Annotated in this window: 50 protein-coding genes and 1 tRNA gene (1 of these 51 cut by a window edge); 30 read left to right on the forward strand and 21 right to left on the reverse strand. The window is 72.1% G+C overall.

Going from position 1 to position 56,485, the window contains the following annotated elements; genetic code table 11:
- On the reverse strand, positions 1-2,117 hold a 2,117-nt coding region (locus ACH4D5_RS32815; RefSeq protein ID WP_398309732.1), incomplete at its 3' end, for a homocysteine S-methyltransferase family protein.
- A gap of 267 nt (positions 2,118-2,384) precedes the next feature.
- Between ACH4D5_RS32815 and ACH4D5_RS32820 the strand changes: the two genes are divergently transcribed.
- From ACH4D5_RS32820 to mtnB, 7 genes are all read left to right on the forward strand, one after another.
- A complete protein-coding gene (locus tag ACH4D5_RS32820) occupies positions 2,385-3,149 on the forward strand; it encodes an IclR family transcriptional regulator (RefSeq protein ID WP_398309735.1) in 765 nt (254 codons plus the stop codon).
- Between the two features lie 316 nt (positions 3,150-3,465).
- Positions 3,466-4,257: an MIP/aquaporin family protein gene (locus ACH4D5_RS32825; protein WP_398309738.1), complete on the forward strand. Its 792-nt coding sequence runs from the start codon at positions 3,466-3,468 to the stop codon at positions 4,255-4,257.
- Positions 4,258-4,338: 81 nt separating this feature from the next.
- Positions 4,339-5,883, forward strand: coding sequence for a glycerol kinase GlpK (glpK, locus tag ACH4D5_RS32830; protein ID WP_398309741.1), 1,545 nt, complete (start codon positions 4,339-4,341; stop codon positions 5,881-5,883).
- Between the two features lie 3 nt (positions 5,884-5,886).
- Positions 5,887-7,497, forward strand: coding sequence for an FAD-dependent oxidoreductase (locus tag ACH4D5_RS32835; RefSeq protein WP_398309744.1), 1,611 nt, complete (start codon positions 5,887-5,889; stop codon positions 7,495-7,497).
- A gap of 179 nt (positions 7,498-7,676) precedes the next feature.
- Positions 7,677-8,267, forward strand: a complete 591-nt coding sequence (locus ACH4D5_RS32840) for a 1,2-dihydroxy-3-keto-5-methylthiopentene dioxygenase (RefSeq protein ID WP_398309747.1) — start codon at positions 7,677-7,679, stop codon at positions 8,265-8,267.
- The gene (mtnC, locus tag ACH4D5_RS32845; RefSeq protein ID WP_398309750.1) at positions 8,264-9,007 is read left to right on the forward strand and encodes an acireductone synthase; all 744 of its coding nucleotides are present in this window, start codon (positions 8,264-8,266) and stop codon (positions 9,005-9,007) included. Before ACH4D5_RS32840 ends, mtnC begins: the two co-directional genes overlap by 4 nt.
- A complete protein-coding gene (gene mtnB, locus ACH4D5_RS32850) occupies positions 9,004-9,621 on the forward strand; it encodes a methylthioribulose 1-phosphate dehydratase (RefSeq protein ID WP_398309753.1) in 618 nt (205 codons plus the stop codon). Before mtnC ends, mtnB begins: the two co-directional genes overlap by 4 nt.
- A 118-nt stretch (positions 9,622-9,739) precedes the next feature.
- On the opposite strand, the gene mtnA is transcribed toward mtnB, so the two are convergent.
- Positions 9,740-10,807: an S-methyl-5-thioribose-1-phosphate isomerase gene (mtnA, locus tag ACH4D5_RS32855; RefSeq protein ID WP_398309756.1), complete on the reverse strand. Its 1,068-nt coding sequence runs from the start codon at positions 10,805-10,807 to the stop codon at positions 9,740-9,742.
- A 344-nt stretch (positions 10,808-11,151) separates the two neighbouring features.
- Here mtnA and ACH4D5_RS32860 point away from each other — a divergent pair, with 344 nt between their 5' ends.
- The 12 genes from ACH4D5_RS32860 to ACH4D5_RS32915 all read left to right on the forward strand — a co-directional run bounded on the left by ACH4D5_RS32860 (position 11,152) and on the right by ACH4D5_RS32915 (position 23,973).
- Entirely contained in the window at positions 11,152-12,228 is a 1,077-nt protein-coding gene (locus ACH4D5_RS32860) for a BMP family ABC transporter substrate-binding protein (RefSeq protein WP_398309759.1), read from the forward strand.
- Positions 12,212-13,786, forward strand: coding sequence for an ABC transporter ATP-binding protein (locus ACH4D5_RS32865; RefSeq protein WP_398309762.1), 1,575 nt, complete (start codon positions 12,212-12,214; stop codon positions 13,784-13,786). Before ACH4D5_RS32860 ends, ACH4D5_RS32865 begins: the two co-directional genes overlap by 17 nt.
- A 1-nt stretch (position 13,787) precedes the next feature.
- The gene (locus tag ACH4D5_RS32870) at positions 13,788-14,885 is read left to right on the forward strand and encodes an ABC transporter permease (protein ID WP_398309765.1); all 1,098 of its coding nucleotides are present in this window, start codon (positions 13,788-13,790) and stop codon (positions 14,883-14,885) included.
- Positions 14,885-15,805 (forward strand): ABC transporter permease, encoded by a 921-nt coding sequence (locus ACH4D5_RS32875; protein ID WP_398309767.1) that lies wholly within the window; start codon positions 14,885-14,887, stop codon positions 15,803-15,805. The genes ACH4D5_RS32870 and ACH4D5_RS32875 overlap by 1 nt, the downstream gene beginning before the upstream one ends.
- Positions 15,802-16,572 (forward strand): nucleoside phosphorylase, encoded by a 771-nt coding sequence (locus ACH4D5_RS32880; RefSeq protein WP_398309770.1) that lies wholly within the window; start codon positions 15,802-15,804, stop codon positions 16,570-16,572. The genes ACH4D5_RS32875 and ACH4D5_RS32880 overlap by 4 nt, the downstream gene beginning before the upstream one ends.
- A 76-nt stretch (positions 16,573-16,648) precedes the next feature.
- On the forward strand, positions 16,649-18,034 hold the full coding sequence (locus ACH4D5_RS32885) for an amidohydrolase (RefSeq protein ID WP_398309772.1): 1,386 nt from the start codon (positions 16,649-16,651) through the stop codon (positions 18,032-18,034).
- The gene (locus tag ACH4D5_RS32890; RefSeq protein WP_398309775.1) at positions 18,031-18,648 is read left to right on the forward strand and encodes a sulfite oxidase-like oxidoreductase; all 618 of its coding nucleotides are present in this window, start codon (positions 18,031-18,033) and stop codon (positions 18,646-18,648) included. Before ACH4D5_RS32885 ends, ACH4D5_RS32890 begins: the two co-directional genes overlap by 4 nt.
- The gene (locus tag ACH4D5_RS32895) at positions 18,641-19,426 is read left to right on the forward strand and encodes a ferredoxin reductase (RefSeq protein WP_398309777.1); all 786 of its coding nucleotides are present in this window, start codon (positions 18,641-18,643) and stop codon (positions 19,424-19,426) included. Before ACH4D5_RS32890 ends, ACH4D5_RS32895 begins: the two co-directional genes overlap by 8 nt.
- A gap of 123 nt (positions 19,427-19,549) precedes the next feature.
- On the forward strand, positions 19,550-20,221 hold the full coding sequence (locus ACH4D5_RS32900) for a FadR/GntR family transcriptional regulator (protein WP_398309780.1): 672 nt from the start codon (positions 19,550-19,552) through the stop codon (positions 20,219-20,221).
- 136 nt (positions 20,222-20,357) lie between these two features.
- Positions 20,358-21,341 carry a PAC2 family protein gene (locus ACH4D5_RS32905; protein ID WP_398309783.1) on the forward strand — a complete coding sequence of 328 codons (984 nt, stop codon included), beginning with the start codon at positions 20,358-20,360 and terminating at the stop codon, positions 21,339-21,341.
- A gap of 223 nt (positions 21,342-21,564) precedes the next feature.
- Positions 21,565-23,319, forward strand: coding sequence for a S8 family peptidase (locus ACH4D5_RS32910; protein WP_398309786.1), 1,755 nt, complete (start codon positions 21,565-21,567; stop codon positions 23,317-23,319).
- Positions 23,320-23,376: 57 nt separating this feature from the next.
- Positions 23,377-23,973, forward strand: a complete 597-nt coding sequence (locus ACH4D5_RS32915) for a hypothetical protein (RefSeq protein WP_398309789.1) — start codon at positions 23,377-23,379, stop codon at positions 23,971-23,973.
- Positions 23,974-24,049: 76 nt separating this feature from the next.
- Here the strand turns inward: ACH4D5_RS32915 and mshC are convergent, their stop codons facing one another.
- The 4 genes from mshC to ACH4D5_RS32935 form a co-directional block, all read right to left on the reverse strand.
- Entirely contained in the window at positions 24,050-25,279 is a 1,230-nt protein-coding gene (gene mshC / locus ACH4D5_RS32920; protein ID WP_398309792.1) for a cysteine--1-D-myo-inosityl 2-amino-2-deoxy-alpha-D-glucopyranoside ligase, read from the reverse strand.
- A gap of 142 nt (positions 25,280-25,421) precedes the next feature.
- A complete protein-coding gene (locus ACH4D5_RS32925; protein WP_398309795.1) occupies positions 25,422-26,243 on the reverse strand; it encodes an SCO1664 family protein in 822 nt (273 codons plus the stop codon).
- Positions 26,207-26,797: a DUF3090 domain-containing protein gene (locus ACH4D5_RS32930; protein ID WP_398309798.1), complete on the reverse strand. Its 591-nt coding sequence runs from the start codon at positions 26,795-26,797 to the stop codon at positions 26,207-26,209. Before ACH4D5_RS32930 ends, ACH4D5_RS32925 begins: the two co-directional genes overlap by 37 nt.
- A gap of 101 nt (positions 26,798-26,898) precedes the next feature.
- Entirely contained in the window at positions 26,899-27,585 is a 687-nt protein-coding gene (locus tag ACH4D5_RS32935) for a histidine phosphatase family protein (RefSeq protein WP_398309801.1), read from the reverse strand.
- 61 nt (positions 27,586-27,646) lie between these two features.
- On the opposite strand from ACH4D5_RS32935, the gene corA reads away from it, so the two are divergent.
- Positions 27,647-28,645 carry a magnesium/cobalt transporter CorA gene (gene corA, locus ACH4D5_RS32940; protein WP_398310245.1) on the forward strand — a complete coding sequence of 333 codons (999 nt, stop codon included), beginning with the start codon at positions 27,647-27,649 and terminating at the stop codon, positions 28,643-28,645.
- A gap of 37 nt (positions 28,646-28,682) precedes the next feature.
- On the opposite strand, the gene ACH4D5_RS32945 is transcribed toward corA, so the two are convergent.
- Together ACH4D5_RS32945 and ACH4D5_RS32950 are read right to left on the reverse strand one after the other, a co-directional pair.
- On the reverse strand, positions 28,683-29,471 hold the full coding sequence (locus ACH4D5_RS32945) for a ferritin-like domain-containing protein (protein ID WP_398310247.1): 789 nt from the start codon (positions 29,469-29,471) through the stop codon (positions 28,683-28,685).
- Between the two features lie 231 nt (positions 29,472-29,702).
- A complete protein-coding gene (locus ACH4D5_RS32950) occupies positions 29,703-30,758 on the reverse strand; it encodes an LLM class F420-dependent oxidoreductase (RefSeq protein ID WP_398309803.1) in 1,056 nt (351 codons plus the stop codon).
- Positions 30,759-30,895: 137 nt separating this feature from the next.
- On the opposite strand from ACH4D5_RS32950, the gene ACH4D5_RS32955 reads away from it, so the two are divergent.
- Both ACH4D5_RS32955 and ACH4D5_RS32960 read left to right on the forward strand, forming a co-directional pair.
- Positions 30,896-31,876, forward strand: coding sequence for an aldo/keto reductase (locus tag ACH4D5_RS32955; RefSeq protein WP_398309806.1), 981 nt, complete (start codon positions 30,896-30,898; stop codon positions 31,874-31,876).
- The gene (locus ACH4D5_RS32960) at positions 31,873-34,131 is read left to right on the forward strand and encodes a helix-hairpin-helix domain-containing protein (protein ID WP_398309809.1); all 2,259 of its coding nucleotides are present in this window, start codon (positions 31,873-31,875) and stop codon (positions 34,129-34,131) included. Before ACH4D5_RS32955 ends, ACH4D5_RS32960 begins: the two co-directional genes overlap by 4 nt.
- An 83-nt stretch (positions 34,132-34,214) precedes the next feature.
- Here the strand turns inward: ACH4D5_RS32960 and ACH4D5_RS32965 are convergent, their stop codons facing one another.
- Positions 34,215-34,976 carry a hypothetical protein gene (locus tag ACH4D5_RS32965; RefSeq protein WP_398309811.1) on the reverse strand — a complete coding sequence of 254 codons (762 nt, stop codon included), beginning with the start codon at positions 34,974-34,976 and terminating at the stop codon, positions 34,215-34,217.
- A gap of 47 nt (positions 34,977-35,023) precedes the next feature.
- Here ACH4D5_RS32965 and ACH4D5_RS32970 point away from each other — a divergent pair, with 47 nt between their 5' ends.
- Positions 35,024-35,212 carry a DUF5703 family protein gene (locus ACH4D5_RS32970; protein WP_355810220.1) on the forward strand — a complete coding sequence of 63 codons (189 nt, stop codon included), beginning with the start codon at positions 35,024-35,026 and terminating at the stop codon, positions 35,210-35,212.
- Positions 35,213-35,315: 103 nt separating this feature from the next.
- On the opposite strand, the gene ACH4D5_RS32975 is transcribed toward ACH4D5_RS32970, so the two are convergent.
- The 3 genes from ACH4D5_RS32975 to ACH4D5_RS32985 form a co-directional block, all read right to left on the reverse strand.
- Positions 35,316-36,158 carry a chaplin family protein gene (locus ACH4D5_RS32975; RefSeq protein ID WP_398309814.1) on the reverse strand — a complete coding sequence of 281 codons (843 nt, stop codon included), beginning with the start codon at positions 36,156-36,158 and terminating at the stop codon, positions 35,316-35,318.
- A gap of 143 nt (positions 36,159-36,301) precedes the next feature.
- A complete protein-coding gene (gene chpH / locus ACH4D5_RS32980; RefSeq protein WP_398309817.1) occupies positions 36,302-36,535 on the reverse strand; it encodes a chaplin ChpH in 234 nt (77 codons plus the stop codon).
- Between the two features lie 146 nt (positions 36,536-36,681).
- A complete protein-coding gene (locus ACH4D5_RS32985; RefSeq protein ID WP_398309820.1) occupies positions 36,682-38,007 on the reverse strand; it encodes a M20/M25/M40 family metallo-hydrolase in 1,326 nt (441 codons plus the stop codon).
- Between the two features lie 187 nt (positions 38,008-38,194).
- Here ACH4D5_RS32985 and ACH4D5_RS32990 point away from each other — a divergent pair.
- Positions 38,195-38,279: transfer RNA gene (locus ACH4D5_RS32990), tRNA-Leu, on the forward strand.
- Positions 38,280-38,358: 79 nt separating this feature from the next.
- On the opposite strand, the gene ACH4D5_RS32995 is transcribed toward ACH4D5_RS32990, so the two are convergent.
- Entirely contained in the window at positions 38,359-39,672 is a 1,314-nt protein-coding gene (locus ACH4D5_RS32995; RefSeq protein WP_398309823.1) for a caspase family protein, read from the reverse strand.
- A 139-nt stretch (positions 39,673-39,811) separates the two neighbouring features.
- On the opposite strand from ACH4D5_RS32995, the gene ACH4D5_RS33000 reads away from it, so the two are divergent.
- Positions 39,812-40,477, forward strand: a complete 666-nt coding sequence (locus ACH4D5_RS33000) for an SIS domain-containing protein (RefSeq protein WP_398309826.1) — start codon at positions 39,812-39,814, stop codon at positions 40,475-40,477.
- 47 nt (positions 40,478-40,524) lie between these two features.
- On the forward strand, positions 40,525-41,967 hold the full coding sequence (locus tag ACH4D5_RS33005) for a trehalose-6-phosphate synthase (RefSeq protein WP_398310250.1): 1,443 nt from the start codon (positions 40,525-40,527) through the stop codon (positions 41,965-41,967).
- A gap of 82 nt (positions 41,968-42,049) precedes the next feature.
- Here ACH4D5_RS33005 and ACH4D5_RS33010 read toward each other — a convergent pair whose 3' ends face one another.
- Positions 42,050-44,395 carry an ATP-binding protein gene (locus ACH4D5_RS33010; RefSeq protein WP_398309829.1) on the reverse strand — a complete coding sequence of 782 codons (2,346 nt, stop codon included), beginning with the start codon at positions 44,393-44,395 and terminating at the stop codon, positions 42,050-42,052.
- A gap of 125 nt (positions 44,396-44,520) precedes the next feature.
- On the opposite strand from ACH4D5_RS33010, the gene ACH4D5_RS33015 reads away from it, so the two are divergent.
- Entirely contained in the window at positions 44,521-45,912 is a 1,392-nt protein-coding gene (locus tag ACH4D5_RS33015) for a glucose-6-phosphate dehydrogenase (protein ID WP_398309832.1), read from the forward strand.
- A 98-nt stretch (positions 45,913-46,010) separates the two neighbouring features.
- Here ACH4D5_RS33015 and ACH4D5_RS33020 read toward each other — a convergent pair whose 3' ends face one another.
- Positions 46,011-47,057: a glucokinase gene (locus ACH4D5_RS33020; RefSeq protein ID WP_398309834.1), complete on the reverse strand. Its 1,047-nt coding sequence runs from the start codon at positions 47,055-47,057 to the stop codon at positions 46,011-46,013.
- 127 nt (positions 47,058-47,184) lie between these two features.
- Here ACH4D5_RS33020 and ACH4D5_RS33025 point away from each other — a divergent pair, with 127 nt between their 5' ends.
- Positions 47,185-47,544 carry a hypothetical protein gene (locus ACH4D5_RS33025; protein ID WP_398309837.1) on the forward strand — a complete coding sequence of 120 codons (360 nt, stop codon included), beginning with the start codon at positions 47,185-47,187 and terminating at the stop codon, positions 47,542-47,544.
- Positions 47,545-47,609: 65 nt separating this feature from the next.
- On the opposite strand, the gene ACH4D5_RS33030 is transcribed toward ACH4D5_RS33025, so the two are convergent.
- From ACH4D5_RS33030 to ACH4D5_RS33050, 5 genes are all read right to left on the reverse strand, one after another.
- Positions 47,610-48,284: a potassium-transporting ATPase subunit C gene (locus ACH4D5_RS33030; RefSeq protein WP_398309839.1), complete on the reverse strand. Its 675-nt coding sequence runs from the start codon at positions 48,282-48,284 to the stop codon at positions 47,610-47,612.
- Positions 48,285-48,291: 7 nt separating this feature from the next.
- Positions 48,292-50,463 carry a potassium-transporting ATPase subunit KdpB gene (kdpB, locus tag ACH4D5_RS33035; protein ID WP_398309842.1) on the reverse strand — a complete coding sequence of 724 codons (2,172 nt, stop codon included), beginning with the start codon at positions 50,461-50,463 and terminating at the stop codon, positions 48,292-48,294.
- Positions 50,460-52,124 carry a potassium-transporting ATPase subunit KdpA gene (gene kdpA, locus ACH4D5_RS33040; RefSeq protein ID WP_398309845.1) on the reverse strand — a complete coding sequence of 555 codons (1,665 nt, stop codon included), beginning with the start codon at positions 52,122-52,124 and terminating at the stop codon, positions 50,460-50,462. Before kdpA ends, kdpB begins: the two co-directional genes overlap by 4 nt.
- Positions 52,125-52,132: 8 nt before the next feature.
- Positions 52,133-52,222, reverse strand: coding sequence for a K(+)-transporting ATPase subunit F (kdpF, locus tag ACH4D5_RS33045; protein ID WP_033264828.1), 90 nt, complete (start codon positions 52,220-52,222; stop codon positions 52,133-52,135).
- Positions 52,223-52,500: 278 nt separating this feature from the next.
- Positions 52,501-52,917: a cupin domain-containing protein gene (locus ACH4D5_RS33050; RefSeq protein ID WP_398309848.1), complete on the reverse strand. Its 417-nt coding sequence runs from the start codon at positions 52,915-52,917 to the stop codon at positions 52,501-52,503.
- A 52-nt stretch (positions 52,918-52,969) separates the two neighbouring features.
- Here ACH4D5_RS33050 and ACH4D5_RS33055 point away from each other — a divergent pair, with 52 nt between their 5' ends.
- Positions 52,970-54,013 carry a GlxA family transcriptional regulator gene (locus tag ACH4D5_RS33055; RefSeq protein WP_398309851.1) on the forward strand — a complete coding sequence of 348 codons (1,044 nt, stop codon included), beginning with the start codon at positions 52,970-52,972 and terminating at the stop codon, positions 54,011-54,013.
- Between the two features lie 61 nt (positions 54,014-54,074).
- Complete coding sequence (locus ACH4D5_RS33060; protein WP_398309854.1) at positions 54,075-55,637, forward strand: acetolactate synthase large subunit; 1,563 nt, start codon at positions 54,075-54,077, stop codon at positions 55,635-55,637.
- Positions 55,638-55,643: 6 nt separating this feature from the next.
- On the opposite strand, the gene ACH4D5_RS33065 is transcribed toward ACH4D5_RS33060, so the two are convergent.
- Positions 55,644-56,485: the 3' portion of a hypothetical protein gene (locus ACH4D5_RS33065; protein ID WP_398309857.1), read on the reverse strand. It continues 538 nt past the right edge of the window; 842 of the gene's 1,380 nt are visible here — the last part of the coding sequence; the start codon falls outside the window, past its right edge; the stop codon is at positions 55,644-55,646.

The raw sequence follows: 56,485 nt of genomic DNA on the forward strand, positions 1-56,485 counted from the left end.
CCGAACAGCTCCCCGACCACCTTCATGCCCTCCAGGAGGGTGTTGTTGACGATGTCCAGCGCCGGGGTGGTCTGCAGGGCCTCATCCAGGTCGGCTTCCAGGCCGTTCTTCTCGCCGTCGATGATGCGCCGCTGCAGGCGCTCCTCCAGGGGCAGGGCGAGGAGTTCCTCGGCCTTGCCGGCCTTCATCGACTTGGTCGAGACGCCCTCGAAGAGCTCCATGAGCTTTTGCAGCGGGTCATAGCCCTCGGCGCGGCGGTCGTAGATGAGGTCGAGGGCGGTGGTGACCTGTTCGTCGTCGAAGCGGGCGATCGGCAGGATCTTGGAGGCGTGCACGATCGCGGAGTCCAGGCCGGCCTTGACGCACTCGTCCAAAAAGACGGAGTTGAGCAGGACGCGGGCGGCCGGGTTGAGGCCGAAGGAGATGTTGGACAGGCCCAGGGTGGTCTGGACGTCCGGGTGGCGCTTCTTCAGTTCCCGGATCGCCTCGATGGTGGCGATGCCGTCGCCCCGGGATTCTTCCTGGCCGGTGCAGATGGTGAAGGTCAGGGTGTCGATGAGGATGTCCGCCTCATGGATACCCCAGTTCGACGTCAGGTCGGTGATGAGGCGTTCGGCGATGGCGACCTTGTGCTCGGCGGTGCGGGCCTGGCCCTCCTCGTCGATGGTCAGCGCGATCAGCGCCGCCCCGTGCTCCTTGGCCAGCGCGGTCACCTTCGCAAAACGCGACTCGGGCCCGTCCCCGTCCTCGTAGTTGACGGAGTTGATGACCGCCCGCCCGCCCAGCTTCTCCAACCCCGCCTGCAGCACCGGCAGTTCGGTGGAGTCCAGGACGATGGGCAAAGTGGAGGCGGTCGCGAAGCGGCCGGCCAGCTCGGCCATGTCGGCCACCCCGTCGCGGCCCACGTAGTCGACACACAGGTCGAGCATGTGGGCGCCCTCGCGGATCTGCTCGCGCGCCATCTCCACACAGTCGTCCCAGCGACCCTCCAGCATCGCCTCACGGAACTTCTTCGACCCATTCGCGTTCGTCCGCTCCCCGATCGCCATATACGCGGTGTCCTGGCGGAACGGCACCGTCTGGTAGAGCGAGGCGGCACCCGGCTCCGGGTGCGGGTCGCGCGCCGGTGTCTCGACGCCGCGTACGCGCTCCACGACCTGGCGCAGGTGCTCCGGCGTCGTACCGCAGCAGCCGCCCACCAGCGAGAGGCCGTACTCGCGGACGAAGCTCTCCTGCGCGTCGGCCAGCTCGGACGCCGTCAGCGGGTAGTGGGCGCCGTCCTTGCCCAGGACCGGCAGGCCCGCGTTCGGCATGCAGGAGATCGGGACGCGGGAGTGACGGGCGAGGTAGCGCAGGTGCTCGCTCATCTCGGCCGGGCCCGTGGCGCAGTTCAGGCCGATCATGTCGATGCCCAGCGGTTCCAGGGCGGTCAGCGCGGCGCCGATCTCGGAGCCGAGCAGCATGGTGCCGGTCGTCTCGACGGTGACCGAGCAGATCAGCGGGAGGTTCGCGCCGGTGGCGTCCATGGCGCGGCGGGCACCGAGGATGGCGGCCTTGGTCTGCAGGAGGTCCTGGGTGGTCTCCACCAGGAGGGCGTCGGCGCCGCCGGCGATCATGCCTTCGGCGTTCGTCTGGTAGGCGTCGCGCAGGACGGTGTACGGGGCGTGGCCGAGGGTCGGCAGCTTGGTGCCGGGGCCCATGGAGCCGAGCACCCAGCGCTGCTGTCCGGTGGAGGCGGTGAACTCGTCGGCGACCTCGCGGGCGATGCGGACGCCCGCCTCGGACAGCTCGAAGTTGCGGTCGGCGATGTCGTACTCGCTCAGGGCCGCGAAGTTCGCGCCGAAGGTGTTGGTCTCCACGCAGTCCACGCCGACGGCGAAGTACTCCTCGTGCACGGAGCGCACGATGTCGGGGCGGGTGACGTTCAGGATCTCGTTGCAGCCCTCGAGCTGCTGGAAGTCGTCGAGCGTGGGGTCCTGGGCCTGGAGCATGGTGCCCATCGCGCCGTCGGCCACCACCACGCGGGTGGCGAGGGCCTCGCGGAGGGCGTCGGCTCGGGTCCTGCTGTCGGACGAAACAGGCGTGGGCTGCGACGACGGGCTTGGCGACGAGGCCATGAAAGAGCTCCCTGGAGTGCGACGGCTGTCGGCTTTGCGCCTTCTGGCTGGAGGGCGCACTCGGTCAGGGTAGCCGGGACCAAGGTCCGTTTGGGAAGGAGTCCACGAGACGGACGGGTGTGGCGGGCTTGGCCGGTTCAGGTGCTTGACATGGGGAGTGGGGGCAACGCGTGTTGTCCGCGCATTAGCGAGAGGTCGACAACGACCGATAGTGTTCAGCATTGTCGAACGTCGAGTTGGTGCAAGGGGACGGAGGTCGGGGCTGCGATGGCACGCAACATCCAGTCGCTCGAAAGGGCCGCGGCGATGCTGCGGCTGCTCGCGGGCGGCGAGCGACGGCTCGGCCTCTCCGAGATCGCCTCCGCCCTCGACCTGGCCAAGGGTACGGCGCACGGCATTCTGCGCACCCTTCAGGCGGAGGGTTTCGTCGAGCAGGACTCCGCGTCGGGGCGCTACCAGCTGGGCGCCGAGCTGCTGCGTCTGGGCAACAGCTATCTGGACGTGCACGAGCTGCGGGCGCGCGCCCTGGTGTGGACGGACGACCTGGCCCGTTCCAGCGGTGAGAGCGTGCACCTCGGGGTGCTGCACCAGCAGGGCGTGCTCATCGTCCACCACGTCTTCCGGCCCGACGACAGCCGCCAGGTCCTGGAGGTGGGGGCCATGCAGCCGCTGCACTCCACGGCGCTGGGCAAGGTGCTCTCCGCGTACGACCCGGTCGCGCACAACGAAGCCGTGGAAGCGGAGCGGCAGACCTTCACCGTGCACACGGTGGCCGACGCCGAGGGCTTCGAGAGCGTCCTCGACCTCACGCGCGCGCGTGGGTACGCGGCGGATGTCGAGGAGACCTGGGAGGGCATCGCCTCCGTGGCGGCCCCCATCCACGACCGGCGGCGCATGCCGGTCGGCGCGGTCGGTGTCACCGGGGCCGTGGAGCGGGTCTGCAAGGACGGGGAGCTGCGGCCCGAGCTGATCGCCGCGGTGCGGGACTGCGCGCGCGCCGTGTCCAGGGATCTGGGCGCCGGGCGCTTCTGAGCCCCCGCGGATCCGCGGCGTCCTTTCCGGGCTCCGCCACACCGTCTCGGAGCTGCGCCGCACCCTTCCCTGCTGCGCGGTCACCGATAACGCGGAACGATCAATAACGATCGTGTTTTCAATAACAGAACCCTTGACGGGCGAGTAACCCCAGGGTGAGACTCGCGTCCATCGGTCGGCATTGTCGAACACCTACCGGCATTACGCGTTAGAGTGTGACAAGGCCAAGGGCCGGCAACGACCTCACCTGAGGTCGCGGACCACCGGAGGGACCCGGGGTTCGCCTTCCCCTGGACGAAGGACAAAGGAGTCGCGGGTGTCCAGCTCCGACATCTTCATCGGCGAGACCATCGGTACCGCCGTGCTCATCCTGCTCGGCGGTGGCGTGTGTGCCGCCGTCACGCTCAAGCGCTCGAAGGCCAAGGACGCCGGCTGGCTCGCCATCACCTTCGGGTGGGGCTTCGCCGTACTGACCGGCGCCTACCTCGCGGGTGGTGTCTCCGGTGCCCACCTCAACCCGGCGGTCACGCTCGGCCTCGCCGTCGAGGGCGGCACCAAGTGGAGCGACGTTCCGCTCTACCTGGCCTCGCAGCTGCTCGGCGCGATGATCGGCGCCTTCCTGGTGTGGGTCACCTACATGGGCCAGTTCAAGGCCCACCTGACCGACCCCGAGGTCCTCGCGGCGCAGCCGGTGGAAGAGGGCATGGTCGACCAGAAGGCCGCCCCGTCGGCGGGCCCCGTGCTCGGCATCTTCTCGACCGGACCCGAGATCCGTAACTACGTCCAGAACGTGCTCACGGAGATCATCGCCACGGTCGTCCTGGTGCTCGCCATCCTGACGCAGGGCCTCAACGACGGCGGCAACGGCCTCGGCACCCTCGGCGCCCTGATCACCGCGCTCGTCGTGGTCGGCATCGGCCTCTCGCTCGGTGGCCCCACGGGCTACGCGATCAACCCGGTCCGTGACCTCGGCCCGCGCATCGTCCACGCCGTGCTCCCGCTGCCGAACAAGGGCAGCTCGGACTGGTCGTACGCCTGGGTGCCGATCGTCGGTCCGCTGATCGGCGGCGCCATCGCCGGCGGTCTCTACAACGTCGCGTTCAAGTAGGCGTTCAAGTTGACCCGCCACAGCGACCGATGACCGCCACAGACGCTTGAGAGCCGTCAGCAAAGAATTCTGGAGCACACCGTGACCGACGCACACACCGCAGGCCCCTTCATCGCGGCCATCGACCAGGGCACCACGTCCAGCCGCTGCATCGTCTTCGACAAGGACGGCCGGATCGTCTCCGTCGACCAGAAGGAGCACGAGCAGATCTTCCCGAAGCCGGGCTGGGTCGAGCACGACGCGACCGAGATCTGGACCAACGTCCAGGAGGTCGTCGCCGGCGCCGTCGACAAGGCCGGCATCACCCGCGACGACATCAAGGCGATCGGCATCACCAACCAGCGTGAGACCACGCTGCTGTGGGACAAGAACACCGGCGAGCCGGTGCACAACGCCATCGTCTGGCAGGACACCCGCACCGACGCGCTCTGCAGAGAGCTCGGGCGCAACGTCGGCAAGGACCGCTTCCGCCGCGAGACCGGCCTGCCGCTCGCCTCCTACTTCGCGGGCCCCAAGGCCCGCTGGCTGCTCGACAACGTCGAGGGCCTGCGCGAGCGCGCCGAGGCGGGCGACATCCTCTTCGGCACCATGGACTCCTGGGTCATCTGGAACCTCACCGGCGGGGTGAACGGCGGCCGGCACGTCACCGACGTCACCAACGCCTCCCGCACCATGCTGATGAACCTCCACAAGATGGAGTGGGACGAGCGCATCTGCGAGTCCATCGGCGTCCCGAAGCAGATGCTGCCGGAGATCCGCTCCTCCGCCGAGGTCTACGGCGAGGTCACCGGCGGACAGCTCGGCGACCTGCTCGGCGGCATCCCCGTCGCCTCCGCGCTCGGCGACCAGCAGGCGGCCCTGTTCGGCCAGACCTGCTTCGCCGAGGGCGAGGCCAAGTCCACGTACGGCACCGGCACCTTCATGCTGATGAACACCGGTGACAAGGCCATCAACTCCTACTCCGGGCTGCTGACCACCGTCGGCTACCAGATCGGCGACCAGAAGCCGGTCTACGCCCTGGAGGGCTCCATCGCCGTCACCGGTTCGCTGGTGCAGTGGATGCGGGACCAGATGGGCCTGATCAACTCCGCCGCCGAGATCGAGACGCTCGCGTCGTCGGTCGAGGACAACGGCGGCGCCTACTTCGTACCGGCCTTCTCCGGCCTGTTCGCCCCGTACTGGCGCTCCGATGCCCGCGGTGTGATCGCCGGTCTGACCCGGTACGTCACCAAGGCGCACATCGCGCGCGCCGTCCTGGAGGCCACGGCCTGGCAGACCCGTGAGATCACCGACGCCATGACGAAGGACTCCGGCGTCGAGCTCGCGGCCCTCAAGGTCGACGGCGGCATGACCTCCAACAACCTGCTGATGCAGACCCTCTCGGACTTCCTCGACGCGCCGGTGGTGCGCCCGATGGTGGCCGAGACGACCTGCCTCGGTGCCGCCTACGCCGCCGGTCTCGCCGTCGGCTTCTGGTCCTCGACCGACGAGCTGCGCGCCAACTGGCGGCGGGCCGCGGAGTGGACCCCCCACATGGACGCGGGCACCCGCGACCGTGAGTACAAGAGCTGGCTCAAGGCCGTCGAGCGGTCCATGGGTTGGCTCGATGAGAGTGGCGAGGAGTAAGACATGACCACCCTGCAGAGCGTCCCTGCCCTCGGGACGCATCCGGCTGCCGGCCTCAACCCGAGCCGCGCCGAGACCCGGGAGCAGCTTTCCAAGGCGACGTACGACCTCCTGGTGATCGGCGGCGGAATCCTGGGCATCTCCACCGCCTGGCATGCCGCGCAGTCGGGACTGCGGGTGGCCCTGGTGGACGCCGGTGACTTCGCCGGCGCCACCTCCTCCGCCTCCTCCAAGCTGCTCCACGGCGGTCTGCGCTACCTGCAGACCGGCGCGGTGAAGCTGGTCGCGGAGAACCACTTCGAGCGTCGTGCGGTGTCCCGTCAGGTGGCCCCCCACCTGGCTAACCCGCTCACCTTCTACCTGCCCGTCTACAAGGGCGGCCCGCACGGCGCGGCCAAGCTCGGCGCGGGCGTGTTCGCGTACAGCGCGCTGTCCGCGTTCGGCGACGGCGTCGGCCACCTCCTGTCGCCGTCGAAGGCCGCGCAGGACGTGCCGGAGCTGCGCACGGACAACCTGAAGGCCGTCGCCGTCTACGGCGACGACCAGATGAACGACTCCCGCATGGCCCTGATGACGGTCCGCGCGGCCGTCGAGGCCGGTGCCGCCGTCCTCAACCACGCCGAGGTCACCGGGCTGCGCTTCACCAAGGGCCGGGTCACGGGCGCGGAGCTCAAGGACCGCATGAGCGGCGACGAGTTCGGCGTCAACGCCCGCCTCGTGCTGAACGCCACGGGCCCGTGGGTCGACCACCTGCGCAAGATGGAGAACCCGGACGCGGCGCCCTCCATCCGCCTCTCCAAGGGCGCGCACCTGGTCCTCAAGCGCACCGCCCCCTGGAAGGCCGCGCTGGCCACGCCGATCGACAAGTACCGCATCACGTTCGCTCTGCCCTGGGAGGACATGCTGCTGCTCGGCACCACGGACGAGGAGTTCGAGGGCGACCCGGCGGACGTCAAGGTGACCGAGGCGGACACCGCCCAGATCCTGGACGAGGCCGCGTTCTCCATCCGCGACCAGCAGCTGTCGCGCGACCTGATCACGTACTCCTTCGCGGGTCTGCGGGTGCTGCCCGGCGGTCCCGGCGACACGTCGAAGGCCAAGCGCGAGACGGTCGTCACCGAGGGCCGCGGCGGAATGCTGTCGGTGGCCGGCGGCAAGTGGACGACGTTCCGCCACATCGGTCGTACGGTGATGAAGAAGCTGGAGTCCCTGCCGGGGCACCCGCTCGGCGACGACTACGAGCCGATCTCCGAGCTGCCGAAGAAGCTGCCGCTGCCCGGCATCGCCAACCCGCGTGCCGTCGCCCACCGTCTCCTCGTGGACGGTCCGGCGCCCGGCCCGCGCATGGCCGCCGACACCGCCAAGCACCTGGCGACGCACTACGGCTCGCTCTCCTTCGACATCGCCCGGCTGGCGAACGAGAACCCGGAGCTCGCCGAGCGCGTCCACCCGGACGCCCCGGAGATCTGGGCCCAGGTCGTCTACGCCCGCGACAACGAGTGGGCCGAGACGGCGGACGACGTGCTGCGCCGCCGTACGACGCTGACGATCCGCGGCCTGGCCACGGACGAGGTGCGCGGCAAGGTCGAGGACCTGCTGAACAAGAAGGCCTGACGGCCCGTCGGCAGTAGGCGACGAGCAGTAGGTGACGAGCAGTAGGTAATAGGTAGCAGGTAAGGGGCGGTCTCCATGGAGGCCGCCCCTTACGCGTCCACGCACTGGGACACCCTGTGGCGGCCAGGGGACGGGAGTTACGATCCCGAGAACACCCGCTGACCTGCCCTGGAGTGACCATGACTCTCCTGACGACCTGGCCGGAGGCCGGGCCCGAGACCGTCGTCCGCCGCACCGCGGACCCGGCGGAGATCGCCGCCGCGCTCGCTCCGATAGGCGTGCGCTACGAGCAGTGGCCGGTGCGCGAGGACGTGCCGGCCGACGCCGACAGCGACACCGTCTTCGCCGCGTACCGCACGGAGATCGACAAGCTGAACGCCGAGGAAGGCTTCCGGACCGTCGACGTGGTGGCGCTGCACCCCCCGGCCGGCGACGACCCCGAGTGGCCGGCGAAGGCGACGGCGGCCCGCCAGAAGTTCCTGGCCGAGCACACGCACGACGACGATGACGAGGTGCGCTTCTTCGTCGCGGGCGCCGGGATCTTCTACCTCCACGTGGACGGTGAGGTGCACGCCGTGTACTGCGAGAAGGGCGACCTGCTCGGCGTGCCGCGCGGCACCACGCACTGGTTCGACATGGGCACGTCCCCCGCGTTCACGGCGATCCGCTTCTTCCACGAGGAGGACGGCTGGATCGGCAACTTCACGGGCAGCCCGATCGCGGACCGCTTCCCCGACTTCGACGAGATCCACGCGGGGTACGCCGCGTGACGGATCACGACCTGGGCCCCGTGGACGCCGTGGTGCTCGACATCGAGGGCACCACGAGCGCCACCGGGTTCGTGGTGGACGTGCTGTACCCGTACGCGCGCGAGCGGTTCGGCGAACTGCTCGCCTCGCGGGGCGACGACCCCGAGGTGGCGCGGGCCGTCGCGCAGGTGCGGGCCGAGATCGGCGAGCCGGAGGCCGACGCCGGGCGCGTGGAGAAGGTCCTCGGCGAGTGGGTCGACGCCGACCGCAAGGCGACTCCCCTGAAGACACTCCAGGGCGTCCTCTGGGCGGAGGGCTTCGCACGCGGCGACCTCGTCTCGCACTTCTACCCGGACGTCATCCCGGTGCTGCGGCGCTGGCACGCGGACGGCGTGCGGCTGTACGTGTACTCGTCCGGTTCGGTGGCGGCGCAGCGGGCGTGGTTCGCGCACTCCGCGGAGGGCGACCTGCTGGGCCTGGTCAGCGGTCTGTACGACACCGAGAACGCGGGCCCGAAGCAGGAGGCGGACTCCTACCGGGCCATCGCGGCGTCCACCGGCGTCGCCCCCGGGCGGCTGCTCTTCCTCTCCGACCGGCCCGGCGAGCTGGACGCGGCGCGGGCCGCGGGCTGGCGGACGGTGGGTGTGCGCCGGGCCGGGGAGCCGTACGCCGACGCCGACTTCGGCACTCATCCGCGGGTCTCGGCCTTCTCCGAGATCAGTCCCCTTGCCGCCACTCCTGACCCTGGGAGCAGTTCATGACCGAGACCTCCACCGACGTCACCGCCGCGGAGCTGGCGGAGGCCGGGGCCGTGCTGGCCGCGGAGGCGGCGCGGTTCGCCTCCTTCGGGTGGATGCGGGGGACGTCCGGGAACCTCTCCCTGGTCCTCTCCCGGGATCCGCTCCGGCTCGCCGTGACCGCCAGCGGGCGGGACAAGGGTGAACTCACGCCGTCGGACGTGGTGTTGACGGACGGCGAGGGCGCGGCTGTCGGGCCGGGGCGGCCCTCCGCCGAGGCCGCCCTCCACGCGCGCGTGGTGCGGCTCACCGGAGCGGGCGCCGTGGTGCACGTCCACACGGTGGCGTCGGTCCTCATGGGGCAGCGCTCCCCCGCCGGCATCCCCTTCGACGACCTGGAGATGCTCAAGGGGCTCGGGCATCCGACGCACGAGGTGTCGGTGACGTTGCCGGTGATCGCGAACAGCCAGGACATGACCGAGCTCGGGGACCGGCTTGAGGCGGCGCTCCAGCCGGGGATGCCGGCGGTGGTCGTCGCGGGGCACGGGATCTATGTGTGGGGCGCGGACCCGCGCGAGGCGCGGCATCGGGCCGAAGTAGTGGAGTGGCTGCTGGAGTTGGCGGCGGCGCGGGGCTGAGGGAACCGGGGGGTGAGGGGCCGGGGGGGGCAGGCCCCCCGGTCACTGGCGGCGGCTCGGCGGACGTGTCAGACGCCGGGGAGGCCGGATGTGTCAGAAGCCGGGGAGGCCCGGCGTGTCAGACGCCGTGCAGGTCTGACGTGCCCGGCAGTTCCCCGGTCGCCACCTCCAGTACGCCCCGCTCCGTGACCAGCGCCGACACCAAGGACCCCGGCGTCACGTCGAACGCGGGGTTGTAACCGCGCGAGGCCGCGGGGGCCGTGCGGACGCCCGCCCACTCCAGGACCTCGTCCCCGCTGCGGAGTTCGATGTGGATGTCGTCGCCCGTGGCCGTCGCGAGGTCCACCGTCGTCGTGGGCGCCGCCACCACGAAGGGGATGCCCGCGTGCGCGCACGCGAGGGCGATGCCGACCGTGCCGACCTTGTTGGCCGTGTCGCCGTTGGCTGCGACGCGGTCCGCGCCGACGATCGCCGCGTCGACCTCGCCGCGCAGGATCGTGCCCGCGGCCGCGCCGTCCGCCTGGACGTAGTGCGGGATGCCTTCCTGGGCGAGTTCCCAGGCCGTCAGGCGGGCCCCCTGGAGGAGCGGGCGCGTCTCGTCGGCGTACACCGTTTCGAGCCGTCCCCTGGCGTGCAGTTCGCGGATGACGCCGAGTGCCGTGCCCCAGCCCGCCGTGGCGAGGGCGCCGGTGTTGCAGTGGGTGAGGATGCGCAGCGGCCGGTCCGCGGCGGCCGGCACGCGGTTCAGGAGCCAGTCGGCGCCGTGCGCGCCCATCGCGTGGTTGGCCGCGAGGTCCTCCTGGACGATCGCGTCGGCCTCGGCGAGGACCGCGGCCAGCCCCTTGTCGATGTAGGGCCGCACGCGGTCCACGCACACCATCAGGTTCACGGCCGTGGGCCTGGCCTCCCGGATCCGCGCCACCTCGGCGTCGAGGCGCGGGCGGTCCCAGCCCTCGCGGCCGGCCTGCGCCATCGCCAGCGCGACCCCGTACGCGCCCGCGGCGCCGATCGCGGGGGCGCCGCGCACGACCAGGCGGACGATCGCGTCGACCAGCCCATCGACCGTCGTGACGGCAAGCCGCTCCAGGGTGTGCGGGAGCGCCGTCTGGTCGATGAGGGAGAGGGCCGGGGCGGAGTCGCCCTCCGCCTCCGTCCACGTCACGGCGCGCAGATCCTGGCTGTTCATGGGCTCAACTCCGAAGGAAAGGGGGCGATTCGGCCACGGGAGGAGGGGTGCCGTCACCGTACCTGACGTGCTCGAACCACATTTCGAGACGTTCGTGCGGCTGTCCGAAATCCGGTGTTACTCTCGCCGCCACCCAGGACAGATCGATCCGATCCACGGTGCGAGGAGGACAGCCATGGCCGCGAAAGCCGACGCGATGTGCTGCCCCGCCGTGTCCTGCGGCCGCCGAATGCGCCGCTGCCGGCCGTGTTTCCGCTGTTGCCGCTGAGCGACGCCGCTCGCACCCGCACGACTCTCCTGTCACCGCCCGGGCCGCTCCCGGGCACCTCCACGAAGGCGATCCCATGTCCTTGCTGTCCCTGCGTACGCGTACGTCCCTGAGACTCACCGCCGCGGCCGTCGGCGCCGCCCTCCTGGCCACGGGCTGCAACGCCGCGGCCAAGGACGGCGGTTCGGGCAAGAACGGGGACGGCGGAAGCGGCAGGTCGTTCACCCTCGTCACCCCCGACCCCGTCGCCCAGAACGAGTTCCTCAAGCTCGCCGTCTCCGGGGTGAAGGCGGCGGCGAAGGCGCACGACGGCGCGCAGAAGGTCTTCCAGAGCAGCGACACCGACTCGCGGCAGCAGAACGTCGCCTCCGCCGTGGACTCGGCGCCCGACGTCGTCGTGCTGGTCGGCTTCGAGTTCGCGGACATCGTGGCGCAGCAGGCCGAGGCCCATCCGAAGCAGCAGTTCCTGCTCGTCGACGCGTGCACGAAGAAGACGTACGAGAACGTCACCTGTGCCGTCTTCCGCGAGCACGAGGCCGTCTTCCTAGCCGGCGCCGAGGCCGGTCTGCTGACGACGAGCAAGAAGGTCGGCGCCGTCGACGTGCTCGACACCCCGCAGTTCCGGCGGTACAGCGAGCCCTTCGCGGCGGGCGCGCGGAAGGTGCGGGCGGGCGTCGGTTCCCGGACGCTGTTCGTCGGCGGGCAGTCGCCGTTCAACGACGCGGCCCGCGCCAAGGACCAGGCGGCGACGCTCGCCTCGGGCGGTGTCGACCAGGTGATGGCGGCCGCGGCGGCGGGCAACACGGGCGTCTTCCAGGCGGCGAAGTCCGCGAAAGGCAAGGGGTTCCGGGCGTACGGCGTGGACGCAAACCAGTGCCTGACCAGCCCCGGTGTCGTCGTCGACAACGTGCTCAAGAAGACCGATGTCGCCGTGGAGAAGGGCATCGGCCGGATCCTCGACGGCAAGGGCGGCACCACCGTGTCGTACGGCCTCAAGGAGGGCGGCATGTCGCTGACCGGCCTGGAGCCGGGGCTCGCCGACTCCAAGTGCCTGATCGCGGAGCCCGCCAACAAGGACGTGCTGAAGCGCGTCGAGAAGCTGCGCGACGACATCGCCGCCGGAAAGCTGACCGTCGATGACCCCGCCGCCTGAGGACACCGGCGCCCCGTTCGCCGTCGAACTGCGGGGCATCACCAAGGAGTTCCCCGGCACGCTCGCCAACGACCGGGTCGACCTGACCGTGCGGCGCGGCGAGATCCACGCCCTGATGGGTGAGAACGGCGCGGGCAAGTCCACGCTGATGTCCGTCCTGTACGGGCTGACGCGTCCGGACGCCGGGCGGATCCTGCTCGACGGGCGCGAGGTGTCCTTCGCGAGCCCGAGCGAGGCGATCGCCGCGGGCCTCGGGATGGTGCACCAGAGCTTCAAGCTGTTCCCCTCCTTCACGGTCGCCGAGAACGTCGTGTACGCCGCCGAACCGCGGCGCTTCGGCTTCGTGGACCGGGCGGAGGCGGTCCGGCGGGTGGGTGCGCTCGCCGCGGAGCACGGGCTCGCCGTCGACCCGGCGGCGAAGGTCGGGGACCTGCCGGTGGGCGTGCGCCAGCGCGTGGAGATCCTCAAGCTCCTCCACCGCGGCGCCCGCACCCTCATCCTCGACGAGCCGACCGCCGTCCTGACCCCCGCGGAGGCGGACGCCCTCTTCGGTGTCCTCCGCTCCCTCGCGGACGAGGGCCGCACCGTCCTCCTGGTCACGCACAAGCTGCGTGAGGTCATGGAGGGCAGCGACGCGGTGACGGTGCTGCGCGACGGGCGGGTCGCGGCGCGCCTGCGGACGAGTGAGACGAGCGCGGACGGCATCGCGGCGGCCATGACGGGACGCGCGGTGGAACTGGACCGGGTGCATCCGGCGGGCTCGCCGGGCGGCACGGTTCTCGCCGTCGACGGTCTGACGGCGGACGGGGTGCGCGACGTGTCGCTCACCGTCCGCGCCGGGGAGATCGTCGGCATCGCGGGCGTCGCGGGCAACGGCCAGTCCCAGCTGATCGAGGCGGTCACGGGGTTGCGGCCGGTCCTGGCGGGCCGGGTCACGCTCGCCGGGCGCGACGTCACGGACGCGTCGGCCGCGGAGCGCCGGGCCGCGGGGCTCGCGTACGTTCCCGAGGACCGCGCGGCGGTCGGCACGGCGCCGGCCGCGACGATCGCGGAGAACCTCGCCATGGGCCACCACCGGGGGCACGGCCTGCTGCGCCCCGGCCGGCTCCGTGAGCATGCGCGCGTGCTCGTCGAACGGTTCGGCATCAAGGCGGCGTCACCGGGGCACGCGGCGGGCTCGCTCTCCGGCGGCAATCTGCAGAAACTCGTCATCGGACGCGAACTCGCCCACGAGTCCCCGCTGTTGATCGTGGAGCAGCCCACTCGTGGGGTGGACATCGGCGCCGTCCAGACCATCCACGACCACCTGGTCGCGCACCGCGACGCGGGCCACGCGATCCTGCTGGTCTCCGCCGAGCTCAGCGAGATCCGCGGCCTCGCGGACCGGGTCCTCGTGATGTACGAGGGCGGGATCGCGGCCGAGTTCACCCGCGAGGAGGCGGACGAGCGGCGGCTTGGCCTCGCGATGGCGGGCGGCGCGCCGACGGGTTCCCCCGACTCCCCCGCCGAGACGCCGGCCCCGCCCGCCTCACCCGCGCCCCTCAAGGAGACCCCCTGACATGGCCGTCGAGAGCCTCTCCAAGGGGCGGTCCGCCGCGGGGCGCGCCCTGCGCTCCGTCGCGGACGGTGCCCTGCGCTCCCCCGCCCTGCACTCCGTCGTCGCCGCGGTCCTCGTCGGGGCGCTCTTCCTCGTCGGGACCGGGGCCGATCCCCTCGGGGCGTACGAGTCCGTCGTCAGCGGCTCGCTCGGGCCCGACGGGATCGGGTCCACGCTGACCACCGGGACCAGCATCCTCGGCCTCGCCGTCGCGCTGGCCGTGCCGATGCGGGCGGGCCTGCTGAACCTGGGCGGCGACGGACAGCTGGTCCTCGGCGGGATCGCCGCCGCGGCCACCGGCCTCCACGTCCCGCTGCCCGCGCCGCTCGCCGTCGTGGCCGCGCTGCTCGCCGGCATGCTGGCGGGCAGCGCCTATGCCGCGCTCGCCGCGCTCTGCCAGAACCGGTTCGGTGTGCCGCTGCTGGTGAGCAGTCTGCTGCTCAGCTATCCGGCGATGTCCTTCGCCTCGTACCTCGCGCGCTTCCCGCTCAAGGAGGAGGGCTCGAGCCTGCCGCAGACCCGGCGGCTCCCGGAGGGTGTGGAGCTGCCCGCCTTCGGCACGTCGACGGTCACGGTGGGGCTCGTGCTCGTCGTGGTCGCCGCGGGTGTCTTCGTCTTCACGGACGCCCGGACGGCCACCGGTTACGAGATCCGCATGACGGGGCTCAACCCGCGCTTCGCGGCGTACGCGGGCGTCGACGGGCCCCGGCTCACGCTGCGGCTCATGGCGGTGTCCGGAGCCGTCGCCGGGCTCGTCGGCGCGATCGGCGTGCTCAGCTTCCCGTACCGCTTCATCGACGGCTCGCTGACCGCCGGCGGGCACACCTGGACCGGTCTGACGGCCGCGCTCCTGGCCTCCGCCGCGCCGGTGGGGACGGCGGTCGCCGCGCTGTTCTTCGCCGCGCTCGACGTCGGCGGCCTCGCCATGGAGCGGGCCACGGAGGTGCCGCGCGAGCTGACGCAGGTGCTCCAGGCCGTGGTCATCGTCTTCCTGGCCGCGCGCCTCCAACTCACCTGGCGCCGCGCCAGGAAGCCCGTACGCCCCGAGGGGGACCTCTGATGTCCGTCGACTCCGCGCTGTTCCACTCGGCGCTCCTCGCGCTCACCCCGATCCTGCTCGCGGCGCTCGGCGGCGCGATCTGCGAACGGGCGGGCGTGTTCAACATCGGGCTCGAAGGCATGATGCTGATCGGCTGCTTCAGCGCGGTCGCGGGCAGCTGGTTCACCGGCAGCGCCTGGCTCGGTGTCCTGTTCGCCGCCCTCTCCTCCGCCGCGTACGCGATGATCCTCGCCGTGGGGACCATCACTCTGCGGGGCGACGCCGTCGTGCTCGGTGTCGCGCTCAACCTGCTCGCGGTCGGCCTGACCGGCTTTCTGCTGCGGACCGTCTTCGGCGTCCAGGGCACGTTCTCCGACCCGGACCTCGCGGGCCTCGGCGGCATCGATCTCGCCTTCCTCGGTCCCGTCCTGTCCGGGCACTCGCCTCTCGTCTACGTCTCGTGGGCGGCCGTCGCCGTCGCCGCCGTGTTCCTCGCGCGCCACCCGTGGGGGCTGCGGCTGCGCGGGGTCGGCGAGGCGCCGGACGCGGCGGCGACGCTGGGGGTGAGCCCGGCGAAGTACCAGTACGCCGCCGTGCTCGCCGGCGGTCTGCTCTGCGGCCTCGCGGGCGCTCAATTGGCCCTCGGGAACGTCACGTTGTTCTCGGAGAACATGACGGCGGGGCGGGGCTGGATCGCCGTGGTCGCGGTGATGCTGGGCCGCGCCCGGCCGCTCGGGGTGCTGCTCGCCGGGCTGCTCTTCGGTGTCGCGGAGGCGGTCGGGTTCCGGCTGCAGGGCAACGGTCTGCCGCAGCAGGCGACCGACGCCGCCCCCTATGTGGTGACCCTGGTCGCCCTCTTCCTGTCCACGGCGCGCCGCAGGTCCACGGCGCGCGGCAAGCGCTCGCAGCGCCCCAAGTCTCTGGTAGGAGCATCCTCATGACGTCGCTCATCGACGCACTGCCCGTCACCCGTGTGCCCCGCGCAGGACTGCCCGCGCAGGCGGTCGTCGTCGGCGACCCGGGCCGCGCGGCCGCCGTCGCCGACCTTCTGTCCGACGCGAAGGAGGTGTCGTACCACCGCGAGTACCGCACCTTCACCGGCACCTGGCAGGGCACCCCGGTCGTCGTCGCCTCGCACGGCGTCGGCGCGCCCGGCGCGATCCTCCTCTTCCAGGAGCTCGCCGAGGCGGGTGTCACCACGATCCTGCGGCTCGGCACGGCGGGCGCGATCCGTCCCGGCATCCGCGACGGGGATCTGGTCATCGCGGACGCGGCGGTGCGCGACGACGGGGTGACGCAGCAGCTGATCCCCGCTGAGTACCCGGCGTTCTCCGCGCCGGAGGCGGTGCTCGCCCTGCAGCGCGCGGCGCGGTCGGCCGGCGCGCCGCACCACCGGGGCGTGGTGTGGACGCGGGCCGCGTTCCAGCCGGGGTTCCTGCCGCTGCCCGGCGAGGCGTACGCGGCCGCCGGGATCGCCGCCATCGAGATGGAGCTGTCCGCGCTCCTCGTCTTCGCCTCGACGCACGGTCTGACCGCGGGCGGCGCGCTGGTCGTGGACGGTGCGAACGCGGATGAGCTGGTCGACGAGGAGGCGCCTTTCTCGACCGGGGCCTACGACCCGCACCGCGACGTGGTCGCCGACGGGGTCGACCGGGGCGCCCGGATAACCTTGGACGCGCTGCGCCTGCTGGCCACGGCCGAACGCTGAGCGACCGCAGATCGCAAACCACAGACCGCAGACCGCAGACCGCAGAGCACCGTCGCGACCACGGAGAACGGAACCGATGCACCCCACTGACCTGCCGGCCCAGGACCGCGGCGGCTCCATAGACCTGCTGGTGCACGGCGGCGACGTGCTGACCGTCGACGCGGCGGGCACCCTCGTGACGGACGGCGCGGTCGCCGTCCGCGGCGGCCGCATCGTGGAGGTGGGTCCCGCCGAGCGGCTGCGCGCCGCGTACGAGGCGGCCGAGGAGATCGACGCGCGCGGCTGCCTCGTCCTGCCGGGCCTCATCAACACGCACACCCATCTCGCGATGACACTGCTGCGCGGCATCGCCGACGACGTCACGCTCCAGGGTTTCCTGGCCCGGGTGATCCCCCGCGAGGCCGAGCTGCTCTCGCCGGACACGGTGACGGCGGGGATCCGCGGCGCCATCGCCGAGTCCGTGCGCGGCGGGGTCACCACCGCGCTCGACATGTACTGGTTCCACGAGGCCGCCGCGGACGCGGCCCGCGACGCCGGATGGCGGCTGCTCACCGGACCGACGTTCATGGACGTGCCGGAACCGCCGGACGGCCGCCCCTACGGCGAGCGGCTCGGCTGGGCGGCCGCGCACCTGAAGGCGCACGCCCCGGCGCCGGGCACCCGCCCGGTCGTCTTCGCGCACTCCGCGTACACCCTGAACCCCGAGCAGCTCACGGCGATCGCGGCGCTCGCGCGGGAGCACGGCGCGCTGCTGCACCTCCACGCGGCGGAGAACGCGGGCGAGGTGGCGACCGTCACCGAGCAGCACGGCATGCGCCCGGTGGAGCTGCTCGACTCGCTGGGCGTGCTCGGCCCCGACACGCTGCTCGCGCACGCCGTCGACCTGACCGACGCGGAGATCGCGACGCTGGCCCGCACGGGCACGGGCGTCGCGCACTGCCCGGTGTCGAACCTCAAGCTGGGCTGCGGCATCGCGCGCGTGCCCGAGCTGCTCGACGCGGGCGTCACGGTGGGCCTCGGCACCGACGGCGCCGTGAGCTCCAACACACTGGACCTGCTCGGCGCGGTCAAGGTCGCCGCGCTCGTGCACAAGGCGGGCGGCGACCCGACGGCGGTCGGTGCCGAGCAGGCTGTGCGGATGGCGACCATCGAGTCGGCGCGGGCCCTGGGCCTCGACGGCCAGCTGGGTTCGCTGGAGGCCGGCAAGCGCGCGGACCTGGTCGTCCTCGACCTGGAACGGCCGCACCTCACGCCCCGGCACGACCCGTGGTCGATGCTCGCGTACGCCGCGTCGGCCGCCGACGTCCGGGACACTGTGGTGGAAGGGCGCGTCCTGATGCGCGGCCGCGACCTGCTCACCCTCGACGAGCCGGCCGTCCTGCGGGCCCTGCGGGACGCGGCGACGACCTCCGAAGCGACACCCCCTGAAGTGGCAAACTCCGAAGTGGCACCCTCCGTATGACGTTCGAACCCACCCGCGGCTTCACCGGCCGCGCCCGCGCCGCCGACCGCGACCCGCGGCTGCCGCCCGGGCAGTACGACGCGGGCGACGGCTGGCCCGTCCTGTCCGCCGAGGTCACCCCGCGCCTCGCCGCCGCCGACTGGACGTTCCGCGTCGACGGCCTGGTCGCGGCCCCGCGCACCTGGACCTGGGACGAGGCGCACGCCCTGCCCGCCTCCGAGTACCGGGGCGACATCCACTGCGTGACGAGCTGGTCCAAGTTCGGGGTGCGGTTCGGCGGAGTGAGCCTGGACACGTTCCTGGCCGCGGCCCGCCCGCTCCCCGGCGCGACGCATGTGATCGCGTACTCCCACACCGGCTACACCACGAACCTCCCGCTGGCCGACGTGACGGGCGGCCGGGCGTGGATCGTGTGGGAGTACGGCGACGAGCCGCTGCCCGCCGAGCACGGCGGCCCCGCCCGCCTGATCGTCCCCCACCTCTACTTCTGGAAGAGCGCCAAGTGGGTCGCCGGGCTGCGGCTCTCCGACCACGACGAGCCGGGCTTCTGGGAGCAGAACGGCTACCACCACCGGGGCGACCCGTGGGCCGAGGAGCGCTACTCCGGTGACTGAACCTTCGTACACCCCCTCATCCACGCCGGCGCAGACGCCGACGCCGTTCGTGCCGCCCACGGCGTTCGCCGTGCCCGGCCGCATCGCCGTGAGCAATCGCTCCGCCGCCCTGTGGCAGCGCGCCACGGTCATGGAGATCCGCCGGGAGACCCCGGCCGCCTCGACGTTCCGCCTGAAGGTGCCCGAGTGGCAGGGGCATCTGCCGGGCCAGCACCTGATGCTGCGGCTCACCGCCGAGGACGGCTACGTCGCCCAGCGGCACTACTCGATCGCCTCGGCCCCCGACGGCAGCGGCGAGATCGAGCTGACCCTCGACCACGTCCTGGACGGCGAGGTGTCGGGGCATCTGCACACCGTGGCGCGGGTCGGCGACACGGTCGAGGTGCGCGGGCCGCTGTCCGGCTTCTTCGCCTGGCCCGGCGACCGCCCCGCGCTGCTGCTCGGGGCCGGTTCCGGCGTGGTGCCGCTGATGTCGATGGTCCGCCACCACCGCCTCGCGGGGCTCGACGTGCCGCTGCGGCTGATCGTCTCGGCCCGCACGCCGGAAGACCTGATCTACGCGAACGAGTACGGCGACGAGACCACCGTCGTCCTGACCCGCTCCGAAGGCCGCCTGAACGCGGGCCACCTGGCGCCGTTCCTGGCCGGTGCCGGGCAGCCGGAGGGTGGCTGGGAGGCATACATCTGCGGCTCCAACGGTTTCGCCGAGCACGCCTCGCGGCTGCTGGTGGACGGCGGCCAGCCGGTGGACCGGATCCGGATCGAACGCTTCGGCTGAAGCCGGGCGCCGGGGCCTCCCGCAGGGGACATAATCAGCTCACACATCGGATGTCTGTTGATGGTCAGGCCGATTCCCTGATCGGTTCCCCGATCGATTCCCCGACTCTTGAGGCGAGGTCCCATGGCGGTCACCGACGAGGCCATCGAGAAGATCAAGGGCATGATCGTCTCGGGCGCGCTGCGTCCCGGCGACCGGCTGCCCAAGGAGAGCGAACTCGCCGCCGAGCTGGGCCTGTCGCGCAACTCGCTGCGCGAGGCGGTGCGCGCCCTCGCCCTGATCCGCATCCTCGACGTGCGCCAGGGAGACGGCACGTACGTCACCAGCCTGGACCCTCAACTCCTGCTGGAGGCGCTGAGCTTCGTCGTCGACTTCCACCGCGACGACACCGTCCTGGAGTTCCTCGCGGTACGCCGCATCCTGGAGCCGGCGGCCACGGCGATGGCGTGCGCCCACATCACGGAAGCCGAACTGGACACGCTGACCCGGCAGTTGGACGCCCTCGGCGACGCGCCGTCCGTGGAGGAGCTGGTCGCCTGCGACCTGGAGTTCCACCGCGGCATCGTCCAGTCGTCCGGCAACTCCGTCCTCTGCTCCCTCCTCGACGGCCTCTCCGGCCCCACCACGCGGGCCCGCATCTGGCGCGGTCTGACCCAGGAGGACGCGGTCAGCCGCACCCTGCACGAGCACCGGGCGATCCTCACCGCGCTGCGCGACCGCGACGCGGAAGCGGCCAGGTCGTGGGCGACGGTGCACATCGCGAGCGTGGAGCAGTGGCTTCGCTCGACACTCTGAGACCACGAGGGCGCCGTTTCCCGGCGCCGAGCGTGGGCAGTGATCACGCACTCCCCCACGCAAGGGGGCTGCGGACGGACCCCGCCGACGCCGTAAGGTTGGGGCGTACGCAAGGGAACATCGGAAGGAGGCCTGGGTGATCGAGCTCGAGGGGGTTCCCGAGCTGGTCGACCCGGTCATGGTGGCCGCGTTCGAGGGCTGGAACGACGCCGGTGACGCCGCCTCCGCCGCGGTCGCGCATCTCGACAAGGAGTGGAAGGGCGAGGTGTTCGCGGCGCTGGACGCCGAGGACTACTACGACTTCCAGGTCAACCGTCCGACGGTCTGGCTTGACGGCGGGGTGCGCAAGATCACGTGGCCGACGACGCGGCTCTCGGTGGTCCGCGTCGGTGGCGACAAGCCGCGCGACCTGGTCCTGGTGCGGGGCATCGAGCCGTCCATGCGGTGGCGCTCGTTCTGCAACGAGATCCTGGGCTTCGCGCACGAGCTGGGCGTCGAGCTGGTCGTGATCATGGGTGCGCTGCTCGGTGACACCCCGCACACCCGCCCGGTCCCGGTCAGCGGCGTGACGTCCGACCCGGACCTCGCGCGCACCATGGACCTGGAAGAGACCAAGTACGAGGGGCCGACCGGCATCGTCGGCATCCTTCAGGAGGCGTGCACGCACGCGGGCGTCCCGGCCGTCAGCCTCTGGGCGGCCGTCCCGCACTACGTGTCGCAGCCGCCCAACCCGAAGGCCACGCTCGCGCTCCTCAACCGTCTGGAGGACCTGATCGGGCTACGCATCCCGCTGGGCGAGCTGGCCGAGGACGCGCGTGCCTGGCAGGTGGGCGTGGACCAGCTGGCCGCCGAGGACAGCGAGGTCGCGGAGTACGTCCAGTCGCTGGAGGAGGCGCGGGACACCGCGGAGCTGCCGGAGGCGTCGGGCGAGGCCATCGCCCGCGAGTTCGAGCGGTATCTGCGGCGCCGTGACGGCGGCGACGGCGCGGCGTACCTGCGGGACACGCCGAGCGACCGGACCCGGCCGCCGAAGCCGAAGCCCACGCAGCGGCCCGGCCAGGGCACGGAGGGCGAGAGCGACAACGACGACTCCGGTCCGGCCGATTCCTCGGACGACTGAGGGTCCGTAGACGCGTTCAGCATCAGGGGACGGCACCCGCACGGGTGCCGTCCCCTTGTGCTGCCCATGGCCGAATTGCACGGGGTTCCCTCTTCAACTTCCCTTCAAACACTGTTGCTCAAAAGAGGGGTGGACGTCGCGGCCCGGCCGTAGCAGGGTGTGCCCCGAAACCTGGCGCAGCGCACAGCACGGCACCCGAAGAAGTGAAGGGAGCGGTGAAGCGATGACCGAGCAGGCAGACCCGGCGCGGGACCCCGGAGCCGGCGGACCGGGCCCCGACGGAATGGGATTCACATACCGAGAAGCCGAACAGGAGCTGATCGTCGTCGCCCGGCCCGAGGCCCGGCTGCGCGTCGGGGAGCGGGACGTCCGCTCGGCCTCCGGCTCCGATGTGTCGGCCCTGAACATGTTCCTCTCCGACGAACAGCTCTCCCTTGAACCGCTGTTCGGCAACGAAGAACGGCTGCGGGCCGCCGCGCCCCCGGCCGGCGACGACGACCTGCCCGACCTGGCCCTCTTCTACCGCGTCCGCGGCGGCGATGACCGGTCGGAGGAGCTGCGGGCGCGGATGGCGGCGCTGCCGGGCATCGACACGGCGTACGTCAAGCCGGGCGCCGTCCCGGCCTCCATCGACCCGTCGCCGACCCAGCCGCACGACCTCGACGACGCGACCCGGCGCCGCAAGGAGGGCATGCCCGTCACGCCCGACTTCACCAGCCGCCAGGGCTATCTGAAGCCGGCCCCCGAGGGCATCGACGCCCGCTGGGCGTGGCAGCGGATCGGCGGCTCCGGCGAGGGCGTCACCGTCATCGACATCGAGGGCGCCTGGCAGCTGCGCCACGAGGACCTCGCCGCGAAGCTCGCGGGCGTCGTCGTCGGCACGCCCATCCAGGACCTGGCCTGGCGCAACCACGGCACCGCGGTGATCGGCGTCCTCGGCGGCGACCGCAACAGCCTCGGCGTCACCGGCATCGTCCCGGAGGCCGTGACGGCGGCCGCCTCCTTCCAGCCCCTCGGCACTGCGGCCACCATCCACGCGGCGGCGGAGCGGCTGAGCCGCGGCGACATCATCCTGCTCGAACTGCACCGCCCGGGGCCGAAGTTCGACTTCGAGCCGCGCGACGACCAGAAGGGTTACATCGCCATCGAGTGGTGGCCCGACGACTACGCGGCGGTGCGTCACGCCACCGCGAAGGGCGTGCTCGTCGTGGGCGCGGCGGGCAACGGCGCCGAGTCGCTGGACGACGCGGTCTACGAGCACCGGCCCGAGGGCTTCCCGTCCTGGTGGCGCAACCCCTTCAACCCGTCCAACCGCTCCTCCGGCGCAGTCCTCGTGGGCGCCGGCGCACCGCCGCCCGGCACGCACGGCCGCGACCACGGCCCGGACCGCTCGCGCCTGGCGTTCTCCAACTACGGCGCCCGCGTGGACGCGCAGGGCTGGGGCCGCGAGACCACGACGACCGGCGGCTCCTGGAACGGGCCCGGCGATCTGCAGGGCGGCGCCGACGAGATCGCCTGGTACACCGACACGTTCTCCGGCACGTCCTCCGCGTCGCCGATCGTCGTCGGCGCCCTGGCCGCGCTGCAGGGCATGCTGAAGGCCGCGGGCCAGCAGCTGATGACGCCCGACCGGGCGCGTGCGCTGCTGCGCTCCACGGGGTCGCCGCAGCAGGACGCGCCGGGCAGGCCCGCGTCGCAGCGCATCGGCAACCGCCCCGACATCAAGGCGGCGGTCACGAACCTGCTGCCGTCGGCGGTGGGTTCGGGGCAGGCCGAGCGGTACTGGGACGAGCTGCTCCCGTATCCGCCGGAACTCCCGCCGCGGCTCCGGCTGTTCGTGGCCGGGCAGTGGCGCAACCTCGACAATCCGTCCCCCGAGACGCGGCAGGCGGTGCACGCCGCCTTCGCCGGGGGCCGACCGGACGTCCGCGTCTGGTTCTCGGACGACGAGGTCGTCGGCCTCGTCGTCACAGGCTGAACCGATCGATCAGTCCGTCAGTGAGTCCGTGAGTCAGTGAGGGAAGGTGGCACAGGCATGAGCACCACCCCGCAGATGAGTCAACCGGGTCAGCACCAGGGACAGCAGCAGTACGGGCAGCAGCAGTACGGCCAGCAGCAGGGCCCGAGCACGGCCCCGCCGCGGCAGCAGGGACAGCAGCAGTACCAGCAGCAGCCCATCGGCCAGCCGCAGTACGGCTCCCAGCAGGGCATCCAGGGCCAGCAAGGCATGCAGGGCCAGCAGGGCATCCAGGGTCAGCCCGGCATGCAGCAGGTCCCGCCGCAGTTGCGCCAGCAGCTGCAGCAGCTCGGCCAGCAGCAGCCCTTCCAGCACCTGCTCCAGCAGTTCGGCCAGGAGCAGGAGCAGCAGATCCCGCAGGCGCACGCGCCGGAGATCTCCACCCAGACGCTCGCGTCCAACGTCGCGACGGCGTTCTGGGACGTCGTCCAGCCGCTCCCCGGCCAGGCGGACATCCTCTATCTGCACATCGACAACGCCTGGCGGGCCTTCGTCAACCCCAGCCCGCACACCCGCGACGAGGTCCAGGAGGCGTTCGCCTTCGGACAGCAGGTGATCGGCTACTACGACACCAACAACCCCGGCTACCTGCTGGCCATCGTGGTCACGAAGTGACCCTCGTGTGAGTGAACGGCGGCGCCGGGCGGAGACTCCTCCGCCCGGCGCCTCGGCGACGACAGCCGCTGTACCGCTACAGGGCCACGCCGAGAAGCGCGTCCACCGCGCGCGACACGATGCCGGGGGCACCCTCGTCCGTACCGCCCTCGGCGTCCTGCCGCGCGGCCCAGCGGTCGACGGCGGCGAGCGCCTTGGGGGCGTCCAGGTCGTCGGCGAGGGCCTCCCGGATCTCCTCGACCAGCGCCTCGGCAGCGGGCCCGTCAGGGCGGGACACAGCCGCACGCCAGCGGCCGAGCCGCTCCACGGCCTCTTCGAGAACGCCGTCCGTCCACTCCCAGTCCGCGCGGTAGTGGTGCGCGAGGAGGGCGAGGCGGATCGCGGCGGGGTCGACGCCGTCGCGGCGCAGCTTCGACACGAAGACGAGGTTGCCCTTGGACTTGGACATCTTCGCGCCGTCCAGGGCGACCATGCCGGCGTGGACGTACGCCTTGGCGAAGGGGTGCTCGCCGGTCAGGGCCTGGGCGTGGGAGGCGCCCATCTCGTGGTGCGGGAACGCGAGGTCCGATCCCCCGCCCTGGATGTCGAAGCCCATGCCGAGGTGGTCCAGGGCGATGGCCACGCACTCGATGTGCCAGCCGGGCCGGCCGCGGCCCAGCGAGCCGCCGTCCCAGCTCGGCTCGCCGTCGCGGGCCGCCATCCAGAGCATCGGGTCGAGCGGGTTCTTCTTGCCCGGCCGCTCCGGGTCGCCGCCGCGCTCGGCGGAGAGCAGCTTCATGGCGGCGGCGTCGAGCCCGGACACCTCCCCGAAGTGGGGGTCGGACTCGACGGAGAAGTAGACGTCGCCGTCGAGGTCGTAGGCGGCACCCAGGTCACGGAGGCGCTCGACGAGCGGCACGATGCCGGGTATCGCCTCGACGGCTCCGATGTAGTGCTGCGGCGGCAGGAGGCGCAGCGCGGTCATGTCCTCGCGGAACAGGGCGGTCTCGCCCTCGGCGAGCTCGACCCAGTCCTTGCCGTCGCGGTTGGCGCGTTCCAGGAGCGGGTCGTCCACGTCGGTCACGTTCTGGACGTAGTGAACCTGCCGCTTGGTGTCGAGCCACACGCGCTGCACGAGGTCGAACGCGTTGTAGGTCGCCGCGTGTCCCATGTGGGTGGCGTCGTACGGAGTGATGCCGCAGACATAGATACGGGCGACGGGACCGGGGTCGAGGGTGACGAGTCCACCGGTCGCGGTGTCGTGGATCCGGAGGTCGCGGCCCTTGCCAGGAAGGGCGGGGACCTCAGAAGCGGGCCAGGCATGCATGCCCTGAGCCTAACCGGACGGGGCGTCCGTATACGAGTGGGGATCATCGGAACGGTGGCTGATCCCGCACTCTTGCGCGATCGGCCGGTGTGTGCAGGGTTCGGTGCGGGTGATGCGGGTGGTTCTGTGCGGGCGGCTCCGATCAGACCGGTGGCCAGGGAATCGCGGGCCAGTCGCCCGTCGGCTCCGGGTGGCGTCCCGACTCCAGCAGGGCCGCGACCCGGGCGCGCAGCGCCTCGGTCTCCGCGGCGGTGATCAGCCCGCTCAGCCGCTCGGCGAGCGCGGCACCCTCCTTGAGGCCGTCCCGCAGGGTCTGGAGGGCCTCGACCGCCTCATCGGTCAGGGGCTCCCCCGCCCACCCCCACAGCAGCGTCCGGAGTTTGTTCTCGACGTGGAAGGTGACTCCGTGGTCGATGCCGTACAGCCGGCCGTCGGCGGGCAGCAGGTGGCCGCCCTTGCGGTCGCTGTTGTTGATCACGGCGTCGAGCACCGCGAGGCGGCGCAGGCGTACGTCGTCCGCGTGCACGAGGAGCGCCGTCCGCTCCTCGTCGACCTGCGCGAAGCCGACCGCTTTCCAGCCCTCGCCCGGTGCGTCGCCGTCGACCAGGGCGAGCAGTTCCGCGTCGCCCGAGGCCTCGATCCACAGCTGGCACATGCCTTCGCCGTGCGGTCCCGTCCGCAGGACCGTCGGCGGCACCAGGTCCCAGCCGGTGGCCCGCGACACCTCGTACGCGGCGACCTCGCGCTGCGCGAGCGTGCCGTCCGGGAAGTCCCACAGGGGGCGCTCGCCGGCGACCGGCTTGTAGACGCAGGCGGCTTCCTGGCCCTCGTACGCGACCGTGCAGTACAGGACCGCGTTCGAGGCCTCACGGATGCGGCCGCGCACGGTCAGCTCGCCGTGGGTGAGGAGCGTGACGGGGTCGACGCTCACGCTCCCCGCCGGTATCCGTTCTGGCGCGGGCATACATGTCCTTCCGGGTCGAGCGGGAGGCTGCACAGCGGGCACGGCGGGCGGCCCGCGTTCACGACGTCGAGGGCTCTTTTGGCGAAGGCGCGGGCCTGCGCGCCGGTGAGGCGGACGCGCAGCATCGGCGGGCCGTTCTCGTCGTCCTGCAGAAGCCTTTCCTCCGCGGCGGCGAGATCGTCGTCGGAATCGGCGTCCAGCTCGACGAGCGCCTGCGCCTCGACGACCATCCGCTCCTCCTCGCCGTCCCAGGCGAGCGCCATGGTGCCGACCCGGAACTCCTCCTCCACGGGGGAGTCGAGCGGCGCGCTGTCGGCGACCTCGGTGGGGGCGACGGCCGGCACGGGGGCGCTGCCCCCGCTGCGGCGCACGACCTCGTCGAGGAGTTCCTCCATGCGCTCGGCGAGCGCGGCCACCTGGGTCTTCTCCAGGGCGACGCTGGTCACCCTGACCCCGGCGGAGGCCTGGAGGAAGAACGTACGCCGTCCGGGCAGCCCGACCGTTCCCGCGACGAAACGCTCCGGGGGGTCGTAGAGGAACACCTGACGGGACACGACCTGTCTCCATTGGATCGACTGCAAGAGGAGTGCTTCAAAAGGGCTGCTTCAACCGCAAGAGGGCTGCTTCAACCGCTTCACCCTACTGCGGGCGACGATCACGGTGCGCCCGCACCGCCCCCGACTGTCGCGTCGCCGCTCGGCGGCTCCTCGCGCGGCGCCAGCGAGGCGAAGTCACCGGTGTCCCCGAGGCGTACGAGGAAGGGGCGCAGCCGGGTGTAGCGGATGACGGTGACGGAACAGGGCTCCACGGAGATGCGCTGGAAGAGGTCGAGGTGGAGTCCGATGGCCTCGGCGACAAGGGACTTGATGATGTCGCCGTGCGAGCACATCAGGTACACGGCGTCCTCGCCGTGCTCGCGCTCCACGCGGGCGTTCCACTCGCGGACCGCCTCGGCCGCCCGTGTCTGCATGGCCCGCATGGACTCGCCGCCGGGGAACGCGGCCGCGGAGGGGTGCTGCTGGACGACCTCCATCAGCGGCTCGTCGGTGAGCTCGGCGAGCTTGCGGCCCGACCAGTCGCCGTAGTCGCACTCCCCGATGCGGTCCTCCGTGTGCGCCCGGAGCCCGGGTCGGGCGGCGAGGAGCGGTGCGACGGTCTCCTGGCAGCGCTGGAGGGGGCTGGTGACGACCTCGGCCAGCGGCAGGGCCGCGAGCCGTCCGGGCAGCGCGGCGGCCTGTGCGGCGCCCCGCTCGTCGAGGGCCACGCCGGGGGTCCACCCGGCGAGCAGACCGGCGGTGTTGGCGGTGGAGCGTCCGTGCCGGACGAGGATCAGCGTGGGCATGCGGACCAGCCTAAGCGCCGAGGAAGTGCAACCCCCGGGGTGGCTGGGAACAATGCGCAGTGTGATTGTCGACTGTGCCATCTATCGCGAGGGGCGCCGCAGCGAAGGCCCCCAGGACTTCTCCGATGCCCTGGAGGAGGCGCGGGGGACGGGCGACGCGTTCGTGTGGATCGGGCTGCACGAGCCGACGGCGGAGGAGTTCGACGAGGTCAGCAAGGAGTTCGGGCTGCATCCCCTGGCCGTGGAGGACGCCCTCAAGGCGCACCAGCGGCCCAAGCTGGAGGTCTACGACGACTCGCTGTTCATGGTCCTCAAGCCGGTGGTGTACGAGCCGGACAGCGACACGGTCTCCTCCGGCGAGGTCATGATCTTCGTGGGTGACTCGTTCGTGGTGACCGTCCGGCACGGCGAGGGCGCGCCCCTCGGTGCCGTGCGCCACCGTCTGGAGGCCGAACCGGACGTCCTGAAGCACGGCCCGACGTCGGTCCTGTACTCCATCGCGGACGCGTCCGTGGACCACTATCTGGAGGTCGCCGACGAGTTGCAGGCCGACCTGGAGGTCCTGGAGGCGGAGGTCTTCTCTCCGGAGGGCGGGCGTTCGCGTCCCACGGCGTCGCGGATCTACACCTTCAAGCGGCAGATCCTGGAGTTCCGCCGGGCCACCGGGCCGTTGGCGCTGCCCGTGGCGCGCCTCTCCGGAGCGGGCCCTTTCAGCCCCTCCGTGCCGTTCGTGGACGAGACGGCGCGGCCGTTCTTCCGGGACGTCAACGATCACCTGACGCGCGTCAACGAGTCCGTGGAGGGCCTGGACCGGCTGGTGTCGGACATCCTGTCCGCGCATCTGGCGCAGATGAGCGTGCGGCAGAACGACGACATGCGGAAGATCTCGGCCTGGGCCGCGATGGCGGCGGTCCCCACGATGATCGCGGGCATCTACGGCATGAACTTCGACCACATGCCGGAGCTGCACTGGTGGTGGACCTATCCGGCCGTGCTCCTCCTGATGGCGGTCCTGGAGGTCGTCCTGTACAGGATGTTCAAGCGGCGCGGCTGGATGTAGTGCCGGGTTCGCCGTGAGCGGCGCGTCGTGTGCGGCGTCAGGCGAATTCGGCGGCCGATGTCGCGGGCCCGCCCAGCGCGTCGCGGCGCCGGGGCGTCTTCAGGGAGACCATCCGCCGCCAGCCGCCCGCCCTCTCGTAGCCGTGCAGGGCGTGGATGCCCGCGGCGAGCAGCTGCCGCTTGGCCGGGGCCCAGCCGAGGACGCGCCCCATGCGCTCCATCACCGCGAGGCTCACGTCGCGGTGGATGCGGATCTCGGCGAGCGCGCAGTCGCGCAGCGTGCGCTGGATGGCGGGGCCGTGCCCGGCGTACGCGAACCGCAGCAACTCCTCGTGGCAGTAGGCCAGATGATTGTCCTCGTCGTGGGAGATCATCCGCACCGCGCGGCCGATGTCCGGGTCGTCGGCGAAGTACCTGAGCAGCAGCCGCATCTGCTCGGAGGCCCGCTGCTCGGTCACCCTGCTGTGCGCGAGGTAGGTGACGATGTCCTGCACGGTGAGGGGCTCCGCGGCCTTCAGCCGGTCGTGCGCGAGGCCGATTCCGTGCCGCTCCAGGAGCATCGTGTAGTCGGTCTCGGGCGGGACGTCGACGGGCTGCAGGCCGCGCTTCTTCAGCAGGGCGCGGAAGATGCGGCCGTGCTTGTCCTCGTCGGCGCCGTGCCGGGCGATCTTGGGGGCGAGCGCGCGCTCGGTCTCCGGGACGAGTGCGGCGATGCGCCCGTTCTCCCAGCCGCCCTGGGCCTCACCACTGGCCGCGATGGAGCAGAAGAGCCGGAACGACTCGTCGTTGTCGAGGATCTCTCTGAAGACACTCCTGGCCGACAGCATCACTGGCACCTCCATGCCCGACATGCCCTGCGCGCGGACCTGCGCGAAGAACGAGTCAAATGCGAGGTTCCACCGGGGGCAACAGCTGTACAGGTCAGCTCCGCCGAACGAAGGACACCGGCACCGCCACGAGGCCGTAACCGTCGGCCCCTGTGCGGCGTTGTTCCCGGTGACGGCCGTGGCGGGGAAGACCCCCCGAGCCCCCACCACGGCCGCGGACTTCCTCTTCCGCTACGCCAGACCGGCGCGCTCCAGCGCCTCCGTGCCGGCCCGCAGCGCCGTGATCCGCTCCTCCAGCGTGAAGCCCGCGGGGGCCAGCGTCAGCGTGGTGACACCGGCGGCGGCGTAGGCCCGCATCCGGTCGGCGATCCGGTCCACGGAACCGAGCAGCGTGGTCGAGTCGATCAGCTGGTGCGGCACGGCGGCGGCGGCCCCGTCCTTGTCGCCCGACAGGTACTTGTCCTGGATCTCGGCGGCCTCCTTCTCGTACCCCATGCGCTGCGCGAGCTGGTTGTAGAAGTTCTGCTTCCGGCTGCCCATGCCGCCGACGTAGAGGGCGGTGTACGGCCGGAACATGTCGGCGAGGGTGTCCACCTGGGCGTCCTCGCCGACGGCGAGCGGCAGCGTCGGGACGACGTCGAAGCCCTCCATGGTCCTGCCCGCCTTCTCGCGCCCGGCGCGCAGGTGCTTGACCGCCGTCTCCTCCAGGTGCTCGGCGGCCGGGAAGATCAGCAGGGCGCCGTCGGCGATCTCGCCGGTCTGCTCCAGGTTCTTGGGGCCGATCGCGGCGACGTACAGCGGGATGTGCTCGCGCTGCGGGTGGACGGTCAGCTTGATGGGCTTGCCGGGGCCGCCGGGCAGCGGCAGCGTCCAGTGCTCACCCTCGTACGAGAGGCGCTCCCGGGTCATGGCCTTGCGGACGATCTCGACGTACTCACGCGTGCGTGCCAGCGGCTTGTCGAACTTCACGCCGTACCAGCCCTCGGAGACCTGAGGGCCCGAGACGCCGAGGCCCAGCCGGAAGCGGCCGCCGGAGAGCGAGTCGAGGGTCGCCGCCGTCATCGCGGTCATCGCCGGCTGCCGGGCCGGGATCTGGAAGATGGCGGACCCGATGTCGATGCGCTCGGTCTGCGCGGCCACCCAGGACAGCACCGTCGCGGCGTCCGAGCCGTACGCCTCGGCGGCCCAGCAGACCGCGTAGCCCAGCTTGTCGGCCTCCTTGGCCACGGCGAGATTGTCCGCGTCCATCCCCGCGCCCCAGTAGCCGAGGTTGATCCCGAGCTGCATGACAGATCCCCTTACCGCTGTACTCATGAGTAACGTCCCTGTGCCGGGGACTGTAAAGGGTGACCGAGTTCTCCACAATCACTGGTTCGTCCACAGGCCCGCCCACCGCCGGGGCCCGGCCAGTAATCTCAGCGCCCATGGAGCAGAGGCATCTCGGCCGGACCGGCCTTCGCGTGTCCCGCATCGGACTCGGCACCCTCACCTGGGGGCACACCGAGGAGAACGACGCCGCCGAGCTGTTGAAGGTGTTCTGGGAAGCGGGCGGCACCCTCGTCGACACCGCCGATGTGTACGGCGACGGGGAGGCCGAGTATCTGCTCGGGCGTCTGGTCGAGCGGCTCGTGCCCAGGCGCGACCTGATCATCGCCACCAAGGCGGGCAGCGTCCCGGACCCCGAGCGGCGCTTCGACGGCTCGCGCGGCCACCTGCTCGCCGCGCTCGACGCCTCCCTCACCCGCCTCAACACGGACTATGTGGACCTGTGGCAGGTGCACGCCTTCGATCCGGAGACACCTCTGGAGGAGACGCTGCAAGCCCTCGACATAGCGGTCAGCAGCGGGCGGGCCCGCTATGCGGGAGTCTCCAACTTCTGCGGCTGGCAGCTCGCCAAGGCCGCCACGTGGCAGCTCGCGCCGCCCGGCACCCGCACCCGCCTGGCCAGTACGCAGATGGAGTACTCCCTGCTCCAGCGCGGCGTCGAGCGGGAGGTGCTGCCCGCGGCCATCGACCTCGGAGTCGGCCTGCTGCCGTCCTCGCCGCTCGGCCGGGGCGTGCTCACCGGGAAGTACCGCCACGCCACCCCCGCCGACTCGCGCGGCGGTTCGGACCAGCTGGCGCCCTTCGTCGCGCCGTATCTCGACGACACGGCGGGCCGCATCGTCGACGCGGTCGCGACGGCCGCCGAGGGGCTCGCGGCCACCCCGCTCCAGGTCGCCCTCGCGTGGGTGCGGGACCGGCCGGGAGTGACGGCCCCGATCGTCGGCGCGCGCAACGCGCAGCAGCTCACGGCCGCGTTGTCAGTGGAGCCCCTTAGTCTTCCTGACGAGATCTGCCAGGCGCTCGACGACGTGTCGGCGCCGGTGCACCGCTATCCCGATCACGACTGGAGCACGCTGTGAGTACGGAACCCGCTGCCGCGGAGGACCCCGAGGCCGCTGCCGCGGAGCAGGCGGAGTCGTCCGGCGCGGAGGAAGCCGCGCCGGACACGTCAGGGACGCCGGAGCCACCGGAGACACCGCAGGCGCAGGAGGCCCAGGAGGGAGAGGGCGAGGTCGAGGGCGAGGCCAAGACAGAGGGCACCGAGCTGTCCGAGGCCGAGGCGGAGATCGCCGCGCAGCGGGAGCTGCGGGAGCGGATCGAGCAGCGGAAGGCGTCGAAGCAGGGACCGATCGGGGCCGGCGCGAAGCTGAGCGGGACCGCCGCCGATCTGCTGGCCGCCGTGCGGGCCGTGGAGAGCGGCGAGAAGCCCGTCGCGAGCGCCTTCCGTGACCCGCAGCCCGCACCGCGCAGGCCCGCGCCGTCCGCCGCCCCGGAGCCCGTGCGCCCGCAGCAGCCGGAGCCGTCGCGGGCGCCCGCGACGGAGACCGTCGAGGCCGTCGCCGCCGTGCTCGCCGAGGGAGGCGCGCCGCCCACCCTCGCCGCCCCGGCGGCGGCCGCGCTCGGCGAGGGAGCCGACGGGCTGCTGCGTGAGGACCCCTGGCAGTTGCTGCGGGTCGCCGGGGTGCGGCCCGAGCAGGCCGACGGGTTCGCCAGGGCGCTGCTCGGCCCGGAGTGCGGCCCGGACGACGAGCGCAGGGGCCGTGCCATCACCGTGTGGCTCCTGGAGCAGGCTGCCCTCGCCGGGCACACGGCGCTCGACTCCGCGGCGCTGACCGCCGCGCTCGGGCAGCGTGCGGTGCCGGACCCGGACGCGGCCGTGCAGAGCGCGCTCGCCGAGGGCGACGCACTCGTCTTCCAGGACGCCCTTGAGGGGGCCGAGGTGCCGGCCCGGCGCCCGGACGGCGAGGGTGTGCGGGGCGGCGAGGGGGACGAGGGGGGCGAGCAAGACGCCGTCGAGGAGCCGGAGCGCCCGGTCCGCGTCCTGATCGGCCTGGAGAGGTACGCACTGGCGGAGGAGAGCCTCGCCGACGGCCTCGCCCGGGTGATCAACTCCCTGCCGAAGGAGGACGGCTCCGGCCCCCGGGACGCCGACTGGGAGGCCACCGCCGCGCAGTCGTCGGGGACCGCCGCCGAGCTGATCCGCGCCGTCGCCGGGCACGGCCTCGTGCTGCACTCCGGCGGCGAGGAGGCCCGCGCCGAGCCCGCCGCCCTGGTCGCCGCGGCCACCTCGCTCGGCCTGCGGGTGTGCGCCGCCGCCCACAGCGCCGACGGACGCCGTCGCCTCGCGCGGGCGACGGGCTCGGAGGAGACCGCGGTGACCGTGGCGGGCCTGCTCTCCGGGGCGCAGGGCCCCGGACGCGACGCGGACGGCGCGCTCGCGCTCGATCTCCTGGTCGTCCTGGACGCGCCACAGCTGGACGTCGAGACCGCCGCGATGCTCGTCGAGTCGCTGCCGGACGGCGCCCGCCTGGTGCTCAGCGGCGACCCCGGCGTCCTGTGGTCGGCGGGCCCCGGCCGGGTCTTCGCCGACCTCCTCGCCGCGCGCTGCTGCCCGCAGGTCGTCTCGCGCACCCCCGACCCGGGCCCCCTCGGGGAGCTGACGTCCGGCATCGGCATCGGCGAGCTGAACCAGGTCGAGGCGCCCGGCAAGGAAGTCGTCCTCGTCCCGGTGCGGGATGCCGCCGAGGCGATCCACCGCACCGTGCAGCTCGTCGCGGACTCGGTGCCGAGGGCGATCGGGGTGCCCGCGGAGCAGACACAGGTCATCACGCCGGGCCACGGCGGCGCGGCGGGCACCCGCGTGCTCAACGCGGCGCTGAAGGAACGGCTGAATCCGGGCCCCGGCCGGTTCGGCGGCTTCGACCCGGACGACCGGGTCGCGCACGTCCCCGCCCCTGGCCGAACGACGCTCGGCCGCGTGGTGCGGGCCGACGCGGAGGGGCTGCACCTGGAGTGCGACGGCGCCCCCGTCGTCGTACCCAAGGAGCGGGTGGAGCGGGAGGTGCGGCACGCGTGGGCGCTCACCGCGCACCAGGCCGCGGGGCAGCGCTGGCCCGCGGTGGTCGTGGTGCTGCCGGGCGACGCCGCGCAGGCGCTGACCCGCCCCTGGGTCTACACCGCGTTCAGCCGCGGGGAGCGGCACCTGTCGGTCGTGCAGGGCGTGGAGCAGGCGCTGCCTCGCGCGGTCGCGGAGCGCCTCTGGAAGGACCGGACGACGCGCCTGCAGACGCTGCTGCGCCCGCAGGTGCCCGCGGAGCCGGCCGCGGCGGCCTGAGCCGGCCGCTCGCGCGAGAAATGCGCTCGCCGCCCCCGGGAGAGGAGGCGGCGAGCGCAGGAGCGATTCGTCACGGAGGCGCGTCAGCGACGAGCTGTTCCGTCGGTGTCGTCGTCGGCATCATCGGTGTCGTCGGTCTCATCGGTGTCGTCTGCGTCGTCGATCTCGTCGAGCGGCACCGGCACGTCGGGGTCGATGTCGACGTCCGCGTCGAGGCCGTCGAGTCCGTCGTCGTCCGCTTCGTCGTCGAAGACCACGCTGACGTCGAAGCGGCACACCACCCGGTGCGGGTCGGCGTGGTCGAAGGGGGCGTCGAGCCACTCCCCCGGCTCGGCCGGGGTGTCCACCGCGGTGACCCAGAGCGTCGAATCGCCCTCCTCCAGACCGAACTCCTTGTGCCGGGAGGAGATCTCGTCCGGTTCGAACTCGCCGAAGAGGACGCCGAGGGCGCTGTGCACGGTGTCGGCCGAGCCGTTGCTCCCCGCGCCGCCCGCGTCGAGGTCGGCGACCCGCTGGGCCTGGGCCAGGAGCCGCTGCGGCTCCGCCACGGTGTAGTCACGGCGGATCAGCACGCTCAGCGCGTTGGCCTCCTCCGGGCCCTGGTAGGGCGGCAGCGCGTCCTCCGTGCCGGGGATCTCGAAGGGCGTGACCTCGTCGTAGCGGTCGTAGAGGAGCTCGTCGTACTCCTCCGCCGCCGCGGCGAGTTCGTTGAACGCTTCATAGACGGCCGGATCGTCCTCGCCCGACCTGCGTTCGACCGCGGCCAGGTGGCGGTCGAGCGCGGTCTTGACCGCCTCGGCGGCGGCACGTACCTCGGCAGCGGTGGGCTGCGCAGCATCAGACATAGTGCAGACGCTATCCGTACCGGGCCCGTGCCCGCACAATAGATGCGATGCCGGAATACGAATTTGTCGACGTGTATGTACCGCGCGGGGTCACCCGCAAGGAAGCCACACGCCTGCTGACGGACCACGCAGAGTACGGACACTGGGAGTTGGACCGCCTGAGACTGCACCCCGACGGGAGCCGCAGAGTGCGGCTGAAGCGGCGGATCATCCGCCAGGTGCGGGCCACCTGGTGAGTGCCGCGCGCCCGGGGACGCCGGGCCGCGGCGCGGGAAAGACGGAGCGGGCCCCACGACGGTGGGGCCCGCTCCGTTCGGCGTGCTCGGACGGCGGGGTGGCTCAGGCGGCCGCCCGGGCCCTCCGGTAGAGCACCGCGCCCGCGAGCAGCGCGCCCGCGCCGAGCGGCAGTGCGACGCCGAGCGGCAGCTCACTGCCCGTCGAGGCGAGCTGCGACGTCCCCTCGGGCGGCGTGACGAGCTGCGCGCCCGGGTCGCCCGGGATGCCGCGGTCGTCGATCGGGGTGAGCGGGTCGTGCGGCGACTGGGAGCCGCCGGGGGTGCCGGGATCGCCGGGCTTCCCCGGCTTGCCCGGGTCGCCGGGCTTCCCGGGCTTGCCGGGGTTGTCCGGCTTACCGGGGTCGCCCGGCTTGCCCGGCTGCTCCGGCTTGCCCGGCTGCTCAGGCTTGCCCGGGTGCTCGGGGTCGGTCGGGGGCTTCTCGCCGCCCGGCGGCTTCCCCGCGTCTCCGGAGTCGTTGGCGCATTCGTTGCCCATGGCGGGGTTGCCGAGGCCGCCGATGGTGACGCTGTTGCCGCAGACGTTGACCGGAGCGTTGATCGGCAGCTGCACGTTGTTGCCGGAGCCGACGCCGGGTGAGTCGCCGGCGTGACCGTCGGCCTTGGCTCCGCCGCCGGACGGCTTGTGCGAACCGCTTCCCTTGCCTGAGGTGTTGGCGCAGTGGTTTCCTGCCGCCGGGTTGAGGACGCCGACCACGTTCACGGTGTTTCCGCACACGTTGACCGGAACGTCGATGGGGAGCTGGACGCTGTTGCCCGCCAGCACGCCGGGCGAACCCGAACTGCTTCCCCTCGCGCCCGAATCCGCCTGTGCGTGACCGCCGGTCGCGGCGAGCACGCCGGTCGCGGCCGCCACGGTGATCAGGCCTTTACGCGTGACCTGTCGCATAGCTGTTCCCTGCCTTTTGCCGTACATCCGGAATACGCCCGGACCCGCTGGCCCGGACGTGGAATACCCGTCGGCCCCGGAGCGCATGGCGTGCACTCCGGGGCCGACAAGCTCAGACCCTTAACGGGTGAGGCGCGGCAACGTCACTTGTTGACGCAGTAGTTGCCGAAGGTGGGGTTCAGCAGACCGATCACGGAGACCGTGTTGCCGCAGGCGTTCACCGGCACGTGCACGGGCACCTGGACGACATTGCCCGACGCGACGCCGGGGGAGTTGACAGCGGCACCCTGGGCACCGGCGTCGGCAGTGGCGATGCCCGCACCGGCGAGCACGAGACCACCGGTGGCAGCCACAGCGGCGACGACCTTCTTGAGCATTATTCCTCCTAGTTGGCAATGCAGTCCCAGCCGCGGACTGCATCACCTGTAACGAGGAGGGATCTCCATGGCTACGAGCCTATGGTCTCATTCACTCTTTTCAGTCAAGTACGTACGCACTGGCGATTGTTGGAGATACGTTTCGGTCAGGAAGCCTCGATGAAGCGGTCGAGCACCCGGACGCCGAACTTCAGGCCGTCGACCGGGACCCGCTCGTCGACACCGTGGAACATGCCCGCGAAGTCCAGCTCCGGGGGCAGCTTCAGCGGCGCGAAGCCGAAGCCGCGGATGCCGAGGTCGTCGAAGGACTTGGCGTCCGTGCCGGCCGAGAGCATGTAGGGCACGGCGCGGGCGATCGGGTCCTCGGCCCGCAGGGCGGTCTGCATGGCGTCGACGAGGGCGCCGTCGAAGGTGGTCTCCAGGGCCTTGTCCGCGTGGACGTCCTCGCGCTTGACCCGCGGACCGAGGATCCGGTCCAGATCGGCGAGGAACTCCTCCTCGTACCCCGGCAGGTAGCGCCCGTCGACGTGCGCGGTGGCCTGCCCCGGGATCACGTTCACCTTGTACCCGGCGCCGAGCTGCGTCGGGTTGGCGGTGTTCTGCAGGGAGGCGCCGATGAGCTTGGCGATGCCGCCGAGCTTGGCGAGCGTCGCGTCCATGTTCTCCGGGTCGAGCTCGGTGCCGAGGGCGTCGCCGAGCTCGTCGAGGAAGTGCCGCAGCGTCTTGGTGACCCGCACCGGGAACTTGTGCCGCCCGAGGCGCCCGACCGCCTCGGAGAGCTCGGTGATCGCGTTGTCCTTGTGGATCATCGAACCGTGACCGGCGGTGCCGTCCACGGTCAGCTTCATCCAGTGCATGCCCTTCTGGGCCGTCTCGACGAGGTAGAGCCGCAGGTTCTCGTTGACGGTGAAGGAGAAACCACCGACCTCGCTGATCGCCTCCGTGCATCCCTCGAAGAGGTCCGGGTGGTTGTCGACCAGGTACCGCGCGCCGTACGTGCCGCCCGCCTCCTCGTCCGCGAGGAACGCCAGGACGATGTCGCGCGGGGGCTTGCGGCCGCTGCGCATCCGCTCCCGTACGACCGCGAGGGTCATCGCGTCCATGTCCTTCATGTCGACGGCGCCCCGGCCCCACACGCAGCCGTCCGCGATCTCCCCGGAGAAGGGGTTGTGCGTCCAGTCCGCCGCGTTGGCGGGCACGACGTCCGTGTGGCCGTGGATGAGGAGCGCGGGCCGCGACGGGTCCTCGCCCTCGATCCTCGCGACCGTGGAGGCCCTGCCGGGGTGGGACTCGAAGATCTTCGGTTCGAGTCCGACCTCGGCGAGCTTCTCCGCGACGTACTCTGCGGCCTTGCGCTCCCCCGGGCCCGAGTGGTCGCCGTAGTTGCTCGTATCGATCTGGATCAGTTCGCGACAGAGGTCGACGACCTCGTCCTCACCGGTGACGGCCTTGCCCGTGCTGGACCCGCTCACGCTGGTTCCTCCCGCATTCGCTGCTGGTGGTCCCCTTCATCCTCCCTCTCCGGGGCTCCGCGCCCAAGGGCGGGCGGGTGTCGTCACGCGCCGTTCACAGCGGACCAGGGGGGTGATCGAGTACCCCTGGAGGCCTGGTAATGTTCTCTCTGTCGCCGCGGGGAACACCCCGCCAAGACAACACCCGGTCCGGGTGGCGGAATGGCAGACGCGCTAGCTTGAGGTGCTAGTGCCCTTTATCGGGCGTGGGGGTTCAAGTCCCCCCTCGGACACAAGCAAGGCCCCAGTCGCGAGACTGGGGCCTTTCGCGTGTGCGGTCGGCCACGGATGACAGGTCAGGTCGGCCGCGGATCAGGGCCGGCCTGCACAGTCGCGCCAGTGGGCGTGGTTGCGGCGGGCGGCCCGCGTGTCGTCGTGCCGCTCGCCCAGCGCGGAGCCGTAGCTCTCGGCGAGCTCGGCGAAGGCGGCCGCCGCGCGATCGGGGTGGCCGCTCACCCCGAGCCAGTGCGCGTACTGCCACCGGCAGCTCAGGGAGCGCACGTCGCCGGGGCCGAGCGCCCCCGAGGCGTCCACGGACAGCTCGGCGAACAGGTCGGCGGCCGAGGCCGCGTCCCCGCCGATGCCGCACCACCGGGCCCGCTCGTGCCGCGCCTGGAGCGTGTCGGGGTGGGTCGGTCCGCGTTCGACGGCCAGCCGCTCGACGAGCCGTGCGTACCCCTGGGCGGCTTCGGCCGCGTGTCCGTTCTCGCCCTCGGCGTGCGCCAGGGCCCGGTGCGCGAGGAGGGTGAGCTCATGGCGTTGGCCGAGCACGTGGTCGCACTGCGGCGCCAGCCCCCGCAGGACGGTCAGCGCGCCGGCCAGGTCACCGGCCTCTGCCGACGCGAGGGCCCGGCGCAGGCGCTCCGGCACCTCGGCGGGTGTCAGCGGGCGGAACGCGGCGTTGACGGCGAGGGCCAGCTGGTCGCTCGTCCCCGTGCCGCACCGCTGGGGCCTCGGCTCCCCCTTCGCGGCGAGGACCCGGGACGTGTGCCGGTAGACGGCCTCCAGCGTGAGCAGTTCCCGCTCCGCGGCGGAGCCGTCGCGGAGGAACCTGATCAGCTCCCCCGTGAACAGCGTGTGCCGGTCGCCCAGGGGGGCGCGGGCCGGGGCGTTCGCGGGGGCCGAGGCCAGGACGAACGTGCCGGCGATCTCCAGCTGGCCGAAGTAGAGCGACGCGGTGTCCCCCATGGCCTCGATGGCCCGGCCCGAGAAGCAGCAGTCGAGCAGCAGCACACGGTTCCTGGCGGGCGCGGACGCCATCGTCTCGCGGATCAGGTCGAAGCGCAGGCTCGACCAGCCGAGCAGCTTGGTGTCGCTGCCGGTGAGCAGGAGGTGGAGCAGGCCACGGTCGTCCAGCGCGCCGTGCCCCGCGAAGTAGACGAGGAACATGTCCTCCACCGCGCTCGCCGCGCGGCTGAGCGCCTCCCCCACGCGCTGGGGCTCCTTGACGTCGCGCAGCACCGTGCAGCGCGCCTCGGGCAGCGCGCAGTTGCCGGGTCCTGTGAGCAGGGAGCGGAGGTCGTCGAGGTTGTTGTGGACGGCGGGGAGCGGGGGCAGTTCGTCGTCTTCGTAGCTGCCGCAACCGATGAGTACCGCATGCGAGTTCGAGCCGCTGGCCAGCCGCACGTCGTCCCCCTCTTGCCGCACCGCACCGCTGCCCAAATGATAGCGAGGCAACTCATTTGAGGAGTGGCGCTCTTACCGCTGTCCGAGGTTTCGGGCATGCTGGCCAATCCGAAGTCGGCTGCGACGGGTGGGGTTGGTCATGGGACGTTCGGACACGATGGACAACGCCGGCGAGTTAGGGCGCGAGGGAGGCCCGCACCAGGCTTCCGCCGTCTGCACGGCGTTTCAGAACCTGGTGGCCGATGCCGCCCTCGCCCTGGAACCGGACGCCTTCGCCTCGGCCGTCCGGCTGCTCGATTCGGTCAGGACGACCGGCAGCTGCCTCTACGTGATCGGCAACGGCGGGAGCGCCGCCACCGCGAGCCATCTGGCGTGCGACCTCGCCATGACCTCGGGCCCGCACGCCGCGGGCCTGCGGACGAACGCGCTCACCGGCAACACGCCGCTGCTCAGCGCGCTGGCCAACGACATCGGATACGACCGGGTCTTCTCCGAGCAGCTCGCGCGCCTGCTCACGCCCGGCGACGTCGTGGTGGCCATCAGCGTCAGCGGCGACTCCCCGAACATCCTCGAAGGCCTCAAGACGGCGCGGGCGCGCGGCGCGCGCACGGTCGGGCTGCTCGGGGGCTCCGGGGGGAGCGCCGCCGCGCTGGTCGACGTGCCGCTGCTGGTGGACAGCGAGGTGTACGGGGTGGTGGAGACCGTGCATCTGGGGCTCGTGCACTCGCTGGCCCTCGCCCTGGGCACGGGCAGGGGCCACCCCCGGGACATCCTGGATCCGTCGCTCGACGGAATCCAGGGCTGACGGTGGTCCACGGGCCCGCGCGGGCGCCCCGTGCGCGTACGGCCGATGTGGTCCTCGTCTCCGACCGGGGCCCTGTGACGTTCCGGTCCACCCCGTCGGGTCCCGCGCCGGAACGGCGGTCGGGCAGCGTGACGTCGCTGCTCGACAGGTCCGCGCGCGCCCTGCGTGAGGAAGTGTGCTGGCTGGCTCCGTCGACGAGCGACGAGGACCGCCGGGCGGCGCGGGAGGGCCGGTTCGACGGGCTGGGGCTCGGCTATGGATTCCGGCCGGTTCCGTGCCGGGCCGCGGACTACCGGCGGTACTACGAGGACGCGGGTGTACGAGGGCTCTGGTACGCGCTCCACGATCTCTGGGACGACCTTCCGCACGATCCCGGCCCGGGCGCCGCAGGTCCGGGGGTGTTCGGTGACGGTGCGGCTCTGCGGTCGTACCAGAGGGTGAACCGGGCCGTCGCCGCCGCGGCCGCGGCCCGCTGTCATCCCCGTACCGTCGTCTGCTTCCAGGACTACCAGTTCGGCACCGCGCCCGGGTTCCTCCGGGCCCGGCTGCCGACGCAGACGGTGGGCTTCTTCCTGCACGCGGCGTTCGCGGCCCCGGCCGCTCTCGCGGTGCTGCCCGGGGTGGTCCGGGGGCTGCTGCTGCGCGGCATGCTCGCGGCGGACGTCCTCGGCTTCCAGAGCGATCGGTGGGCGGACTCCTTCCTGCGGCTCAGCGAGGAGGCCGGGCACGAGGTCGACCGCCGGGCCGGGGTCGTCCGGCACGGCTGCCGGCGGACGCTGGTCCGCCGCTATCCGGCCCCGCCCGACCAGGAGTACCTGTCCGGCGTCTTCGGCACCCGGGAGGCGGACCGGTGGGCCGGCACCTTCCGCCGGCTGCGGCAGGGGGCGCGGCTGCTGGTGCGGGTGGACCGGCTGGACCCGGCGAAGAACGTGCTGCGGGGCTTCGAGGCCTTCGCGCTGCTGCTCGCCGACCGTCCGGAGCTGCGGCGCCGGGTCAGGTTCGTGGCGTGTCTGACGCCTTCGCGGCCCGGGGTGCCGGAGTACGCGTGGTACGCGGCCCGGGTCCGGGACGCCGTCGCCGCCATCCAGCGGGACCATCCCGGGGTGCTGACCGTGTACTGGGAGGAGGACCGGGTGCGGGCCATGGCGGCGCTGCGGGAGTACGACGTCCTGCTCGTCAACTCGGTGCACGACGGGATGAATCTGGTCGCCCAGGAAGGGGTGCTGGTGAACCGGCGGGACGGCGCGGTCGTCCTGTCGGCGCGGACCGGGAGCGCCGAGCGGCTTCGCGCGGGGGCCGTTCTCGTCCATGACCCGCGCGACGTGCGCGAGACCGCGTCGGCGCTCCGGCGGGCGCTCGCGATGCCGTCGCACGAGCGGGCGGGGAGGTCGCACCTGATGCGCGCGCCGCTCCTCGCGACCTCGCCCGAGGGCTGGCTGCGGGCACAGCTCGCGGACCTCGTGGCGGTCCGCGACGGGACGGAGCCGTAGCGCCGCCCGGCTTCCGTGCCGCCGGGCAGGCGGGCAGGCGGGCAGGCGGGCAGGCGGGCAGGCGGGACGGTGACGACAGGGCCTAGGTCGCCGTCCGGTCGACCAGGTCGCGGAGGGCTTCGTGCACCGCGTCCGTGCGCGGGTCGCCGAGCCGTTCCAGGTCCTCCAGCGCGAGGGTGTAGTAGACGGCGGCTTCCTTGAGGCGCCCCATCGCGGCCATGGTCGCGCCCAGGTTGAGTGCGGTCGTCGCGGCTCCCGGCTCGTCGCCGAAGGACCGTCTGATGCGCAGTGCCTCGTCGAAGGCGGCCAGGGCCTCCTCGTCGCGTCCGGCTGTCCGGTAGGCCTCGCCGAGGTGGTTGAGCGAGGTGCCCTGGCCGAACAGGTCCTTGATCTCGCGCTGGATGCCGAGGGCGCGGAGCCAGCAGCTGATCGCCTCCTCGATCCGGCCGAGGTCGCGGTGGGCGGTGCCGAGGCTGTTGAGGTCGATGCCTTCGTTCCAGCGGTCCTTGATCTCGCGGTGGATGGCGAGTGCTTTGTTGGAGCAGCGGATCGAGTCCTCTATGCGGTTCATCCGCCGGAGGGCGCCCGCAAGGTTGTTGAGGGAGGTCCCTTCGCCGTACTTGTCGCCGATCCTGCGGCGGATGGCCAGGGCCTCCTCCCAGACCTCGACGGCCTTCTCGAACTCCTGCGTGCCGCGGTAGGCGTTGCCGAGGCTGTTCAGCGTCCAGGCCTCTCCCCTGCGGCAGCCGGAGCGCCGCGCCCCGCGCAGGCCCAGTTCGTGGGTGACGATCCAGTCGCTCAGGAGCTTGCGGACGTTGAAGAAGCTCCACAGGACGACGGGCAGCTGCCAGGCGATCGCGTCCTGCTCCCACTGCACCGCCTGCCGGACCAGCGCGATCAGATGGGTCCGCTCGGTGTCGCACCACGCCAGCGCCTCCGCGCCGTCGGCGAAGCGGAGCGGCCGGCACCGGTCGGGCAGTTCGTCGAGGTCGATCCGGCGCCGGTGGGGCATGAGCTGCCTGTTCGCCGCGTCCGCCGTGTGCAGGTACCAGAGCAGACAGCGCCTGACGGACTCCCGCCGGGACTCCGCGGACTCCTCCTCGTACGCCCGCTCGGCGGCGTAGTCGTGGATGAGGTCGTGGAAGCGGAACCGGTCGGGCGCGACCTGTTCGAGCAGGTGGCAGTCGATCAGGCCCCGCAGATACAGGTTGGTGCGCATTCTGGAGTCGCCGGTCGCGGCCGCGGCGGCGAGCAGGCTGAACTCGCCCGTCGGGTGCAGGCCGAGGATGCGGAAGCAGCGCGCGCTGCCGGCGCTCAGCGCGCGGTACGACCAGGAGAAGGCGACGCGCACCTCGCGCTGCTCGTCGCCGGTGTCCTCGACGGCCGCGGCGAAGGTGTCGAGCCGGTGCCGCTCGTCGCCGAGGCCCTCCAGGAGGTCGGCGATGGGCCACTGCGGATACGCCGCGACGCGTTCGCCCACGATGCTGAGGGCCAGCGGGAGGTGGCCGCAGCCGGCCGCGAGTTCCTCGACCGCGCCGCGTTCCTGCAGCACGCGGTCGCCGCCGACGATGCCCGTCAGGAGCTCGACGGACTCCCGTTCGCTGAGGGTGTCGAGGCGGATGCTGCGCGCGCCGTAGCTCCCGACCAGGCCCTGGAGGCGGTTCCGGCTGGTCACGATCACCACGCAGGTGGAGCTGCCCGGCAGCAGGGGGAACACCTGTGCCGTGTTGCGGGCGTTGTCCAGGAGGACCAGCATCTTCCGCTCGTGCAGCAGGGTGCGGAACAGGGCCGCGCGCGGTTCGAGTTCCTGCGGGACCTTGGCGGACGGCACGTCCAGGGCGTGCAGGAAGTCGGCGAGGACCTCCGCGGGTTCGAGCGGGTTGCCCGGGCCGTGGCCACGGAGGTTGACGTAGAGCTGGCCGTCGGGGAACGCGTCGCGCGACCGGTGCGCCCAGTGCACCATCAGCGCGGTCTTCCCGACGCCGGGGGCGCCGCCGACGGAGGAGATCACCGCGGTGTCCGGGCCGTCCTTCCGCGGCTCGCCGAGGAGCAGGTCCAGCTCGGCGAGTTCACTTTCCCGGCCCACGAATCCTGGGCGGTCGAGCGGGAGTTGGTGGGGCACCGGGAGCGGCGGCCGGTCCGCCGTCCGCGCTTCGGGCGACTGGAACCGCAGCAGACGCTCGATGATCCTGCGGCCGAACTCCGGGTCGTCCGTGACGGCCCGGGACAGCTCGTCGACCGAGCCGGCCGCGGGGCGCAGGCGGTCCGCGTCCGATGGGCGCTCCCGGTACCCGCCCGATGTGCGCAGCCGGTCGGTCCGCTCGTCGAGCAGCCTGCGGAGCCCCTCCCAGCTGGTCTGCGAACCGGTCGTGGGAGCGTCGCGCGTGGGCGCGCCCGCGGCCGGTCCTCGGATCTCCCCTGCTGACACAGATCCACCCCCGTGGGGTCAAGGCGAGTTGGGCGGATTATACGTCTTGCACAAGGATGCGAGACGTGTCCCGGACAGGAGGTCCGGGTATTCTCGCGGCGTCCGGTTCTCCTTGAGGAGGGTGCGTGACGAACGCATCAGCAGATGCCCTGGTCCTTTTCGGCGCGACCGGAGATCTGGCGCGCCGGAAATTGTGGCCCGCGCTCTACCGCTTGTCGCTGTCGGACCAGTGGGTGCCGCCGGTCGTCGCTGTCGGACTGCCCGGTCCAGGCCGGGCCGGTTTCGAGAAGTTCGTGGCCGCGGCCGTGCACGACATGTGCGGCCCGGCGGACGGCACGGTGGTGCGGCGGCTGCTGGCCGGGACCTGCTTCGTCGAGGGGGACACGACGCGGCGCGGCACGCTGGAGGAGGTGGCGGAGGCGCTGCGCCCGGCGGCCCGTCCCGTGTACTTCCTGGGCGTTCCGCCGCCGCGGGCCACCGCGACGATCGCGACGATGGGGGCCGTACGCCTCCCGCCGGGCGCCGTGCTCGTGGAGAAGCCTTTCGGCAATGACCTGGATTCGGCCCGGCGGCTCAACGCCTCCTTGCTTAAGGTGTTTTCTGCCGACTCCGTCCTGAGAATCGATCACTATCTCGGGAAGGAGGCCGTAGAGAATCTGCTGGCTTTTCGTTTCTGCAATCCCTTTCTGGAGTCGGCCTGGGACCGGAGAACCATTTCCCGGGTGCAGATCACGCATTGCGAGGTCAGGGGTGTGGACGGCCGGGGAGCACTGTACGAGGGGATCGGGGCGGTCCGCGACGTGGTGCAGAGCCATCTGCTGCAGCTCGTCGGGATAGTGGCGATGGAGCGCCCGGCCGACGGCACCGCGGAGGCCTTCCGCGAGCGGATCGCGGAGGCGCTCGCCGGGGTGCGTCCGGTGGCTCCCGGGCACCTCGTCCGCGGGCAGTACGCGGGGTACCGGGCGGAGGCGGGGGTGGCGGCCGATTCGACGGTGGAGACCTTCGCGGCGCTGCGGCTCGACCTCGACGCCGAGCGGTGGCGCGGGGTGCCGTTCCTGCTGCGCTCCGGCAAGGGTCTCGCCGCCACGGCGATCGAGGTGGTGGTCGACTTCGTGCCCACCGAGCACCGTCTCTGGTTCGCCCGGAAGGAGCCGGGGCCGGCCCGCGTCCGCTTCCGGATCGGCGGTGACGGCGGGGCCGTGCTGACGCTCAACGCCCGTGGGCCGGGGGCGGATCCCGGTCCTGTGCCGGTCGATCTCCGCCTCGACCTGGCCGACGTGCCGGCCGCGGACACCTCCGGGGGCGCGTGGGAGGCGTACACGCATCTGCTGTCGGACGCTCTGCTGGGCAGGACGGGACGGTTCGTGTCGATGCGCACCGTGGAGGAGTCGTGGCGTGTCGTGGCGCCCGCGCTGGAGGTGCGGGAGGCGCCGCTGGGGTATCCGCAGGGTTCGTGGGGGCCGCGGAAGTCGGCGGACCTGGCGGGGGGCGAGGGCTGGTGCGTGCCTCTCCCGTGACGGGCGGGGTGCGTGCGTCTCCTGTGACGGGCGGGGTGCCTGCCTCTTCCGTGACGGGCAGGGTGCCTGCTTCTCCCGTGACGGGCAGGGCGTGTCCGTCAGCCGGTGGCCCCGGGTCCTGTCTCCGCGTCCCGGAGCGCCATGCGGTAGGCACCCCGTACGCCGACCAGCGGGTCGAGGGCGAGCCGCACCGGGATCTCCGCGAGGAGGTCGTGGTGGCAGGCGCCCGGACTGACGAAGCGGTGCAGGAACTCCGTCTCCGCGCACAGGAATTCCGCCACCCCGGGGGCCTGGAGGACCCCGCTCGTCAGGGTGACGGTGCCGCCCGCGGGCAGGCACACCAGGACCACGCCGCGCAGGTACTGGCCGAAGAGGGCGGCGAACAACCGGACGACCTCGACGCCGCAGGGGTCTCCGGCGAGCGCCGCCGAGGTGATGACCGGGGCGACGGCGGCCCCGGCCCCGCGCGCTCGGGTCACCCGCTCGTCGAGCGCGGGGGCGGGTGACGTGCTTCGGCGCACGTAGTCGTACATCCGGTCGAAGCCGCGGAGCCCGCCGATGGACTCCTCGACGGTGACGGCCCCGTCGAACTCCGTCCTGAGGCGCGCCAGATAGCCGGCCTCGAAGTCGTTCTCGGGCTGCCAGGTGACGTGTCCCGACTCAGACGTGTGCACCACACCGTGCGCGTCCAGGAGCGCGCTGCCGACTCCGCTGCCCACGGAGACGGCGAGGAGCTCGCCTCCACCGGCGGCCGGGTCGTGGCGGGTGCGCGGCTCGTGGCGGGTCAGCGGCCGCACCTCGTCGGGGCCGAGGTCCGCCATGCCGTGCGCGGTGGCCGTCATGTCGTTCACGACGCGCACCCGGACGCCGTGCCGCTCCGCGAACCGGGCGCGGTCGAACGGCGGCCAGGCGGGGAGGTTCGTCAGCTGCACGGTGCCGTGCGCCGGGACGCGGCCCGCGACGGCGAGCACCATGGTCGCCGGCCGCAGGTCCGCCTGGTGGAGACAGGTGACCAGCAGCTCCTCCAGAGAGGGGTGGTCGGCGGTCCGCACCTTCAGTTCCACGTGTTCCGGGTCTCCGGTCCGTCCGCCGCGCAGCCGGGAATGGGTGCCTCCCACGTCGAACGCGGCCACCGCTGTACGCACTGCATCACCACTTCGGAGTCGGGTCGGGCCAATTGACGTACGGCCGGACCGAGTTGTCGTGGGGCACAGTATGACGAGACGTCCATGCGCGGGCGCGGGCGCGGAAACGGATTTCGGTGGTGCGGCGATGTCGGTACAGATCCAGGTGACAGGCGGCCCGGCGGGGTCCGACACGACGCTGGTCCGGGAGCTGCACGCCTGGCTGCAGCGGGAGGACGAGCTCCGGGGGCGCGTCCGGCTGCGGAGCGCAGCCCCCGCGCCCGGGCAGATGGGCGCCATGACGGAGCTCGTCCTCACCGCGGTCAGCAGCGGCACGGTCGCCGCGCTGGTCGCGTCCGCGCAGCTGTGGATCAAGCAGCGCCGCGCGGACCTCTCCATCGTCGTCCGGCACCCCGACGGCAAGGAGGTGGAGATCGACGCGCAGCAGATCTCGGGGGCCGAGGAGTTCATCCGAACGGTACTGCGCGACGCTGACCCGGCCCCTTGACGGCGGGGCCGCCGCCCCTCCCTGAGGTCCGGGCCGCCCCCCTGACGGCCCGGACCCCAGCCCCCTCAGGACCCGCCGGCGCCTGCCAGCTCCTTCAGGGCGATGTTGAGCCGGAGGACGTTGACGCGCGGCTCGCCGATGAAGCCGAGGGTCCGCCCGTCGGTGTGCGCGTCGACCAGCTTCTGGACCTGCCGGACGTCCAGGTGGTTCCTCGCGGCGACGCGGTGGACCTGGAGGTCGGCGTAGGCCGGGGAGATGTGCGGGTCGAGGCCGGAGCCGGAGGAGGTGACCGCGTCGGCGGGCACGTCGGAGGGCTTGACCCGGTGGTCCGCGGTGGAGTTGTCCTTGACGACGGCCGCCTTGGCGTCCTTCACCTGCCGGATGAGGTCCTTGTTGTCGCCGGAGAGGTTGGTGGCGCCGGACAGGAGCAGCTTGTACTGCGTGTTGACGGTGTTCTCGCCGAGGCCGTTGGAGGGGCGGGGCTGGAACCACTTGAGGTCCGGTTCGGCCGTCTCCTGGCCCTTCTTCAGCGGCAGGTCGTAGCGCTGGCCGATGAGTTCGGAGCCGACGACCTCGCCGTCCGCGCTCACCTCGGAGCCGTTGGCCTTGTCGTGGAAGAGGGCCTGGGCGGCGCCGGTCACCGCGAGCGGGTAGAGGACGCCGCAGACCACGGTGAGGACGAGCAGGGCGCGCAGTCCCGCGCCGAGCAACCGGGCGGTGTTTCCTACGGAGTTGTTCATGACCGAGTCACCCAATGCCGGGGATGAGAGAGATGAGTACGTCGATGATCTTGATGCCGATGAACGGGGCGACGAGTCCGCCCAGGCCGTAGACGCCGAGGTTGCGCCGCAGCATCCGGTCCGCGCTCATCGGCCGGTACCGCACGCCCTTCAGGGCCAGCGGCACGAGTGCGACGATGATCAGCGCGTTGAAGACGACCGCGGAGAGGATCGCGGACTCGGGCGACGACAGGTTCATGATGTTGAGCTTGTCGAGGCTCGGGTACGCCACCGCGAACATGGCCGGGATGATGGCGAAGTACTTCGCGACGTCGTTGGCGATCGAGAAGGTCGTCAGGGCGCCCCGGGTGATGAGGAGCTGCTTGCCGATCTCGACGATCTCGATGAGCTTCGTCGGGTTGGAGTCCAGGTCCACCATGTTCCCGGCCTCCTTGGCGGCCGAGGTGCCGGTGTTCATGGCCACGCCGACGTCGGCCTGGGCGAGCGCGGGAGCGTCGTTCGTGCCGTCGCCGGTCATCGCGACCAGCTTGCCGCCGGCCTGCTCCCGCTTGATCAGCGCCATCTTGTCCTCGGGCGTGGCCTCGGCGAGGAAGTCGTCCACGCCCGCCTCGTCCGCGATCGCCTTGGCGGTGAGCGGGTTGTCACCGGTGATCATGACGGTCTTGATGCCCATGCGGCGCAGTTCGTCGAAGCGCTCGCGCATGCCCTCCTTGACGACGTCCTTGAGGTGGATCACCCCGAGGACCCGGGCGCCGTCAGCGTCTTCCAGAGCCACAAGCAGCGGCGTGCCACCAGCCTGTGAAATGCGGTCGTTGAGTTCCTGCGCATCCTCGGCGACCTCGCCACCACGTTCCTTCACCCAGGCGACGACCGAACCGGTCGCGCCCTTGCGGACCTTGCGCCCGTCGACGTCCACGCCCGACATGCGGGTCTGCGCGGTGAACGGCACCCACTCGGCGCCGGTCAGCTCGCCCTGGTGCCGCTCGCGCAGACCGTACTGCTCCTTGGCGAGTACGACGATGGAGCGGCCCTCGGGCGTCTCGTCGGCCAGCGAGGAGAGCTGGGCCGCGTCGGCGACCTCGGCCTCGGTGGTGCCGCGCACCGGCACGAACTCGGCGGCCTGGCGGTTGCCGAGGGTGATGGTGCCGGTCTTGTCGAGCAGCAGGGTCGACACGTCGCCCGCGGCCTCGACGGCCCGTCCCGACATGGCGAGGACGTTGCGCTGCACCAGGCGGTCCATGCCCGCGATGCCGATCGCGGAGAGCAGCGCACCGATGGTCGTCGGGATGAGGCAGACGAGGAGTGCCGTCAGGACGATCATCGAGGTCTGGTCGTCGGCCCCCGCGTAGATCGCGAAGGGCTTGAGCGAGACGACGGCCAGCAGGAAGACGATGGTGAGGGACGCCAGGAGGATGTTCAGGGCGATCTCGTTGGGCGTCTTCTGGCGGGCCGCGCCCTCGACCAGGTTGATCATGCGGTCGATGAACGTCTCGCCGGGCTTCGTCGTGATCTTGATGACGACGCGGTCGGAGAGGACCTTCGTGCCGCCCGTGACGGCGGACCGGTCACCGCCGGACTCGCGGATGACGGGGGCCGACTCGCCGGTGATCGCGGACTCGTCGACGGACGCCACGCCCTCGACGACGTCACCGTCGCCGGGGATGATGTCGCCCGCCTCACAGACGACGAGGTCGCCGATGCGCAGGTCGGTGCCGGGCACCGACTCCTCGACGTCCCCCGTCAGGCGGCGCGCCACGGTGTCGGTCTTGGCCTTGCGCAGGGTGTCGGCCTGCGCCTTGCCGCGGCCCTCGGCGACGGCCTCCGCGAGGTTGGCGAAGACCGTGGTCAGCCAGAGCCAGGCGGTGATCGCCCAGCCGAACCAGTCCCCCGGGTCCTTCACGGCCAGCACGGTGGTGACCACCGAGCCGATCAGGACCACGAACATGACCGGCGACTTGACCATGACGCGCGGGTCCAGTTTGCGGAAGGCGTCCGGCAGGGACTTGAGCAGCTGGGCGGGGTCGAAGAGGCCCGCGCCGACCTTGCCGGCGTCGGCGGACGTGTGGCCGGTGGGGACGTCGTGGTGGGGGGCGCGGTCCGCGGTGGCGACGGGTGCCGAGCCCCCGCCGGACCGGTCGGCCCGGCCGTCACTGTCGTGCTGTGTGGTGTGAGTGCTCATGACGCCAGCCCCTCGGCAAGCGGTCCCAGCGCGAGCGCGGGGAAATAGGTGAGACCGGTGATGATCATGATGGTGCCGACCAGCAGGCCGGTGAAGAGCGGCTTCTCGGTGCGCAGGGTGCCCGCGGTCGCGGGGACCGGCTGCTGCTCGGCGAGCGAGCCCGCGAGCGCGAGGACGAACACCATCGGCAGGAAGCGGCCGAGCAGCATGGCGAGGCCGAGCGTGGTGTTGAACCACTGTGTGTCGGCGCCCAGGCCCGCGAAGGCCGAGCCGTTGTTGTTGGCCCCGGACGTGTAGGCGTACAGGATCTCGGAGAAGCCGTGCGCGCCGGAGTTCGTCATCGAGTCGGCCGGGGTGGGCAGGGCCATCGCGACGGCCGTGAAGCCGAGGACGAGGGCCGGGGTGACCAGGATGTAGCAGGCCGCCAGCTTGATCTCGCGGGTGCCGATCTTCTTGCCCAGGTACTCCGGGGTGCGCCCGACCATGAGTCCCGCGATGAACACGGCGATCATCGCCATGATGAGCATGCCGTAGAGGCCCGATCCCGTGCCGCCCGGCGCGATCTCGCCGAGCTGCATGCCGAGCATCTGGATGCCGCCGCCGAAGCCGGTGTAGGAGGAGTGGAAGGAGTTCACGGCGCCGGTGGAGGTGAGCGTGGTGGCCACCGCGAAGATCGACGAGCCGGCGACCCCGAACCGGGTCTCCTTGCCCTCCATCGCGCCGCCGGCCAGGTCGTAGGCCGGGGCGCCGTGGTGGAACTCGGTCCACATCATCAGCGCGGTGAAGCCGATCCAGATCGTCGCCATGGTGGCGAGGACCGCGTAGCCCTGCCGGAGCGAGCCGACCATCCTGCCGAAGGTCCGCGTCAGCGCGAACGGGATGAGCAGGATCAGGAAGATCTCGAAGAGGTTCGAGATCGGGTTCGGGTTCTCGAAGGGGTGCGCGGAGTTGGCGTTGAAGTAGCCGCCGCCGTTCGTGCCCAGCTCCTTGATGACCTCCTGGGAGGCGACGGCGCCGCCGTTCCACTCCTGCTTGCCGCCCATGAACTGGCCGACCTCGTGGATGCCGGAGAAGTTCTGGAGGGCGCCGCAGGCGACGAGGACGAGTGCGCCGATGACGGCGATGGGGAGCAGGACGCGGACGGTGCCGCGCACCAGGTCGGCCCAGAAGTTGCCGAGCTCACCGGTGCGGGAGCGGGCGAAGCCGCGTACCAGAGCGATCGCGACGGCGATGCCGACGGCCGCGGAGACGAAGTTCTGCACGGCGAGGCCGCCGGTCTGCACGACGTGGCCCATGGCCTGTTCGCCGGAGTACGACTGCCAGTTGGTGTTCGCCACGAACGACGCCGCGGTGTTGAACGCCTGGTCCGGGTCGATGGACGTGAAGCCGAGCGAGCCGGGCAGCGAGCCCTGGAGCCGCTGCAGCAGGTAGAGGAAGAGGACACCGGCCGCGGAGAAGGCGAGGACGCCGCGCAGGTACGCGGACCAGCGCATTTCCGTGTCGGGATCGGCACCGATGGCCTTGTAGATCCACTTCTCGACGCGAAGGTGCTTCTTCGAGCCGTAGACGCGGGCCATGTAGTCACCGAGCGGGCGGTGTGCCAGCGCGAGCGCCGCTATCAGCGCGAGGAGCTGGAGCACACCGGCGAGGGCGGGGCTCATATCCGTACTCAGAACCTCTCCGGAAAGACGAGGGCGAGGACGAGATAGCCCAGGAGAGCGACGGCCACGACGAGGCCGACGATGTTCTCGGCGGTCACAGCTTGGTCACCCCCTTGGCGACGAGGGCCACCAGCGCGAAGACCGCGATCGTGGTGACGACGAAGGCCAGGTCGGCCATCGTGAGCTCCTGAAGGACGTGGACGGTGCAGTGCTTGCTCGGACGGTTAGAGGTAACCGCCCTTTCGGCCGCCCACGACCTTCGTTGACACCCTCCATACGGCGCGTTCAGCCGTCTTGACGGCTCTCTTACGGAGCGCTGAGCTCGGCGAGGCGCGTCAGGGGCGGAAAGGCACAGAAAGGCCCTGCCCGGACGGGATCAGCCGGTCAGGGCGTGGCCCGTCGTCGCGTCGACGTGGGTCGGGACCTCGTCGTGGCGGTCGCCGACCGTCAGGGTGCCGGTGGGTTCGAAGAGGAGGAGGCGGGCGCCCTCGGGGGCGTACGGGCGGTGTTCGATGCCGCGCGGGACCGTGTAGAGCGAGCCCTGCGGGAGCGTGACCCTGCGCTCCCCCGCCGGTTCGCGCAGGTCGATGTGGAGCTCGCCGCCGAGGACCAGGAAGAACTCGTCGGTGTTGTCGTGGACGTGCCAGACATGTTCGCCCTCGACCTTGGCGACGCGTACGTCGTAGTCGTTGACGGAGGTGACGATGCGGGGGCTCCACAGGGCGTCGAAGGAGGCGAAGGCCTGGTCGAGGGCGATGGGTTCGGTGTTCACGGCGGTGGGTTCAGTGTTCATGCGGTGATCCTCCGTCGTGCCGGACCACCGCCACGAGTGCTAGAAATCGCACATGCCGCAAGAATCCTCGCAGCCGCCCGCCGGGCGGCCGCCGCACCGCGTCGTGGTCGTCGTCGACGAGGGCACCAACCCCTTCGAAGTCGGCGTCGCCACGGAGGTGTTCGGACTGCCACGGCCCGAACTCGGCCTGCCGGGCGCGCTGTACGAGATCGTCCTGTGCGCCCCGAGGTCGGGCGTCCGCATGAACCACGGGTTCTTCACCCTCGCCGGCGTGCCCGGACTCGACGCCGTGGACACCGCGGACACGCTGATCATGCCGGGCCGGCCCGACAACACCGTGCCGCGCGCCCCGGACGTGCTCGCCGCGATCCGGCGGGCCCACGCGCGCGGCGCCCGGATCATGAGCTTCTGCACCGGCGCCTTCGCGCTCGCCGAGTCGGGCATCCTCGACGGCCGCCGGGCGTCCACCCACTGGCAGTGGGCCGACTCCTTCCGAGAGCGGTTTCCGGCCGTGCAGCTCGAACCCGACGTGCTGTTCGTGGACGACGGCGACATCCTCACCGCGGCGGGCAGCGCGGCCGCCATCGACCTGGGTCTGCACATCGTCCGCAAGGACTTCGGCGCGGAGGTCGCCAACTCCGTGAGCAGGCGACTCGTCTTCGCGGCGCACCGGGACGGCGGACAGCGGCAGTTCGTGGAACGGCCCGTTCCGGAGGTGCGGGACGAGTCCCTCGCGCCGGTGCTCGCCTGGGCGCAGGAGCGGCTCGGCGACCCCCTCACCGTGGCGGGGCTCGCGGCCCGGGCCGGGGTGAGCACCGCGACCCTGCACCGGCGCTTCCGGGCCCAGCTGGGCACCACTCCGCTGGCCTGGCTGACCGGCGAGCGCGTGGCGCTGGCCTGCCGACTCATCGAGCGCGGCGAGGAGCGTCTGGACGTGGTCGCGCACCTCAGCGGTCTGGGCACCCTGGCCAACCTGCGGGCCCGGCTGCGCCGCGAGACGGGGCTGAGCCCGTCCGACTACCGGCGCAGGTTCGGCCCCGGCACGCCCGCGGCGGCTGGCCGGATCCCGGCTGCCGCCACGGCCCGCACCCCGTGAAGACTGGCCTGTCCCACCCTCGCCACCCAGCAGACTCGCCACCCAGCAGAGGCGGACCGCCATGCCGAACGGAGCGCAGATCCTGATCAACGGCCTTGTGGACGCGGGTGTCCGCGCCTGCTTCGCCAACCCCGGCACCTCCGAGATGCACTTCGTGGCCGCGCTCGACGAGACGCCAGAGCTGCGGCCCGTGCTGTGCCTCTTCGAGGGCGTGGCCACCGGCGCCGCCGACGGGTACGGGCGGCTGACGGGCCGCCCCGCGTGCACGCTGCTGCACCTCGGGCCCGGCCTCGCGGGCGGCCTGCCCAACCTGCACAACGCGCGGCGGGCCGCGACACCCGTCGTCAACGTCGTCGGTGACCACGCCCTGCACCACAAGCGGCTCGACGCGCCCCTGGAGTCCGACATCGGGGCGCTGGCCGGCACCGTCTCGGCCTGGACCCGGCGCACCTACTACGCCACCGAACTCGCCGGTGACGTCGCGGCCGCCGTCGCCGCGGCGACCGGTCCGCCCGGCGCCGTCGCGACGCTGGTCGTGCCCGCCGACGTGTCCTGGTCCGAGGCGGGCGAGCCGCCCGCATCCGTGCCGCCCGTCCCGGCGCGGCACGGCCTGGTGTCCGTGGACGCCGTGACGGGAGCCGCCGAGGCGCTGCGGTCCGGTGCGGACGTCGCCCTGCTGCTCGGCGGGGCCGCCGTGCGCGGGGCCGGGCTCGCGGCCGCGGGGCGGATCGCCGCGGCGACGGGGGCGAAGCTGCTGTGCGAGACGTTTCCGGCCCGTCTGGAGCGGGGCGCGGGGCGGCCCGCCGTCGAACGGCTCGGCTACTTCGCGTCGGGCGCCCTCGGCCAACTGGCGGGCCTGCGGCACCTCGTGCTCGCCGGTGCCGCGTCGCCGGTGGCCTTCTTCGCCTATCCGGGGCAGAGCGGGGCGCTGGTTCCCGAGGGGTGCGTCGTGCACCGGCTCACGGCCGGTGCGGAGGACGTGACGGCGGCGCTCGAAGGGCTCGCCGAAGTGGTCGGGCCCGGCGTGGGCCGCGTACAGGAGGAGGCGGGCAGGCCGGCGCTGCCCAGCGGTGAACTGACCGCCGAGTCGGCGGCCGCCGTGATCGGTGCGCTGCTGCCGGAGGGTGCCGTCGTCGTCGACGAGGCCAACACGTCGGGGCTGTGGCTGCCCGGCGCGACCGCCGGTGCCCCGCCGCACGACTGGCTGACGCTGACCGGTGGCTCGATGGGGCAGGGGCTGCCGCTCGCGGTGGGGGCGAGCGTGGCCTGTCCCGACCGGCCCGTGCTCGCGCTGGTCGGGGACGGCGCGTCGATGTACACGCCGCAGGCGCTGTGGACGCAGGCGCGGGAGGGGCTCGACGTCACGACGGTCGTCTTCGACAACCGGTCGTACGCGATCCTCAATCTGGAGCTGGGGGCGGTGGGCGCGGCCGCGGGCGAGACGCGGGCGCGCCGGCTCCTCGACCTCTCGGGGCCGTCCCTGGACTTCACCGCGCTGGCGCGCGGGATGGGGGTGCCCGCGGAACGGGCCACGACGGCGGAGGAGTTCGCGGCGCTGCTCAAGCGGGGCCTGGCGGAGCCGGGGCCGTTCCTGATCGACTGTGTGGTGCCGCCACTGGGCTGAAGCGGCTCAGCCGTCCCACAGACCCTCGTGGCGGCGGTGCGCGTCCGTCAGGCCCTCGTTGAAGTACTTGTCGTAGTACTCCGTCTCCACATGGTGGACCTGGAGCCACACCCCCGGGACGTGGATCGCGTCAGTGTGGGCGGGGAAGCGGCGGTGGGTGCGCAGGATGTACTCGCAGATGTCCCGCGCGCAGTCGATCACCCGCTCCTCGTACTCGCTCGCCTCCGCCAGGTACCGCTGCCCGTACTCCTCCTTGTAGATGCGGGCGAAGACGTCCTTGTCGCCGTAGGTGCCGCCGGGGCCGAACTTGGCGCGGATCACCGCGTCGACCGCCGCCGTCATGGTGCGGTGCGCGGGCGGGCACGCCGCCTCGATGAGGGGCTGGCCGTCGGGTGCGGTGAGGCCGACCGGGTGGGAGCGGAGGTTCGCGTACTTGGGGAGCGGGACGTGCCAGCGCCAGAGGTCCGGAAGGCGCCAGCGCGGGGTGACGAAGGTGAAGCCGAGCATCCTGCCGTACGCGCGGGAGAACTTCGGGTCGCCGAGGGCTATCTGGGGGTTGATGGAGGCGTGGATCCAGGCGCCGAGGCCCATCGCCTCGGCGCTCAGCATGAGGTTCTGCAGGAGCAGGTCCGCCTCGATCTGGGTGCGCAGCGGGCCGAGTGCGCCGAGCGGCAGCTTGATGTCACCGTTGAGGAAGCCGTTCTTGACCCACTTCTTCACGCCCGCCGGCCGGTAGAGGTTGCGGTCGTCGACCAGGGTGGGACGGACGTCGTCCGGCTGGGTGAGCAGGTACATCAGGGCGTTGATGTACTGGTGGGAGAGGTCCACCACCGGGAAGAGGACGGTCG

Origin of the sequence: Streptomyces sp. NPDC018029 (genome assembly GCF_044327655.1) — a bacterium.
Taxonomy (GTDB): Bacteria; Actinomycetota; Actinomycetes; order Streptomycetales; family Streptomycetaceae; genus Streptomyces.

Coding starts and splice junctions, on each gene's coding strand:
- ACH4D5_RS32820 (WP_398309735.1), top strand. CDS start 2,385: ATGGCACGCAACATCCAGTCGCTCGAAAGGGCCGCGGCGATGCTGCGG.
- ACH4D5_RS32835 (WP_398309744.1), top strand. CDS start 5,887: ATGACCACCCTGCAGAGCGTCCCTGCCCTCGGGACGCATCCGGCTGCC.
- ACH4D5_RS32840 (WP_398309747.1), top strand. CDS start 7,677: ATGACTCTCCTGACGACCTGGCCGGAGGCCGGGCCCGAGACCGTCGTC.
- mtnB (WP_398309753.1), top strand. CDS start 9,004: ATGACCGAGACCTCCACCGACGTCACCGCCGCGGAGCTGGCGGAGGCC.
- mtnA (WP_398309756.1), bottom strand. CDS start 10,807: ATGAACAGCCAGGATCTGCGCGCCGTGACGTGGACGGAGGCGGAGGGC.
- ACH4D5_RS32860 (WP_398309759.1), top strand. CDS start 11,152: ATGTCCTTGCTGTCCCTGCGTACGCGTACGTCCCTGAGACTCACCGCC.
- ACH4D5_RS32865 (WP_398309762.1), top strand. CDS start 12,212: ATGACCCCGCCGCCTGAGGACACCGGCGCCCCGTTCGCCGTCGAACTG.
- ACH4D5_RS32870 (WP_398309765.1), top strand. CDS start 13,788: ATGGCCGTCGAGAGCCTCTCCAAGGGGCGGTCCGCCGCGGGGCGCGCC.
- ACH4D5_RS32875 (WP_398309767.1), top strand. CDS start 14,885: ATGTCCGTCGACTCCGCGCTGTTCCACTCGGCGCTCCTCGCGCTCACC.
- ACH4D5_RS32880 (WP_398309770.1), top strand. CDS start 15,802: ATGACGTCGCTCATCGACGCACTGCCCGTCACCCGTGTGCCCCGCGCA.
- ACH4D5_RS32885 (WP_398309772.1), top strand. CDS start 16,649: ATGCACCCCACTGACCTGCCGGCCCAGGACCGCGGCGGCTCCATAGAC.
- ACH4D5_RS32890 (WP_398309775.1), top strand. CDS start 18,031: ATGACGTTCGAACCCACCCGCGGCTTCACCGGCCGCGCCCGCGCCGCC.
- ACH4D5_RS32900 (WP_398309780.1), top strand. CDS start 19,550: ATGGCGGTCACCGACGAGGCCATCGAGAAGATCAAGGGCATGATCGTC.
- ACH4D5_RS32910 (WP_398309786.1), top strand. CDS start 21,565: ATGACCGAGCAGGCAGACCCGGCGCGGGACCCCGGAGCCGGCGGACCG.
- ACH4D5_RS32915 (WP_398309789.1), top strand. CDS start 23,377: ATGAGCACCACCCCGCAGATGAGTCAACCGGGTCAGCACCAGGGACAG.
- mshC (WP_398309792.1), bottom strand. CDS start 25,279: ATGCATGCCTGGCCCGCTTCTGAGGTCCCCGCCCTTCCTGGCAAGGGC.
- ACH4D5_RS32925 (WP_398309795.1), bottom strand. CDS start 26,243: ATGCCCGCGCCAGAACGGATACCGGCGGGGAGCGTGAGCGTCGACCCC.
- ACH4D5_RS32935 (WP_398309801.1), bottom strand. CDS start 27,585: ATGCCCACGCTGATCCTCGTCCGGCACGGACGCTCCACCGCCAACACC.
- ACH4D5_RS32945 (WP_398310247.1), bottom strand. CDS start 29,471: ATGCTGTCGGCCAGGAGTGTCTTCAGAGAGATCCTCGACAACGACGAG.
- ACH4D5_RS32950 (WP_398309803.1), bottom strand. CDS start 30,758: ATGCAGCTCGGGATCAACCTCGGCTACTGGGGCGCGGGGATGGACGCG.
- ACH4D5_RS32955 (WP_398309806.1), top strand. CDS start 30,896: ATGGAGCAGAGGCATCTCGGCCGGACCGGCCTTCGCGTGTCCCGCATC.
- ACH4D5_RS32965 (WP_398309811.1), bottom strand. CDS start 34,976: ATGTCTGATGCTGCGCAGCCCACCGCTGCCGAGGTACGTGCCGCCGCC.
- ACH4D5_RS32970 (WP_355810220.1), top strand. CDS start 35,024: ATGCCGGAATACGAATTTGTCGACGTGTATGTACCGCGCGGGGTCACC.
- ACH4D5_RS32975 (WP_398309814.1), bottom strand. CDS start 36,158: ATGCGACAGGTCACGCGTAAAGGCCTGATCACCGTGGCGGCCGCGACC.
- chpH (WP_398309817.1), bottom strand. CDS start 36,535: ATGCTCAAGAAGGTCGTCGCCGCTGTGGCTGCCACCGGTGGTCTCGTG.
- ACH4D5_RS33000 (WP_398309826.1), top strand. CDS start 39,812: ATGGGACGTTCGGACACGATGGACAACGCCGGCGAGTTAGGGCGCGAG.
- ACH4D5_RS33025 (WP_398309837.1), top strand. CDS start 47,185: ATGTCGGTACAGATCCAGGTGACAGGCGGCCCGGCGGGGTCCGACACG.
- ACH4D5_RS33030 (WP_398309839.1), bottom strand. CDS start 48,284: ATGAACAACTCCGTAGGAAACACCGCCCGGTTGCTCGGCGCGGGACTG.
- kdpB (WP_398309842.1), bottom strand. CDS start 50,463: ATGAGCACTCACACCACACAGCACGACAGTGACGGCCGGGCCGACCGG.
- kdpA (WP_398309845.1), bottom strand. CDS start 52,124: ATGAGCCCCGCCCTCGCCGGTGTGCTCCAGCTCCTCGCGCTGATAGCG.
- ACH4D5_RS33050 (WP_398309848.1), bottom strand. CDS start 52,917: ATGAACACTGAACCCACCGCCGTGAACACCGAACCCATCGCCCTCGAC.
- ACH4D5_RS33055 (WP_398309851.1), top strand. CDS start 52,970: ATGCCGCAAGAATCCTCGCAGCCGCCCGCCGGGCGGCCGCCGCACCGC.
- ACH4D5_RS33060 (WP_398309854.1), top strand. CDS start 54,075: ATGCCGAACGGAGCGCAGATCCTGATCAACGGCCTTGTGGACGCGGGT.